Below are 55,703 nucleotides of genomic sequence, written 5' to 3' on the forward strand. Positions count from 1 at the left end.
AGCCGACTCAGATGGTTGGCGGTTATGCCCAGTTAAGCTATGGCTTTAATTATTACGGACCGACGGGCAACCAGCGGGATGAACAGGTATTGATCCGCAGATTGGACAAAGAGGAGGTGGACTGGCTTGAAGATTAAGGCCCAGTTCGGGATGGTGATGAACCTGGATAAATGTATCGGCTGCCATACATGCAGCATCACTTGCAATAACACCTGGACAAACCGCCCTGGTGCGGAGTACATGTGGTGGAACAATGTTGAGACAAAGCCGGGAATAGGCTATCCGAAGGAATGGGAAAATCAGGACATCCATAAAGGCGGCTGGGTATTAAAGAACGGGAAACTGGAATTGCGGGCTGGGGGGCGGGCCAATAAACTGCTCAATATTTTTTACAATCCTGATATGACCCTCATTGATGACTTTTATGAACCATGGACGTACGAGTATGAGCACCTGATTAACAGTCCCGAGAAGAACCACCAGCCTGTAGCCCGGCCCAAGTCCCAACTGACTGGTGACTATATGGATCTTCAGTGGGGACCTAATTGGGAGGATGATTTGGCCGGCGTGCATGAGACAGGAAAACGGGACCCTAACATGCACGGTTTGGAAGAAAAAGTAAAATTTGAATTTGAACAAACGTTCATGATGTATCTGCCTCGGATTTGCGAGCATTGCATTAACCCGCCGTGTGTTTCATCCTGTCCGTCAGGGGCCATTTATAAACGGGATGAGGACGGCATTGTCTTGGTTGATCAGGATGCCTGCCGCAGCTGGCGGTTTTGTGTGACAGGCTGTCCCTACAAAAAGGTATATTTTAACTGGAAGACGCATAAAGCGGAAAAGTGCACTTTTTGCTTTCCCAGAATCGAGGCAGGTTTGCCCACTATCTGCTCAGAGACCTGTGTGGGCCGGCTGCGCTATATAGGCATCGTCTTCTATGACTTGGACAAAGTGGAGACGGCGGCTTCGGTGCCGGATGAAAAAAATCTTTATCATGCCCAACTCGATATCTTTCTCGATCCCCATGATCCTCAAGTGATTGAAGCCGCCCGGCAAGCGGGTTATACCGAGGACTGGATCGAAGCGGCTCAGCGCTCTCCCATCTACAAGCTGGCCGTTGAACAGAAGATCGCTTTGCCTCTGCATCCTGAATACCGCACGTTGCCCATGGTGTGGTATGTTCCTCCGCTCAGTCCCATCATGAGCGCCTTTGATGGAGGGTTGGATGACATCAATCCCCATGTGATATTCCCTGCCATAGATGAGATGCGCATCCCCATTGAATATTTGGCCAATATGCTCAGTGCGGGGGATACGGAAGTAATCCGCACTGTGCTGAAAAAAATGGTGGTGATGAGAAGTTACATGCGAGCTGTTACTTTGGGCAAAGAGCCGGACAAAACCTTACTGGATAAAGTGGGCATGACAGAAGAGACAGTCCGGGAGATGTATGAGCTGTCGGCCATTGCCAAGTATTCGGACCGCTATGTCATACCTTCATCCCACCGTGAAATGGCAGATAATATGTTTCTTGGGCAGGGAACGGCCGGTTACGATTTTATGGAAGGCTGCTCTGGCTGCGCCGTTAATGCATATATGGACGACGACTATAAGTTTGGAGATGATTATTGGAGGGATATGGATGAACCAACACCAAAAAATCTTTAAATTGGCTTCTCTCTTTTTGCAATATCCGGACAAAGAATGGGTGGACAATGGTGATTTAGAGCAGGAGGTTTCCTGCTTGGAAAATCAGCTTGTGCGCGAGTGTTATCTCCAATTTCTGAAGTATGTGCAGCATACCCCACTGGAGAAGCTTTGCGAAACATATGTCCAGACGTTTGATTTTAGCGATAAAACAACCTTGTATTTAACATACAACATCTTTGGTGACAACAGGGAGCGGGGGCAGGCCTTTCTGAAATTGAAAGAGGAATTTGCCAATGCGGGCTTTCCCCTGGAGGATGATGAATTGCCGGATTATCTCCCCCTTGTGCTTGAATTCGCCTCTATAGCCAGAACGGAACACAGCCAAAGGATATTTATGATCCATAAAAAAGGAATTGACAAGCTTTTAGCCGGATTGGAAGAGGACAACAACCCTTATCAATGGGTATTGCGCGGCTGTATTCGGGGCATCGATTCCTTGCTCAAAAAAACGAAAGCCTCTTAAAGAGTTTCTTAATAAAACTTTGAAATGGAGGAAGTTTCATGAGTTTGCTGGATCAATTTCTGTGGCTGATTTTCCCATATATCATGTTAACCCTGTTTGTGGCGGGTCATATCTACCGTTATAACACTGATCAGTTTGGCTGGTCAGCCAAGTCCAGCCAGTTTTTGGAAAGCAGGCAACTGCGCTGGGGCAGCATTTTGTTTCACTGGGGCATTGTGTTCGTGTTCTTGGGACATGTGGCGGGTCTCCTGGTCCCTAAAGGTTTTTATGAGTCCATTGGTATAACTGAAGGGATGTACCATTTTGCAGCTGTATGGCTTGGGGGAGCTGCCGGCGTGGCCACCCTAATCGGCATCATTATGCTGTTGATGCGGCGGATCACGGTTCGCCGCCTGGTGGTTAACAGCGGGATAAGTGACTATGTAGTGCTCATTTTGTTGACTTTTGCCATTGGGACTGGTTTTACGAATACGGTGGGGTATACAGCAACGGGAGGCACCTTTGATTATCGTGAAACAATTGGTCCCTGGATCCGGGGCATTTTAACCTTCAGACCCGCTGTTGAGCTGGTCGCCGGAGCACCGTTAGGTTTTAAGATTCACATTTTGGCCTCTTTTTTGCTATTTGGTATTTGGCCCTTTACACGGCTCGTTCATGTCTGGAGCATACCGCTGGAGTATTTAAACAGACATTATGTGGTGTACAGAAAAATGCGTGCCAAAAAAATATAAATTTCCAGCATGGATCAAGAGTCATCACAACATATAGGCTGCTCTGTTTGAAGCCAAGCACCGCCTTATTAACCTGTGAGCGTTAATAAGGCGGTTTTTAATTGGATAAGCAACATGACAAATAACACAGTAAATGTGATGTCGATTTTGTGAACAGTAAAATTAGTGATTCCAGTCACGGTGATTATCATTCCCAGTGAGTTACCTTAAAAATGAAATTAACAAAGGAGTGATACACATCATGGGTCATAAACCTCACCGCACTAGAAATAGTTTTTTAAAGTCCATACTCGTTTTTACCCTTATTTTCAGTTTTTCTGTTTTGCTGTTAGGCGGATACTGGATTTTTGAGTCGGCAGCACCGCGCCCGGCCCAGGTGGTTGCTCCGGACGGGGAAGTGTTGATGACGAAGGAGTCGATTCAAGGTGGTCAGGCCGTATTTCAGAAGTATGCCTTGATGCTTTACGGCAGTGTTTTGGGATATGGCTCATACCTAGGACCGGATTATACAGCTGAGGCATTGAAAATATATACGGAGGGCATGCAGGAATATAAGGCAAAAGAACGCTTTGGAAAGACTATGGAAGCTTTGTCGCCCGACGAACAAGTCATTGTAAAAAATGAAGTCATTAAAGAAACCAAAGAGAACCGCTACATTCCGGAGAAAGACATTCTTCCACTGACCGAGGCCCAGGTATATGGATTAGAAAAAGTGAGAGAACATTATCGCACGGTATTCACAGCAGGAGATGGCTGGGGGATCCGGCCTGAACTGATTAAAGAAGAGCATATGCCTGAAACAAACCGGGCCTGGGTTGCGGAAGGGGACCAAACCGAACAAATTGCGGATTTCTTTTTCTGGACGGCATGGATTTCCAGTACTTTGCGCTTGGATGATGAAATTACGTATACCAACAACTGGCCTTACTATGAAGAAGCAGGCAACACGATGACCATGTCTGCTGTTTGGTGGAGTGGTGTGAGTGTCACCTTGTTGATCTTCTTCGTTGCGGTCGTCTTATTCTTCTTCTATCGTTATAACTTGGGGATGCAAGAAGCCTATACCAAAGACCGTTATCCCCAATTTGATATCAATCAGTTGCCACTGACTCCATCCCAATTGAAAACAGGAAAATACTTTGTTGTTGTCGTCCTTTTGTTCTTTGCGCAAGCGATGTTTGGAGGGTTATTAGCCCACTACTACGTTGAACCCGACAGTTTTTATGGCCTGGATTGGGTTGCTGACCTCTTTCCATTCAGTATAGCCAAAGGATTCCACATGCAGCTGGCTATTTTTTGGATCGCCACAACTTGGCTGGGGATGGGCATTTACATCGCACCCATCGTCGGTGGTCATGAGCCCAAGCGGCAGGGATTGCTGGTCAATATATTATTCTGGGCGCTGGTCGTATTAGTAGGAGGAAGTATGGTAGGCCAATGGTTAGGTGCCAAGGGTTACTTAGGCAACTGGTGGTTCTTGTTTGGTCACCAGGGATGGCAGTATCTAGAGCTGGGTCGTTTTTGGCAATATATCTTGGCCCTTGGCATGGGAATTTGGCTGTTTATCGTCTATCGCGGCATTCGCGGCGGCCTTAAAAGGGAAACCGATAAAGGCGGACTGATCCACCTGCTGTTTTATGCGGCCATTGCTGTTCCAGCTTTCTATATCTTTGCTTTCTTCTTTAATCCAGGTTCACACTTTACGTTTGCGGATTACTGGCGCTGGTGGCTGATTCATCTGTGGGTTGAAGGCATTTTTGAAGTGTTTGCGGTTGTGGTGATTGGTTTTCTCCTTGTGTATATGAAGCTGGTGACTAAAGCTTCAGTTGTGCGGGCTTTATACTTTCAGCTCACCTTGCTTTTGGGCAGTGGTGTGATCGGCATTGGTCACCACTACTACTACAATGGTTCACCTGAGATTTGGATTGCTTTGGGTGCAACCTTCTCAGCCTTAGAAGTCATACCGCTGACCCTGTTAATACTGGAGGCCTATGAGCAATACAAAATGATGAGAGACGGGGGAGTTCAGTTCCCGTACAAATTAACATTCTGGTTCTTGATTGCCACAGCAATTTGGAATTTACTTGGTGCAGGGGTATTAGGCTTCCTGATTAATCTTCCGGCTGTCAACTACTTTGAACATGGCCAATTCTTAACGGCAGCTCACGCCCATGGCGCCATGATGGGAGTCTACGGCATGTTTGCCATTGCGGTTCTGATTTTCTCCCTGCGCAACATCGTTAAACCGGAGGCTTGGGATGACAGGCTGCTCAAATGGTCCTTCTGGGGCTTAAATATTGGCTTAGCAGGCATGATAGCTGTCACCTTGTTGCCCATTGGTATCCTGCAGTTTCAAGAGGCGTTTCAATCGGGATATTGGGCTTCCCGCTCTGCCGCGTTTTATGAGCAGGACATTATTCAAACCCTGTTAACTTGGCGTGCAGTGCCTGATACCATTTTTCTGCTTGGTATACTGCCGCTCATCTACTTCTGTATCAAAACATTGTTTGCCACCCGCGATGTCACACACGGGGAAGGGGAAGAGTTACCAATAAGTGATCCGGATGAAACTGATGATCCGGGGTACCCCCATGATCCGGATCATGCTAAGCATACGCCTTCGTTTTAAAGTGCAATACAGAAGGCGCAAAAAGATAAGACGTCCGAAGCTGTTGTTCGGGCGTCTTTTTTAGCGCTGTAACATTTCCCAATCTTTAAAGATCTGCTGATGGGGGATAGAGACGCTGACCTCAGTTTCCAAGATATTTGGTTTGCAAATAACGGGCGTGCATGCCGGTGAAAAAGGCTTCTTTGTGCCAGTCATCCAATCCCAACAGTCTGCTTAAAACAGAACGGAAGTATGCTACAAAGTTGATGTTTTTTAATCGCTGGTAAACAGAATAGAAACTCATCTATGAGGACTCATATAAGGCAATACCACAAATCCCTCTTTTACCAGAGTTTCTGTTGCTTTAATCGTTTCATAGTTGTCCGGAAGCAAATACTTTTGATCGGCAATCACCTTGATTTTAACCCAATTTACCATACCAGCAGCACGGGCAATTCTGGCTATCCGTACAGCTTCATCGCTGTTTCGTGCTCCTGATGTGTTAGGCAGTAAGATAATGTCCTCAGGGATATAGTTCAAAATGTTATCTCTTGGGGACTCAAGATCAACTCTGCGTAAAGCAACGGTAACGACTTGGGTACCTGAGCGTTTAATGGCCTCTGCCGTTGGGTTTAACTGGAAAACTTGCCTGTACCCAACAATAGACGGCTCTCTAAGGCCATGTCTCCAATCTGTAAAGCATCATTCATCTCAGCTCACCTCTATTTTCTGTTTTCCACAATGCCAGTGAGGGTTAGCACGGTGTTCTCTCATATGAGACCGATTGATTGACCATGAGTGCACTTTGGTCATTATAACGTTTGCTCGGGGCAATCAGGATACGAACTTGATCACATGGTTAACATTTTTTGATAGATGAGCCACTGGCCTGGGCAAAGCCATTATTTGTTTTTCGTTGACAATTTGATGACAATTAGCACCAGAGAGGGGTTCTGAGAGGGTTTTTGCGTGTTGAAAATAAGTTCGCTTCACATACTGAGGATGAATATGGAAGGGAGGAAACGGCAATGATGACATCGATTTATCACAGGTACCGCTGGCTGGAGTGGATCACGACGGTTGATCACAAAAAAATCGGGGTCATGTATTTGGCGGCCGGTTTTATCTTTTTTCTTTTGGGTGGTCTGGAAGCGATTCTGATGCGCATTCAACTGATGTTTCCCGAAAATAGTTTTTTAGGGGGTTCTACTTATAATGAACTGTTGACCATGCACGGAACAACCATGATTTTTTTGGCTGCGCTACCTTTGTTGTTTGGGTTTATGAATCTGATTGTGCCGTTGCAGATTGGTGCCAGAGATATGGCTTTTCCTTTTTTAAATGCCCTTGGTTTTTGGCTGTATGCTTTTGGGGGGGTATTATTGTACCTTAGTTTTTTCCTGGGAGGAGCCCCGACAGCAGGTTGGACCGCTTATGTCCCTTTAGCAACCGAATACAGCGGTTCAGGGATTGATCACTATGTTTTGGGCCTGCAGTTATCTGGTGCGGGAACATTGATGGGTGGCATTAATTTTTTGGTCACTATATTGAACATGCGCGCTCCAGGGATGACGTTGATGCGTATGCCTCTGTTCACTTGGACCGCATTTGTGAGCTCTGCATTGATTGTGTTTGCTTTTCCAGCCATTACGGCTGCATTGTTTTTAATGATGATGGACCGCCTATTTGGAGGAAATTTCTTTAATGTGGCAGCAGGTGGTAATGCAATAATCTGGCAGCATCTGTTTTGGATATTTGGACATCCAGAAGTGTATATTCTCGTTTTGCCAGCTTTCGGTATCTTCTCGGAAGTGCTCAGCACCTTTTCTAAAAAGAGACTGTTTGGCTATCAGAATATGGTTTTCGCCACGATACTGATTGGATTTATAGGCTTTATGGTTTGGGCCCACCACATGTTTACTGTGGGCATGGGGCCTTTTGCCAATATTTTTTTTGGGTTAGCTTCTTTTGCTATTGCCATTCCGACGGGAATCAAGGTATTTAATTGGTTATTTACCTTGTGGGGGGACGCATTCAGTTTAAAACGGCGAACTTGTTTGCCCTTGGTTTTATACCTACCTTTGTCATCGGTGGCGTGACCGGAGTAATGGTCAGTGTCCCTCCGGCTGATTACCAGTTTCATGACACTTATTTTGTCGTGGCCCACTTCCATTACACTTTGATTGGCTCGGTTATTTTCGGTTCATTTGCTGCAGCCTATTATTGGTGGCCTAAAATATTTGGCCGTCTGCTTAATGAGCGGTTGGGCAAGTGGCACTTTTGGCTGTTCTTAATCGGTTTCCACATGACCTTTTTTGTGTTGCATTTTGCCGGTTTGATGGGTATGCCCCGTCGTTACTTCACATATTTAGAGGGATACAATCTGGCTGCCATTAATTTGGTCAGTACCATTGGTTCCTGGATCATTGCGGCCAGTGTGCTGATATTTATCACCAATGTCATCTATACCTCGGTTCGAGGCCCCAAAGCCAAAGCTGATCCCTGGGACGGACGTACTCTGGAGTGGGCAGTGCCCACACCCATACCCTTCTAAAATTTTCGGCAAATCCCCAAGGTCAGGGGCCTGGATGCTTACTGGATTGAAAAGAGGGGGGGCACAGGCGAGCTTATCCCGGCTGAACCTCCGGGTAAGATTCACATGCCTGATCCTTCCTTGCTCCCGTTTATCATGTCACTGGGTGCATTTGTCGGCTGTCTGGGCTTGATTATGTATCGTTTTGAGCTTGTCTTTGCTGGATTTGGCTTGACACTGTTGTGTATGCTCATCCGCTCGGTTAAGGAATATAAGGGCTATGAAATTGAAGTGAGGACTGACAGTTAAGCCTGTTATCCTAAGCAGAGGGTAAGCATAGAGCTTCCCTCTTTATTATTTGTGAAAGAGATATGACAGATGAAAGAGATATGGCACAGAGAATTGCTTGGCCATGACGTTTAAGCCTTACAATCCTTCCCTTATAGAACGATTTGATTTACTATCTGCAGGGTTTGCTGGCCTGATTCTGTTGCTTTCGGCCATATTATCGTGGGGGATTATCAGTGATAACGGTTTGGATATGACCGTTCGCCCCGATGCTAGTACTCAAGTTGTGAATGAGGACAGTGACCACTTCAAATCTCCCTATATATTGGAGGTGCGGACCCGGACGTCAGAGGAAGCAAGCTTGGAGTTGAAGGTGCGTTGTGAGGAGGTAAATATTCCCCTGGAGGCGGCTCCGGCGCAGGTGACAGTGCCAGGCATGGAAACTTACAAGGACGTTATTTTCATTATTCCTGCCACTGGGGATGTTCCTGAAGGACGCTGGCCCATCTGGATTGACGCTTATGCTGAGGGGGAGGTGATAGCCTCCGTTAAAACAATCTTCTACAACCAGCACACCCAACCATAACTTACATTCTTAAAAGGAGGTATGCATGGTGAGAAGCTTGGTTTTTTACGTTGGACTAGGAACGTTAATATTACTTATTACCTTAGTAGCTTCTTTCGTTACTGTTGACTGGGGGATGGCCGACGGTTACGGCGAACCCTATTGGGGAGATTCTGTATTAGCCACTGAGGGACAGCGGGTGATTACCCAAGCAGGCTGTCTGGCTTGCCACAGTTACCGCGGCCAGCTAGGTCAAGTAACAGGACCACCGCTGGATGATGTTGGGACCCGCCTGAGCAAGGAAGCCATTGAAGGTTTTATTCGCAACGGAACCCAGATTATGCCTAGTTATGAAGACATCTTGAGCGATGAGGAAATTGAACTGCTTGCTGAGTGGCTCAGCCATTTCAAAAGTCCGTATGAAGAAAGATAGGGAGGGGATTGTATGAACCAAGCACGGGCAAGTGTAATATACGACAATGCCAACAATGTGGCCAGTAAGTTTTTGTTGACCAGTGCCTTTTATCTTATTGTTGTGGCATTGGCCGGGATGTTAATGAGTTTTTACCTGATCAGACCGAGTACATTCAGTTTTGTAGACTTTGTGGCCATGCGCAGTATCCATTTGCAGGTCATCATTTTTGGCTGGTTGTCCATGGGTTTGATGGGTGCCATGTATCATATTATTCCCAGAATCGTTAAAAGGGATTTGTATTCCCGTGCCCTGGGCAATTTGCACTACTATTTGATGCATGCCGGGATAGCCTTAATCATCGTCACATTGTTGATGGGCTATAATACAGGACGTGAGTATCTGGAACCGGTGCTGATTGTCAATATAGCTGTGGCTATTGTCTGGGTGATCTTCTTTTTCAATGTGGTAATGACGATTGCCAAAGGAAATCCACCCCAATTTTCGCCTGCCTTAAACTTTATGATGCTCTCTATTGTCTACCTTGGGGTTAACTATGTCTGGAATACTTTTATTCCGTGGACTGGTGTCAGGGATAACCTCTCCATATGGACCTTTGCCCATCATGCAGTCAATGGCTGGTTTATGTTTGGGTTAATCGGGATTTTTTATTATATTATCCCCAAAATAACTGGATTGGAAGGTAAAGATGCGCCATATCCGCAATTTTTAAGTAAGATTCACTTTTGGGCTGTGTGCATCTTCATTCCGCCTTCTGTTCTGCACCACCTGTTGTACAATGAGGCGCCGGTTAATAATTTTTGGAAGTACTGGCCGCATTTATTTCTATTTCCCTACCTGTAAGAGTGTTGAAAGACCCTTACGAACCAGAAGAACAGAGCGGAAACAACAGTCGACGTACTGATCAAGGGGGAGCATATTCACTCCCCTTATAAATCCCCAAGGGTTAAAGGCAAGAGATCTCGATCATAGGACAAATGGATTGCTTTACATTAAATTGAAATTTATGATGAAAAGGGAGACTTTAATATTTAATATAAGATAAGTTGCAGAAGAGGTAAAACTGTAAGAAGTGCAAAATGTGGAAATAATGTACGGAGTAGCCAGATTGTTCTCCCCTTTGTTGTAAAAGGACTGTCCAGATGATTAAACACACGCAAAAAGGAGAGACAACCATGCATTACTTTATTTACTTTGTGATTATCGTCAGCTTTTTTGATAATTTTAGCCAGTTGCCCATTATTTCTCTCTATGCTAAAGAGCTGGGAGGCAGTCCTTTTCTGATTGGCCTAGTGGTGGGCCTGTATTCCTTTAGCAACATGGTGGGTAATGTGGTTGCCGGCCGGTGGATCGACCGTTGGGGACGCAAAAAAATCATGGTGGCTGGCATGCTCATGGCGGGCGTTAGCGTGGCCTTGTATGCCTTTGTCAGCACTGCACAGCAGTTGGCTGTGGTACGCTTCTTACATGGCATAGGGGGCGGTTTGTTAGTACCCGCTGCTTATGCCTTTTTGGGAGACCGTACCAAAGGCAAAGGACGGGGCCAGGCGATGGCCTTGTCAGGAGCCGCCATAGGTGTAGCTGCCATTGTCGGCCCGGCTTACGGGGGCATTATCGCCCAGCGGCTGGGATTGGACTGGGTGTTTGTCAGTGTGGCCATACTGTTGATCTTGACAGCAGTGTTGGTCTTCTTGTTTTTGCCGGACCATTATCAGGGTGCAGGGAGCGTGAAAGCGGATCGGTATGACCTGCTGAGGCTGTTGAAGGATCCTCAGTTGAATCAGGCTTATTTGGGTGCGTTTGCCTTGATGTTTGCAGTAGGGATCTTAACTATGATGTTACCGTTGAAAGTGCATGCTCTGGGCTTTGGAGCAGCTTTGACAGGCGTGCTGATGAGTGTCTATGGCTTGGTGGCCATTATATTGTTTGTCCTGCCTACCAACCGCTTGTCTGACCGGTTGGGGCGCATTAAACCGATGATATACGGTTTGCTGTTGCTCGGCACGGCGTTGCTGGTCTTAAGCCTGGTCAGCATGCAACCTGCCATGTTTATAGCCATGGTGGTGTTTGGGGCTGGCTTTGCCTTGCTGTTTCCCGCCATTGCGGCACTGGTGGTTGATCAGGCGCGTGCAGAAGAGAGGGGACGTGCATTTGGCTTGTTTTATGCTTTTTTCTCTCTGGGGGTTGTAATTGGTCCCCTGGTGGTGGGTAGTTTGGCTGTAGCCCCTGATCATGGCTTGCTCGTAGGTGCGGTTGGGATCTTGCTGATGGGCATAGTGTTCATCGCCCGCAACCGCATGGTTCTGTTCGTCAGTCACAAGTGAACATGGTGTAAACAAATTAACCAAGAACGGCGGGATAGGATGGTTCAAATCTGGTTGGGTATGAATGTCCTGTTTGTCATAGCAGTCCTTGTCTGGAGCTGGCAGAAGGAGAGCATTTCCATCATCATTGATTTAGCCAAATTAACGTCGCAAACCGCCTTAATCCTTTTTCTGGTCAATGTGAATATGTATTTTATCTTTCTGGTGATTCGTAAGAGCAAAGTAAGAAAAATCAAAGTATCCCTGGCCAAAATTTCCAGATACATGATGAAAGCGCATATTCCCCTTGCGGTGACCGGAACCTCGCTCATCCTTATTCACGCTGTCTTGATGTTGCTTTACCACACCTTGTCTGTTATACATATTAAGATGCTCAGTGGAATGGCTGCCCTATTTGTCCTGGCCGGTGTTTTGTCCAGTGGATACTTGAGGCACAAAAAAGCCTCTGGAAAGAGACGCAAATGGCACTTGGTTATGGCCTTTATTTTTATGGGGGTGGCTATTATACACATTTTCAATTAGTGTGATAATGATCAAACAAAACGTGATTACAGTCACTGTTTAGTTGGTCAGGCTGCGTTATGATAAAACCTGCAAGGCATTACTAGAATCAAGGAGGAATAGGTATGTCTAACATTGTGGCTCAAATCGATGTCAGGCCCATCCCACCCCGGGATAAGCATCCGGCCATTTTCCGCATGTTTGATGAGCTAGACCCTGGAAAAGAAATGGAACTGATCAACGACCATGATCCAAAACCATTATTCTATCAGTTCCAAATGGAGCGCCCCAATCAGTTCACTTGGGAGTATCTGGAAGACGGGCCGGAAGTATGGCGGGTTAAAATAGGAAAAAAATAAATCGCTGCAACACGAACAATAAGCGATTTTTGAAAAAGAGTCGCCATTCATTTTTCGACCTTGCTTGGCTTGAGGGCTGAGCGCTTATCGACGAACACCCCGTATGTCCTCCTGACATACGGGGTGTTTTACAGTGTTATTCTCGTTAGCGTATCATTGTTTCTATCCGATTCAGCAATTTGTCCGTCTCAGTTAACAGCCCCGTTGGCAGAGGGGCGATGCCCTGACGGTCACACTGACGCTCATAGTGCAACCTGTCGATTTCCCGCCAAAACACAGCCAGCCGGATATGAGACAGTTCCTCCAGTAAACCAAAATCCGCCTGGTGACGAACAAGTACGAGTTTGGGATAATCAGCTTGTTTAAACCCTTCCACAAGTGCGAGATCATAATCACCTAAATACCGAGCCAAGAGGAGTAACTCTTCCAATGTGCGTTCCTTCTGGTGGGGCATGGTCAGCCCTATTCCGTGCGGAGATTGAATCAACGTGGTCCGTGCGCCAGCCTGGCGGTGAGCCCAGGTGTCACTTCCCTCCCGGTCCAGCTCAAAATGGCCATGATCATGCTTAATCGTAAAAATTGACAACTGGTGGTGGCTGGTGAGGTGCTTAATCAATCTGGTCATTAACGTGGTTTTGCCGCTGTTCTTATAACCGACGATTTGTATAACCGGGATTTGGTCTTGGTGTTTAAACATAAAAATGCCCCTCATCCGGCCGTTCCAGCCACATCACCTCTATTTCCTCGCCAGCGTGGAGTGGTTGGCCCGTACCCGGTATAATCAGCAGCCCGTTTGCTTGAACCAGTGACGATGCCACCCCAGACTTATCCACACCCACCGTGCTGGCCAGCACACGGCTCCCTCTCACTTCCAGCAGTCCCCTCATCAGGCGAGTGATCCGTTTGTTGTTAGGGATATCGTGGACCAGCACCGCTTTTGATCTGGGCAGATGGGGATGGGCTGTGGCTCCCAAGGCGCAGCGCAATACGGGACGGGTGAATAACTCAAAACCAACAAAACAAGCTGAAGGATTACCTGATAAACCAAATATCCATTTGGATCCTATTTGGGCAACGGTGGTTACGCTTCCTGGGCGCATGGCCACTTTGTCAAACAGCACATCGGCCTGAAGAGATTGGCACACGTAAGGTATACAATCATAGTCCCCATCAGCAGCCCCGCCTGTCACAATCAGGTAGTCTACTTCCTCTAGCGCTTTTGCAACGACCCGGGTACATAGCTCCGGGTCATCTTTAATGATGCCGTAAAAGCGAGGAATGGCCCCTAACTGGCGGATTTGGCTCTCCAACATGTACGAGTTGCTATTGCGGATTTTGCCAGGTTCGAGAGGAGCTTCCACAGACAGCAGTTCCGATCCTGTCACATAAATGCCCACCACCGGCTGTGTGAACACTTTCACTGAGTGATACCCAAAAGTGGCTAACATGGCCATCTCACCGGCAGAGATACGTCTGCCCCTTGAGGCCAGCACTGCCCCTTGCGGTGTGTCTTCCCCTTTCCGGGCAATGTTTTCACCTGGCTTAACCGGCCTTTTTACTTGAATAAAAACGCCATTTTCCGTCTCCTGTTGTGTCGTGGCTTCCAGCATCACAACCGCATCTGCACCCTTTGGAACAGCCGCACCAGTCATGATGCGCACAGCCTGCCCAGGGCTTACCTTTTTCTGGGGCAGATGGCCGGCCCCTACAGAGCCCACCACTTTCAGTTGCACAGGAAGATCAAAAGTGGCCAGCCGTGTGTCGTCTGAAAGCAGGGCGAAGCCGTCCATAGCCACCCGGTCAAACCAAGGTACCGGGTGGTCGGCAATCAGATCTTCAGCCAGGTATCGGCCATAGGCTTCAGTAAGGGGCACCACTTCCGTTTTACCCGGCTTTGCCCTAGCCATGATCAGTCTGAGCGCTTCCCCCAGCTCAATGGGCACTCTCTTTTGTTTCATAAAAGATACAACTCCCGTTTATCTTCGTCGTCCTAAGTGTATTACAAACATGAAGGGTGTATTACAAATGAGGGGTTTCATGTTTTAACTTTAACTTGCGCCACCTGCGTTCCACTTCTTCTTCAAGCGATTTTAGCACAGCTTTGTTTTCCTCACGTAACAAATGTTTCGTTTTGCCCATCATTTTTAACCAATCAGTCAAGGGAATGCGGGCTTGTTTGGCTTCAGGATCATAAGTGATCGTCGTTTCACCTTGCTCAACTTCATAGAGCGGGAAGAAGCAGGAGTCCACTGCTGCTTTTAAAATTTGCTGGCCAAGCCGCTCTTCAGACTTCCAGTTTAACGGACACGTAATCAGAATCTTACCATAGACCAGACCTTCGTGCTTGGCATACCACTGAGCTTTGGCTGCTTTTTTCACCAGATCTTGTGGATAGGCTTCGCATCCGGTGAATACATAGGGGATGTTGGTCGCAGCCATGATTTGAGGTGTATCTTTATGATGGAATGGTTTGCCTTGTTGCTTTCCGCCAACACCGGTGGTGCTGGTCATGTGTCCAAGCGGGGTGGAATAAGACATTTGTGATCCTGTGTTCATATAGCCTTGATTATCGTATTCCAGCAAGATCATATTGTGGTTACGCAAAGCGGTCCCAATGGCCGACCCCATGCCGATGTCCATTCCTCCGTCGCCGGTGACCATAACAAAGGTGACGTCATCGGGAACCTCTATTTCACCACGCCGTTTCAGCTCAAAGAACGCTTCGACTGTTCCTGACAAAGTGGCAGGTCCATTTTGGAACAGATTATGAATAAAAGTTTGTTTATGTGCGCTATATGGATACGCAGCCGTTGTAATGTAAGCGCAACCAGTCTGGAATAACAATACAACATCTCCTTCAATACCTTTAAAAAACAGTTCCAGTCCGGGGAAGATGCCACATCCTGGACAGGCCCCGTGACCAGGAGCGATACGCTTGGGCTTCTTGGTCAACATTCTGAGAGGCGGAATTTTGACAGACAGCTTACCAGTTTTTTCGTTTTTGGTTACTTTGATCAGGCCTGATTTGAAATCATCCCCGCGCTGAAGTTTTTTGGGTGGGTTGAGCTTCAGCTCTTGATTCCCTGGTACCTGCCCATAATAGTCAAAGGGTTGTTCAGCATATCCTTTTTCGCTAGCGTCAATGGCCAATCTGAAGAAGGCCTGGGCATCATGGGGATAAAAGTCTTTTCCTCCCAGTCCGAAGATGCGGCTCACAACCACTGTGCGGTTGTCCCTGTCTTCTTGCAGGGCCGCTTTTACTTCATGGGTAAGGTTACCGCCATGGGAACCATAGGAGTCAGCCCGTTCACCAATGACCAACCCCTTTACGTTCTTAAGTGCCCGGCGTACATCTTCAGCTGGAAACGGACGGATCACATTAGGACTAATGACACCGGCTTTAATTCCTTGTTCACGCAAGCGGTCAGCCACGTCTTTAGCTGTCTCAGCAGCAGAATTTAACAGAAACAGGGCGACTTCCGCATCATCCATACGGTATAAGTCAAGCGTTTGGTACATTCGGCCCGATAATTGAGCATACTCAAGGGCAACCTCCTGGAACACTTCCAGTGCGTTTGAGAGCGCCACACTGAGTTGATACCTGTTATTAATTAAGTCGTCCCCGTGCATATGGGCCCCGATCGTAACAGGATGCCTGGGGTCACAGGCCCTGGGAAATCCGCTGGGCGGCTTGCCGATAAAGTTTTGCACCGTTTCTTTCTCAGAGAAGTAAGAAACTCTTCGTTTTTGATGGGAAGTGAAAAAGCCATCGTAAGCAACGATGATGGGTAAACGCACGCGCACATCTTCTGCGATTTTCAAGGCCATGATGTTCATATCATATACAGCTTGTGGCGTACGGGCTGTTAAAATGATCCACCCCGTGTTTAAGGCATAGTATAAATCAGAGTGGTCACCACGGATGTCCAGAGGACCGCTGACAGAACGGGTAACCAGATTAAGCACCATGGGAAAACGGGTCCCTGACTGAACAGGAAGCTGTTCAAGCATGTATAATAAGCCATTGGCGCTGGTTGCATTGAGGACACGCGCGCCGGTGACCGCTGCACCATAACATATCCCGGCAGAACCATGTTCACCATCTGCTGGAATAAGCATGATGTCGTGTTCTCCTTTGAGCTTCATCTGATCCAAGTATTGGGCTATTTCAGTAGACGGGGTAATAGGATAGTAGCCCATCACATGATAGTTGATTTGTGCAGCGGCGATGGCGGCTACTTCATTCCCAGACTTAAAATCACTGATCTGTTTGGCGAGAGACATCCTCTTTTTTTCTTGGGTCATTTCCATTACATCGTGCTCCCTTCCACTGCTGTAAATGAATGAGGTGTACGGTGGCGTTCTGCGTATCCTTCTTCCTCAGTCACGGTTGTCAATGCGGTTGTGGGACAAGCTTCAACGCATTTAAGACACCCTTTGCAATATTGGTAATCAATACCTTTTAAGACCATCTGTGCCCGTCCCCGTTTGTCCTGTTCTTCCTCCCACACAAAACAAAAATCTGGACAAACGGTATCGCAGGCGGCGCAATTGATACATTCCTGCTGATTGAAACGAGGTAACAAGCCTTGGCGTGAGGGACTTAAATCCCGCAACACACTGGTGGGTTGGGAAGTGATGACCCCGCCTAGCTCTTGTGTCATGTAACCACAAGGAGTGGTCAAACGCTGGTCTGTTTCTGTTTCCACACCATCCGGGGCAGGGCAGGTTTGAAAACGAACTTCATGATACCCTCTGTCAAAGGTACGGATATTAGGTTCTACTAAGTGCGGGTATTTAGTTTCAAATGTTTGGCGAATCACTTGGCGCATATCTTCAGGATCTAAAAAGCTGCAAATACGGAACAAGGCACCCAACATGACCGTATTGATCTTTGTTTTCTCCTCCATGGCGATGCGGAGTGCATCAACAATAGCCAATGTGCCGTAACTGAGCTTCAAGTCAGCTCTGACCTGGTCAAAGGTCCGGGAAGAGTTGACCAGTACAATACCCTCTGGCCTCAGTCCGCTAATCACATCAACAGTTTTATATAAAGCCTCATGAAAAATCCCGATGACATGAGGCTCTTCAATGGGACTGTGATCTCGTATTTCGGTATCTGCTTCAGCAAAACGCACGAAGCTGCGGACAGGTGTTCCCTTCTTTTCAGATCCATACGTAGAAAAGTGGGAACCATTGATTCCCAACCCCAGAACGCCGGCTTCTGCCAGCATTTTGCCAGCTAAGTTTGCCCCTAAACCTCCAATAGACTCCAGTCGAATCTCATAAAATCCTAGTTGATTTGTCGTTGGCAGTATTGACATAAAGACCCTCCAGATTTTTAAAGTTACCAGGGTGATTATAGAAGAACAAATAGGGCCCGGCTATGATCTGTGTCACAGGTTTCCACATGATTGTCTGGTTAAACATAACCGGATATGAATGGTCATGTGGTGATAAATAAAGAAGAAGTAGGAGAGGGGTTATTCAACCTACTTCTTGGTAATCGTGATATTAACAGTGTTTTCGTCGACTTGCTCATACTGATAGTCATAGCCCAGTTGTTGGAGTTCTTCAAACAGGAATACCGGTACCCGTTCGTTGGTAATAATCAGTGATTCTCCAGGTTTCATTCGCGACAGTTGGTAGAGTGTACGCATCATTGGCTTGGGAGGCTCTAAACCCCGGTTATCTAAACGGTACACCTTTCCTTCTCGTTTCAGGTCTTTTTCTACTGACTGGGCAATTTTCTCGTCATCTACCATTGTCTGAGCTGGTGGTGAAGAAACTCGCGGTTTCTCCGGTGTCTTCTTTCCACCAAACAGGTTGGATAGTGAAAATTTACGTCTCTTTTTAGTAAAAGTGACAACCCAGTGATCGGCTGCACGCTGTTCAAGCTCATGTTGAAAACCTTTTGCTTTAAGCAAAGTTAATAAGGGAGTAGGTTTGAAGGTGGCGTGTAAGATAAATTGATCCCCTTCTTGCAAAGTTTTAACCACATTCATGATTTTTTGGAAGGGCTCTCTTTTATTCTTCAGATCTTCACGGACATCCAGTTCAACGACCCGGTTTTTCTTCGGCCATCGCCTCTCTTAATCGTGTATTGTACACCTTAGTGATACGTTAAGGTTTTCTGTTTTTATTGTATCGGTATCCTGACTGCTAAACTGTGATGCAAATCACTGTTGGAACCCCTATCCGATGGCATCTCTGTGAACGAGTGATCAAAATCACATTTCACTTCTTACTACTATTCTATACTTAATGTACAGGTACATTGTATCTTGTCCACTTATGAGGAAAGGGGCTTTTGATATGCACTCTGCACATACAGAACGTTTTCCTGCGTTTAAACCAAGGGATTATGATCAAAATCCGTTTATTGTGATATGGGAAGTAACCCGTGCCTGTGAACTCAAATGTTTACATTGCCGGGCTGAAGCCCAAAAAAAGCCAGATCCCAGACAATTGACCACAGCAGAAGGAAAACAATTAATTGACCAGATTGCAGACATGGACTCCCCTTTACTGGTTTTTTCGGGCGGAGATCCCCTGATGCGGGAAGATTTGTTTGAGCTAGCCCATTACGCTATTCATGAAAAAGGATTGCGTCTATCCATGACGCCCAGTGCTACTCCCCTTGTAACAAAAGAGGCGATCAGGAAAGCCAAAGAAGTAGGTTTATCCCGCTGGGCCTTCAGTCTTGACGGTTCTACAGCTGAAGTTCATGATGCCTTCCGGGGAACGAGTGGCTCTTATGATTTAACGATGCGTGCGATTGACTATTTGCGGGAGTTAGATCTGCCGCTTCAAATTAATACAACAGTGTCACGTTACAATTTGCATGACTTGCAAAACATTGCTGAACTCCTTAAAAAACTTGATGTTGTCTTATGGAGTGTCTTTTTCCTTGTACCTACCGGACGTGGGCGGAAAGAAGACATGATTTCGCCAGTGGAACATGAAAAAGTGTTGAATTGGTTGTATGAATTAAGTTTGGAAGCGCCGTTTGACATTAAGACAACGGCTGCTCAACACTACCGGCGGGTTGTGATTCAAAGAAAACGCAGAGCCGCAAAGGAAAAAGCCAATGCTGATTCTCAGCCGGCATATGAAGAAGCCCTAAATAAAGGAAAAATTAATCCCCGGGACGGGCTGGGACGGGCACCGCAAGGGGTAAATGATGGAAACGGGTTTGTTTTTATTTCCCATATCGGAGATGTATATCCCAGCGGGTTATTGCCCGTGCGCTGCGGTAATGTACGGGAGCAGCCTCTGGCAGAGATCTACAGAGAATCACCCGTCATGAAAGCTTTGCGTAATCCAGACCAATATAAAGGGAAATGTGGTGTTTGCGAGTTTAACAAAATATGTGGGGGCTCCCGCTCCAGGGCTTATGCCGTAACTGGAGATTATTTGGAGAGTGAACCCTATTGTGTCTACATTCCACCCAAATGGAGAGCGTTACAAAAGGCGAGAAAATCAGGGGATAAATAAAAGCACACAAAGTTAAAGTGGTGTGCGAGCTAAGTGTGATTGGCATCACATCATCAACAAATAAAGGTGGCCGACGCATCAGCCACCTTTGCTTGTGCTCAAAACCATTTCTTAGAGTTTCATCCCAATCTACTCCCAACCTAACAAGGCTTTTGCTTCTGGAGACATCATCGATGGATTCCAAGCAGGCTCCCACACGAGATTGATATCGACCTCAGAAACTTCATCCAGTTTCTGCAGTGCATGGCGGACGCCTGAGGTGATGCTGTCATGAAGTGGACATCCCGGTGTGGTTAAAGTCATGGTGATCATCACTTTGCCATTTTTTTCTTGGATGTCATATATCAAGCCCAAGTCATACACATTAATGCCTAGTTCGGGGTCCAGCACTTGCTTAAGTTGCTCAATAATTTTGTCCTTTACAGCGCTCATGGTTACTCCTCCTTACCAGACTCTTATTTTTTGAAAACAGAGAAGGTGATCCAGGCATATAGCAAGGCACTTAGTACATGCAATCCTTGCCCGGTATAAAAAAGGGTGGCCGATTTGAGCCATAAACTGATGGTCACAAGCAGGGTCGCCAGGATAAAAGCAGGGAAAAATAAGGCGCCCAACCGTTCATCCATCATTTCTTTCAGCGTGGGTACATTTACTTTACCAATTTGATTGCTATATTTATAGGTCCACCATAGAAAGGGAATAATTTTAAATAAATAGCCTAGTATGCTAAGTGAAATCCAGCCCATTAAAAACAAATAACTGAGAGCTACCAATTCTGAGCTGACAGATCGGCTACTGGAGACAGATATCCCAATAACAATAACTAGCAAAACAGAGGCGCCCACTCCGCCTGCGATAGCAGACAAGGCATATTTAAATCCCAGATCAGGGTGGCGCTTCATTCTTTTTTTCCAGATGAGCCAGACATGGTAAGCAAAAAGAATAAAGCCCAAACTGAGCAGCACAGCTCCAATTAGCATGAGCGGTGATGAACTGAAAAAATAGGAGCTGATCATAATGAAAATACCTGCAACAAACGTGAAAAATACGGGTAAACTGATGTCCATGGCATAACCGTGGGCCAACGTAAACATGGGAACCATCTTATAAGAAAAGCCGAAGATCAAGAGGGAGAACCAACTGATCAACCCCAAAGTGATATGGGTATATAACAGGGCCAGATGATATTGACCGATGAAACCGCCTACAGTCAGCTGCCCAACGAGGATTAAACCGAGAATGATCGTCAAGGTCAGTGAAAGTAATGAGGCAAAAACCATGACTGTCATCATATTCCATGAGGTAACTGCACGCAAAGACAATAGCATATTACCTAAGAATATAAGAAACCCAGCAACCAAGAGGGAGCCGAACAGAACCAAGCCTGCTGGTGAAAAAATGAAGAAAGTAATGGTAAAGCCAAGCAAGGCTATGACCATGATAATGAACTGTACATAGCCAAGCCCTTCTGAACGAATCCTGACCTGGAAAGCGACAGGTACCAGCTGGTACATCGCACCCATGGATACCATGGAGGCCCAGCCAATGAGCAGTAAATGCGCCACTGCCCACATGGCAGGTGTGCGAAAGTGGCCGCTCAACAGGTCATTTCCATAGATCAATAGTAATACTTGAGCCAGCACAAAGGACAAAATCCCGGTCAGGATAAAAGAAAACGGCAATTTTACACCGGGTGCTTTTGAGGTTAATGCTGTGGGCATCATAGGATCACCTTCTTTCTGTAACCTTATAGCTATAACACACAGTAATAAGTTCCTGTCTTGTTTAGGATGTGAAAAGAACAATCGGACCAGGTGAATATTGAAAGTGATTCTTATTATCGTATTTCTAGTGTAAGCCACCTACGGTACTTTGGCAGTGACTTGGGTCACAGTGGGTGTGAAAGGGCGAAGCTATAATGAGAAACAAAGGAAGGTGATAGGTATGAAATGGTATATTCCACGGGAACATGGCGCCTGGTCCATGTGGATCACACCGTATCTGATCGGTGCCTTTATTTCGCCATGGACCTGGATGAAAGTGATTGCTTTTGCCGGTCTGTTCTTCTTATATATGTCTTCGGCACCCCTGTTGGAGTATGTCAGATGCTCACGTAGAAAAAAAGCGTCTCCGCTGCCCAGTCTGCTTATTTTTTCTTTCACAGGTTTGCTTCTTATACTCTTCCCTGTATTGTCTGATCCAAGTATTTTGTGGTATTGCGGTATGGCATTGCCTTTCTTCCTGGTCAATCTCTACTCTGCACGCAGAAAAAAAGAACGGTTAATCATTAACGATATTGCTGCCATTATCGCTTTAAGCGCTTCAAGCTTATTGGCTGTCCATTTGGGCTACGGTGGATACCACCCGATCGGACTTTACGTGTGGCTTTTGTCCATCTTTTACTTTACAGGGACAGTTTTTCATGCCAAATCCATGATCCGGGAGCGGGGAAACCGCTTAATCAAGCGAGCCGCTAATCTGTATCACGCTTTGTATGTGATCATTCCGATTTTTTTCGGGCTGTGGTGGGTCAGCCTCATTTACCTGCCCTCGGCTTTGAAGGTATGGCTGACCCCTTTTAACAGTAAAATACGGCCGATAACGCTAGGGGTAATGGAGATCGGTTTTTCGGTTTTGTTTTTTATCATGAGCGTCTGGCTGATGGGCCAATTTGTGATCATTTAATGACATATCATCCTCAAGGCGCTAAAGGGTGATATATTTCACTTTCCCTTCACTATTTTTGAGCCATAATACTAACAGTAATATGAAGTGATGAAGAGATCAGCACAGTAAGCAGGAGATGGGGGTGAAGTGAAATGAGAGTATTTTTAAGAGCGGCTGATGAACAGGTGGCGGGCAATATTTTGCGCTTTCTTCAGTTTAAGTCGGATAAATTAACAGCGAAGGACCTTTATCAAGATTCTCAATTATATTTATCCACTATTAATGACAATAACTCCCCGCTGCGCCAGGGAAAGATCGTCATGGTCAATGACAAGGGATTAACAATGGAACTCAGGGATAGTAAAATCAGTTATTTAAGTTTTGTTCCTTGGGAAGCGGTTCATGAATTTAAGATTTCTTTGGCCGAACCGATTTATCTGGAAAAAAAGAAAAAAGCGAGATAGATTTGATCCTCTTGACTAACCAATGGTTGTCCAACCAAAGTGCACATGTTGAGGCAATGGCTTCTGAACGGAATGGACAGCCATTTTTGTGTTTGGCAAACAACATAAAGCCAGGCATCACAGCCTGGCTTGTGCGCTTATGGGGTTGGGTTTCTTATGACGATTTCAGTTTGTTTAGGATGCGCTTAAACAAAATGTTGTTCTCCAGATGAACGTGTTCAAACATATCAGATTCCAACTCTTCCAAGCGTTGATAGGTCATCTGGTAGGTCATGCACGCTCCTTCTGGAGGTTGGAAATCGCTGGTCAGATCGCGCAGTTGTTTGAGGATATCACCAGCTGTATCGTGTTCATCTTCCAGCTCAGCAATTCCTTTGATCAGTTTTTGCCGCGCTTCGGGTGTAGGGTTTTCCTCATGGGCTTGAATCAATGGGAATACATGTTCCTCTTCTTTCAGTGCATGTTGTTCCAATTCTGTTTTAAGGGTATGGAAGAGTCGGTGTACATCTGCCAGCTCTGGCCGGTCGGGTCCGTGAACGCGGAATACTTTGGTGACATATTGGCTTAGTTGGGGAAGTTCACGGTACAGATAGGCGTGATGTGTATCAATGATATGTCTGATGATATCTCTATAAGAGGCTTCCATCCAGTTCGTTTGCTGTTGGTCATGAGTTTGCTTTTGGGCATAATCCTCATTTAACTTATTTAGAATTTCTTCCTCATTAAGATTTTTCTCTTCAAGCACTTCTCCTAGCGGGCGATCGCCTCCACAGCAGAAATCAATGCGATATGCTTTGAAAATATCACTGGCTTGAGGGAAAATGGTGACAATATCACCTACCTTAGATGTGCGATCAAATACTTTTTCCATACTTAACCCTCCTCAGTCATTTAGATGGGTGACTTTAATCTATTATTTATTCTTGTCTAGATTTACTTTAGGCCAAAAATTTATTCTTGTCTGTGAGTACGATCACAGATATTGAGAATCATTATCATATATAATCTACTTCAAGAAATATAATCATTATCATTATCTGGTTTGATATTTAATCACGTCGTTGTAACATTAAAAGTGAAACCGACGTGACTGGGTCCGTGAGTCTCATGTCTCTGGATAGAGGATAATAAATATTAGTTAAGGAGATGAATCGATGATGAACCATACACCATTTGGATGCGGAGGAATGAATGTGGGTGACATGTCGAATGTTTCTCTCTCCGCTCCTTTGCAGCAATTAAAGGAAGAACATGTTTCACTGAGAAAAGCAATGGACGCATTTTATGCAACAGCCCAACGAATCGTACCTGGAAGCACAGATGACACTGATTTAAGGAAACAATTTAATACACTTCACGATCAAATTGCTTCTTTTACAAAGCAATTAAAACTTCATTCTAAAAAGGAAGATGATGGTTTGTTTCCGATGATGGCCAAATATATCGGCAGAGAGTCCGGCCCAATAGCGGTTATGGAATATGAACATCAGCAGGCAGAACAATATTTGAATCGTTTTCTTGAAGGAACCGAAGAGGCAAAGCCACAGAACAACAAGGACCAAATCAAGAGCATCACCCAATTTGCCATCGAAGCCTATTTCATCTTAACCGAGCATTTTATAAAAGAAGAAAACGTGCTTTTTCCAATGGCTGAAAACATGTTGTCAACAGAAGAGAAAGAGCAGTTGCAACAGCAGTTTCAGTAACAAGTGTTTGCAGAATCAGCATATATTTGGGCGTGGTACAGTACATGCCATAAAGGAGTAGTGGAACAATGAAACTGAAACCGGGTCAAGTTTTGTTCCATCAAGGCGAAACAGGCTCCCTTTATCACCTTAAAGAGGGCTTGCTTAAAATTGTCCGTGTGAAGGAAGATGGCACCTCCACACTGGTCAACCTGATTCTTCCAGGGGAAATTTTTCCCCATCATTCATTGTTGACACAAAAGGAGTATTTTGGCACCGCGGTTGCCCTTCTCGATAGTGAAGTGGAGGTCATCACCAGTGACAGCTGGTATCACGAGCTGGACCAAAACCCGGAGCGTCTAAAGGAGATTGCTTTGGTGTTGCAGGAAAAATTAAGGATGATGCAGCAGCGGATTGATCAACTGACTGCTGTGAAACCAGCGGAACGGTTTGAGCTAGCAGAACGGTGGTTCAGGCGTCATTTTCCCCATTTAGTGCTGGCTGATGTACTCAACCAGGAAGAAATCGGCCAGTTCATCGGTGTACGGCGTGAGACGGTCAACCGCTTGCTCAGGAAGCGTTGCTGTCCATAGCTCCCTAGAAAATTGGGCCATGAAAAATCCCTCCTTGAGAGGGATTTTTTATGATTGAATGGCTTTTCAACGGAAAAGCCGTGTTCATCTTCACCGGCTCAGGCCGCTTCAATGGAGGCATTGAGACTTGATGATTCACCACCTCATGCATGTTGTTCGATTATGTGAATCACATCTTGCTGTCACAATTTGTTCAAACAAAGGCCTAAACAAGTGACAGATATCACTGTAAGCAGCGAAGCGGGGTTTTAAAGTTTTAGATAAACAACAAACATGAGATAATAGAAAAAATACCTCTCATCCAGGAGGAAATGATGGTGAAGCACACCAAAACCTTTTTTTGTGATACCGTTCAGTTTGAAGGGCGGACCATTCACATTCAAGGACCGGTTGCCTATGAAGATCTGCAAGGTTATGATTTTCATGAAGGATTAACCGCTTTCAGGCCGCCTGAACAGCAGTATGAGGCTCTGCTGTCGATTGTCCAATTGCCCGAGGCCCGCATTATTGTTTCCTTAGACAGCAACATGGTGGTCGCTTATGTCACGTTTTTGTATCCCGATCCCCTGGAAAGGTGGTCGGAAGAGAAGATGGAAGATTTACTTGAATTGGGGGCTATTGAGGTGGCACCCCCTTACCGTAACTTAGGCCTGGCCAAACGCATGCTCCAAGTGGCCTTTCGGGATGATGCCATGGAGGATTATATTGTGATCACCACTGAGTATTACTGGCATTGGGATTTAAAGGGGACCGGACTGTCTGTATGGGAGTACCGCAAAGTGATGGAAAAGGTGATGGGCAGTGTTGGTTTGACCTGGTTTGCCACCGATGATCCTGAGATTTGTGCCCATCCTGCCAATTGCCTGATGGCCCGGATCGGAAAACGGGTGCCGATGAGCTCCATTGAAAAGTTTGACCGCATGCGTTTTAAACGCCGGTTTATGTATTAGTGCGGTCATGTATTAATGCTGTAAAGCAGTTATTCCGGATGTTGATAAAGCATGTAGAGTGAGCGGGACAAGGAGGTACAGGGTGATGCAAATAGAAGAAGTGATGAAACGGAAAGTGATCACTGTTTCTCCGGATACCACCATCGGGGAAGCCAGACGTTTGTGTCAGGAACACCGTATCCGTCACCTTCCAGTGGTTGAGGGGGAGAGACTGGCGGGGATTATTTCCGACCGGGATTTGCGGGACGCGCTTCCTTCTGTTATTCAAAAAGAAATTGAAGCGGATGAGATTTATGAGCTCCCTGTCTCTTCCTTTATGAAAAAGGATGTGATCACCATTCATCCTCTGGATTGTATTGACGATGCGGCATTAACGCTGTATACCGCCAAAATTGGCTGTTTACCGGTTGTCAGCCAGGGCAAGCTGGTGGGCATTGTGACTGAATCTGATATCCTCCATTCGCTGGTGGAGCTGATGGGGGTGGATCAGCCCAGTTCTTATTTAAAAATAGAAGTGGATGATACCACTGGCCGTCTGGCGGATGTGGCCCAGATTATTAAAGGGTGTCATGTCAATGTCTCCAATGTGTATGTCTACCCCAGCAAGAAAAAAGGCAAGAAAAATTTAATTTTCCGGGTGCAGACCATCGACCCCCGGCCCATTATTGAACGAATTGAACAGCATGGTTTCCGGGTCATCTGGCCCGAAAAGCTGGATTTCAAGCACCGGACAGCACATGATAGAACAGAAGAGAAGGAGCAAAACGATGACGAGCCGTCCAGCCTTTAAGCCGCTGTTCATATACAGCGAGCAGTTGCTCAACTATTTTTTCCATGATGAACATCCTTTTAATCAGAAGCGGATCGCCTTGACCAAACAATTGCTGGAATGTTGTGGATATTTAGCACAAGATCAGGTAGTGGCTCCCCGTCTGGCCACAGATGATGAGCTCATGCTTGTTCATGATCAGGATTATATTAAGGCGGTTAAGCAGGCCAGCCTAATATCAGATCAGACCTCTCTGGGGCAGGAGCACCCTGAATTTCATCCTTTTGGCCTGGGAACGGAAGACAACCCTCTTTTTCCTGACATGCATCAGCAAGCGGCCCTGGCTGTGGGGGGAACCTTGCTGGGGGCGGAGTTGATCGTCCAGGGACAAACCACACGTGTTCTTAATCTGGCTGGGGGGTTGCATCATGCACAGCGAGGTAAGGCTTCAGGGTTTTGTATCTATAATGACTGTGCGGTGGCCATTGAGTATGTGCGCCGAAAATATGGCATGAAGGTGCTGTATATCGATACGGATGCCCATCATGGTGACGGGGTACAGTGGATTTTTTACCATGATCCTGAGGTATTCACTTTTTCTATTCACGAAACTGGGCGTTATTTATATCCCGGTACCGGCCATGTGAACGAAAAGGGCATTGGTGAAGGGTATGGCTATTGCTTAAACTTGCCGGTGGACGCCTTCACCCAGGACAAGTCTTGGCTGGCTTGTTTTGAAAGCGGTTTAGAAGCCGTACTTCAATTTTTCAAACCGGATATGATTATCAGTCAGCATGGTTGCGATGCCCATTTTTATGATCCGCTGACCCATTTGGCTGGTTCCATGGCTATCTACGCCCGTATGCCGGAAGTGATCAAACAGGCTGCAGAAACCTATACGGGAGGGAAATGGCTGGCCGTTGGCGGCGGGGGGTATGATATCTACCGTGTGGTGCCCCGGGCCTGGGGATTGTTGTGGATGGTGATGAACGATGTTCCCATCAAGCAAGGGCCATTGCCTGAATCTTGGCTGGATGACGTCCTTCCTTTGGCAGGCGGGGGGCTGCCTCACTTATGGTTGGATAAGGATGATATACTGCCTGTTATCCCTCGCCAGCGGGAGATCGAGGAGAAAAACCGGCTGATGCTGAACCAGGCCTTATCCTATTTGCGCCAGCAAGTGGGATCCGGGTAGGAAAACTCACAAGCAAGCAAAAGAAGCGAGCAGGGAGTCCGACGCTGGTACGGAGGAAGCCCTGCTCTTTTTCATGGGATGATAGGTTGCCGTGGTTCAATCCGTTGCTCGGCCGTCAGTTTTTCGTCTTTGATCAGCTGTTCAAAAGGTTCCAAGCTGCTGAATAAGTCTTCCCACATGACATAACAATCGCTGTCATTCACTTTGACCACTACGCCCTGGGCGCCATCCGGTTTAAAAATGACCACATCCCCCACTTGAAACATAGGGCCCCACCTTTCTTTCCATTTTTTTGCAGGCTTGTGATAAGTGAACTGCTGTGAGTGCTTGTGGTTTGTTCTGTTTCTACTTCCAGCTTACCGGAAATGAAGAGACAAAGATGTTACATATATCACCATCACTGTATTGTTCTCAGAATTGTCGATTTTTTATTTTTGACACAATTCGTGATTTATGTCACAGGCAGTTGCGGGCAGCTTTGTTAAGATGAACAATGAACAGACTTGCCCTCACTTGGCCACCCCTAGCTTGTTGAGGGGAGGTGGCCAAGAAACAAGAAATATGATCAGACAAGGAGAGGAGTGTGGTAAGAGATGCACATTGTTGTTTGTATCAAGCAGGTGCCGGACACCAAAGTGATTAAAATGAATCCCAAAACCAAAACCATTGACCGGGCCAGTGCACCTGCAATTCTGAACCCGTATGATGCCCATGCGGTGGAAGAAGCGGTCCGCCTGAAAAAGCGCTACGGAGGAACCGTTTCTGTGCTGACTATGGGCCCCCCTCCTGCGGTGAAAGCGATCAAAAAGTGTATTGAAATTGGGGCAGATGACGGCTATATGATTTCAGACCGCGCCTTTGCCGGAGCGGATACCCTGGCCACCAGTTATGCCTTGAGCAAGGCAGTGGAGAAAATCTCCACACTGAAACCCATTGACCTCATCTTATGCGGCAAAATGAGCATTGACGGGGATACCGGTCAGGTGGGACCGGGCATTGCCCGTCGGCTGGATATTCCGCCCTTGACAGCGGTGAAAAAGATTGAAGAGATTAACATCGAAAAGGGATATGCCATCGTGCACCGCAAGCTGGAAGATGGCTATGAGGTTGTTCAATCTGCTCTGCCGTGCCTGTGTGCAGTGGAAAAAGAGATTAATGACCTTTCCTATGCCCCGTTGCCCAATATGATCAAGGCGGCCCGTTACCAGCCTCACATCTGGTCGGTGAATGATTTGGAGGATGTGGACCGCAAACAACTGGGCTTAAAGGGATCGCCAACGGTGGTCGGTAAAATATGGACCCCTGAAAAACCCCAAGGGGGCACCATGTTGGAGGGGGACATACAGGAGCAGGTGCAGCAAGTTCTTGATATTGTACTGCAAAAAAGAGAATTATTCACTGAATGGGAGGGAGGGCGATGAATCTGGATACGTTTAAAGGCGTGTGGGTGTTTATCGAGCAGCGTGATCAAGAAGTCGTCCCTGTCTCGCTGGAGCTGTTGGGGGCCGGGCGGGCTTTGGCCGATAAAAGAGGGGTTGAGCTGGCCGGTATTTTAATCGGTCATCATGTGAAAGGATTAACAAACACATTGTTTGAGTATGGTGCTGACACGGTCTATGTCTATGACGATCCTATCTTCAGTGAGTACCGTACTGAACCGTATATGCAAGCTGTGGTAGAGGCCTGCCGTAAATATAAGCCGGAAATATTGCTGTACGGAGCCACCTCAACAGGGAAAGATCTGGCCAGTGCCGTGGCTACTGATCTGGCAACAGGATTGACGGCTGACTGCACCATGTTGGACGTGGATCCGGAGACTGGACTGCTTGAAGCCAGCCGTCCGGCCTTTGGGGGCAACATCATGGCCACCATTTTATGTAAAAAGCACCGTCCCCAAATGGCCACCGTGCGTCCCAAAGTGATGAAAGCCCTTGATCCACAACCGGGCAGAAGGGGGCACGTGATTGAGGAACAAATCGCTTTAAAGGAAGATGAGGTACGCACCAAAGTACTGGAAGTGGTCAGAGAGACAACCAAGAGAACCCGCTTGGACGAAGCGGATATTATTGTAGCTGGAGGAAAAGGGTTGAAGGATGCGGAAGGATTTCAGCTTTGTTACCAGCTGGCAGAGGTGCTTGGCGCTTCTGTAGGTGCCAGCCGGGATGCTGTTGAGGCCGGGTGGATTGGCCATCATCATCAAATCGGGCAGACAGGGGTGACGGTCAACCCCAAAATTTACTTTGCCATTGGTATTTCGGGGGCCATTCAGCATGTGGTGGGCATGCAAAACTCGGAATTGATCATCGCCATCAATAACGACCCCAACGCCCCCATATTTCAAACCTGTCATTACGGCATTGTCGGTGATGCTTTCGAGGTCGTACCGGCGTTGATTGCAGCCTTTAAAGAGGCTCTGCACAGAGAGGAGGTTCAACATGCCTGAAAAATTTGATTGTATCATTGTGGGGGCTGGCCCGGCTGGTGTGTCCTGTGCCTATGCGCTGGCCAAAGCGGGATTGGACGTGTTGATCATTGAGCGGGGGGAATATCCGGGAGCCAAGAACGTGATGGGCGGCGTGTTGTACCGCAAAATGCTGGACGACATCATTCCGGGCTTTTACAAGGAAGCTCCGCTGGAGAGGCCGGTGGTGGAGCAGCGCTTTATGCTGCTGGATCGGGAATCAGCTGTCACATTCAGCTATAAAGGTTTGGAATGGGGCAGGGAACCGTACAACTGTTTTACGGTACTCAGAGCCAAGTTTGACCAATGGTTTGCCCAGAAGGCGGTTGAAGCCGGGGCCTTGTTGATTAATGAAACCGTAGTGCAGGAATGTATTGTGCAGGACGGACGGGTGGTTGGTGTGCGTACCGACCGGCCCGACGGGGATGTTTACGCCGATGTGGTGGTGTTGGCTGATGGTGTCAACTCCCTGTTAGCCAAATCATTGGGATTTCACAAAGAATGGAAGCCTGATGAAGTGGCATTGGCCACCATGGAAGTACTTAAACTGGACAAAACCACTATTGAAGAGCGCTTTAATCTTGAACCGAACCAGGGTTGTACGATTGAGATTTTTGGGGATGCCACCCAAGGTATTTTGGGCACCGGTTTTGTCTACACCAACAAGGACAGCATTAATATTGGCGTTGGTGCCTTATTGTCTGGTCTGATCAAACATAAGCTGAAACCGTACGAACTGTTGGAACGGCTGAAACAGCATCCTTTGATCCGCCCCTTGATCGCGGGCAGTGAGCCCCAGGAATACCTGGCTCACCTTATTCCAGAAGGGGGCTACCGTTCCATGCCTAAATTGGTAGGGCATGGGGTACTTGTCGTAGGAGATGCGGCTCAGCTGGTCAACTCCATCCACCGGGAGGGATCCAATCTGGCTATGACCTCAGGCGTGTTAGCTGCCGAGGCGATTATCACGGCCAAAGAACTCAATGACTTTTCAGAGAATATTCTGGACAGTTACCGGATTAATCTGTTGAACAGTTTTGTAGGCCAGGACTTGAAAAAGTACAAGGCTGCCACCCATCACTTTGAACGTTTCCCGCAATACTTTGAGCAGTACATTCCCATGCTGAACAGGGCTGCCGGCCGCTTCCTGACGGTGGACGGCACACCGAAAAAAGAGAAACAGAAGCAGTTGGTCCGTCAAATGGGGACGGTTGGCGAGCGGTTTAAAATTGCGCGGGATATACTCCGCGCCTGGAAGGTGATGAAAGGGTGAACATTGAGGAGAAACAGTATCTGGTTCGTTTCAACGCGGATACGGAGTCCCACTTAAAGGTGGTCAATGCAGATATTTGTGCCATCCGCTGTCCGGATAAGCTGTGCACCATCTTTTGTCCTGCTGAAGTTTACAAATGGGAAGGGGATCGCATGCATGTGGGTTTTGAAGGGTGCCATGAATGTGGCAGCTGCCGTATTGGCTGCCCTTATGACAATATTGAGTGGCGGTATCCCAAAGGTGGATATGGCATTGTGTTCAGACTGGGCTGAGCCGGTTCCCTGCGTAAGTACAGCGTCTGATCTGTCAGCCCAGAATTTACGGATAGTGTGATCAATTTAACTGCTAATCCGTCACCAACCCGGTATAGTAGGAATTGAAAACAAGGGGGGTGACAAAGAAGATGACAGGTGTCATTCTGGCCGGTGGGCAAAACCGGAGAATGAATGGGGAAATGAAGGGGTTGTTATCATTCGGTGGGGAAAAAGTGGTCGAGAGACAGGTGCGTAAAATGAAGACCCTGTGTCATGAGGTCATTTTGGTAACCAATCACCCACGCCATTATCTCCCTGTGTTTGGCGGTGCGATTCGGATCATTACCGACTTTTTCAAACATGGGGGGGCCTTGAGTGGCATGCATGCCGCCTTCTCTTTAGCCAAATACCATGAACTTTGGGTGGTGGCTTGTGACATGCCGTTTATCTCACCTGAAGCAGCCCGCCTTATGCAACAACACCGGCAGGAAAAAGGGTGTGATGCCGTCATTCCTGTGTTAAACAATAGATTACACCCTTTTCATGCCGTTTATCATAAGTCCTGTTTACCTGTTATGACGATGATGCTCCAAAAGCAAATTGATCAGCTTGAGGATCTGCTCCACTATTTGAATTGGGCAGCGGTCACCGAATCTTTTTTTCATGACCATGGTTTGAATTTGTCCTTTGTCACTGATTTCAACACTTTTGATGAATATCATCATCTGCTGCAACTGGAAGGGATACAAGTTCACAAATCACAATAAAAGGTTACTGAGAAAAAATATGGCGACCTCAACAGGTCGCCAAAAAAATTTGTTTCTATTGTACAGTCCTTCAATGGTTGTGCAGTCTTTGCAATGGCTGAGTAAAGTTGGTTAGATACGGCATACGGTAATGGGACATTGCTCACAGTGGCAAATATCTCTTAAATAATCCATATCTTTAATGATAATATAGCCTTGTTCCTGAGCAATCACCCCTTTTTGGGTCAAATCTCGCAGCATGCGGTTGACACTTTCCCTTGTCGCTCCAATAAATTCACCCAATTCCGCATGGGTTACTTTGTGAGAGATATGCCACCCCTGTTCAGTCTGTTTGCCGTACGTATTGGCCAGGCGGATTAAAGTTGAACACAAAGCGCCTGGCTTGCCATAAAACATCAAATCTCTCACTTTAGTTTCTGTGATACGATTCATCAGGCCCATCCACTTGATAAATTCAACCGCCAGATCCCCGTGCTGCCAGAGCAACACTTCCAAATCACGAGTTTGGATGACACCGATGATACTGTCTTTGGTCACCAAGGCATTGTAACTGTGCTTTAATGTGGTAAATCCCGCTAATTCCCCGACCAGATCACCCTCTTGAAACATGTGCAAAGTAAACTCTTTTCCTTCAGCGTTTGTTTTGGTCAGCTTGACTTGCCCCTGTTTGATATAAAAAAGTTTGTCGGCTGGATCCCCTTCCCAGAAAAGATAAGAGCCAGCTTCAAACGTATGGTCATACATGATCTCCTTCAGTTTTAGAAAGTTCTGTTCGGAAAGAATGGATGTGTTTTGCCACGTCCTACGTTCTTGGGTCAAAAAGGGTTGTCCTCGCATCATCACGGCCTCCCTGTTTTCATTCCTAGTTTCATTTTAACGGAAAGAGGGGGAGGCAACGTGTGATTGTGTCACAATTGTGTGACAGCGTGCCATTTGTAAACGAAACGTCACCAAAGTGTAAAACAAATGTCATTTTTTAAGGTTATTTGTAATGCCCTCCTATTTTTTTGGCCCGGTCCCGGGCCTGGCCTGCTGCAGTAAGGGAGGCGGCACGCAAAATGGCGGCGGCCCCGTATTTATGTTTAATATGATCCATGGCTTGGCTTAAACGTTCTTTTTTCAGTGTGGTGTCAAACAAACTGAGCTGCCGGCAGTGATCAGATTCCAATCCGGACAGCGTCACGCCGGCACTGCGAATCGGTTCCCCGTCCCAATGGGTGCGAAACAGATTAAAAGCGGCTTTAAACACATCCAGTCCATAGTTGGTTTTTTGGGGCAATTTAATCTGGCGGTGAAAGCCGGTGGGAAAATCAAAGCGGGCCCCGCGCACACCCACGGAAACGGTATCACCCACATATCCTTTTAGGCGGGCCCGGCGGCCTACCTCTTCACTTAATTCCAATAAAATCACTTTGATCTGTTCTATGGTTTCATAATCCCGGGGCAGGGTCATATGATGACCGATGGCCTTTTGTTCGTCATGGGAGCGGGGAGACACAGGGGAGTGATCAATGCCGTTGGCCGTTAACCACAGCCGTTCTCCATTAATGCCCCATTTTTGGGAGAGACGCTCCACGGGGGTTTGAGCCAATTGGCCGATGGTGCGGATACCCATGCGTTCCAAGTGGCGGCTTATGCGGCTGCCCACGCCAAACAGGGCGCGGACCGGAAGAGGCCACAACGTGGTTGGCAGTGTGTCATGGCTGATCTGGGCGATACCTGCTTTGTTTTTCTTGGCAAAATTATCGCAGGCCATTTTGGCTAGCACTTTATTGGGGCCAATGCCGATGCGGACATAGACGCCTACTTCCTGCTGGATCTTGTGTTGCAAAAGGCTGGCTACATCCCAGGGTTCACCACCAAATAAATGTAAGGTGGGTGTCACATCCATAAACTGTTCGTCGATGCTGTACGGTTCAACCAGGTCAGTGAAACTTTGCAAGATGGTGGTGATCTGCACTGAGATATCAATGTACTTTTGCATATGAGGTTTGACCACAGTGACAGAGGGACATTTTTGCTGGGCTTCCCACAATGCTTCTGCTGTTTCAATCCCCCACTGTTTGGCCAGGGGGCAGGCGGCCAGGATCACCCCGCTGCGCCGCTCTGGATCTCCGGCCACCACAATCGGTTTATGCTGCAGCGAGGGATCCGCTGTTTTTTCAATGCTGGCAAAGAAAGATTGCACATCGACCAGAAAAATGACCTGCTCCCGGGACATCTTGCTACTTGCTTTGTTCATGCTGGCTATCCTCCGTTCAGCAGCGCAAAGAATAGGATGCATAACTAGAACATATGTTCTATTATATAGCAAAAAAAGAAAAAATAGAAGTGGGAAAAGGAGGGAGAGCAACACATCAGATTGGGAAAAAGGAAGCACGAAGCCCCGAAAAATGATAGTAAGGATCCGGGGCTTAAACCAATGAGGATCAGTGGGACAGGTTAGGGTTTACGGGGATAATAATACATGGTGCGTCCGTTAAATAGCTGCAACTTGGCTTGATAGGCTTTAGCCAGATATTTGCAAAACTCATTGGCTTTTGATTTATCGCCGTGGGTGGCCCCGTCCGGCAACACAACTTGGATGTAGTGTTCCTCTCTTTCCTGGCCGCTCTCTTCAACTGTGACGGTTTCTGAGCCAACGCCGACGATCATATATTTATACAGCTCAGGATTGTTGCCTTTCAGGTAAAACCATTTGCCTTTTCCCTCCGGCTTTTCCACAATGGTATAAGGAAAAGCGGCTTCCGCATAATTCCAACCAAGTTGTTGGCCGGTTTTTGACGTCATGCTTATGTAATGGTCCAATTTTTGTTTCACATCGTCTAAATCGGCTGAGGTCACGGTGGATTCCTTGACCAGACGAATATAAGCACTTTGACTCACTCGAACTCACTCCTTACGCTACCACAGAATCCAGCTCTGCTAACATCTTAGCATTCAAGGCTTGTTTACACAACAAAAATGTCTCTCGGAGCGGAGGATCAGCATGAGACCCTTCTTAAATAGACAAAATAATTTGACTATTTGAAGTGAGTCTGCTATAATTGGAATACTCTACGTGCATCTATTAAAGCAAGGAGGGGTAGCCAATGAGACATGAGCGTTTGTACGACGTTTCTGAAAATGCAAACGTTCGCTTTGTAGGGTTTGCTTCAGACCGGGCACGCTATGATTTTGGTCTCGTCTTTACCAACCAATTTTTTGGCAAGCCGCTGGTCATCTGTATGCAAACCGGTCGTTCCACATTGTTGTCTGCTGATGAGGCGGAAAATGTTGAATACCTTCAACGCACATTTAATATCTCCTCCTGTGAAGAAGCCGAACAACTATCTGTCTTTTTTCAACACGCCATTCCGCGTATGACCGTTGAACCTGAACATGAGTAGCTGGCTGTGATTCATAAGAGTCCATATATATCAGTTTAAGACAGCCGTAATTAGGCTGCCTTTTTGTGTTTTCATAGGTATTAATGCTATACAAAATGCCTATTGACAAAAATAATATATCATAATACTATAATAGTGTAACATATTTGAAGCGGTTTCAACCCGAAAATAGGAGGATGCCAAATGGGTGAAATAGTGTGCCAAACCTGTGATAAAACCATTGCACATTTTGAAGACGAAAAAGTATCTGTCTTGTATGGTGTCTGTCCTCACTGTCATGAGTGTGATGAACTGAACAAAGAAGAAAGCTAAAGTGGATGAAAAAAGGTTTGAACATAGATAGAAGAGAAGGGCTGTCCCCCGGATTGCGGGTTCAGCCCTTTTTGTTTCACTGGTTAGCGGATGGCTTGGTATTCCTTGATGACCCGCAGATAACGAAAGTCAAAGTCCTCCGGTCCCTGAACAGGAAGTCCTTTTTCTTTATTTTGTAAAATGTAGGCTAAATTGTCTTCAGTAATGATCTCCCCTGGAAGTAAAATAGGAATACCTGGGGGGTAAATCATGATAAATTCGGCAATGATACGCCCAGCAGATTGATCAAAAGGCACCAGCTCTGTATCGGCATAGAAGGCGTCCCTTGGTGACATGGCCAGGCGGGGAATATTGGGCAATTCCACTGGGAGCGGTGTCAGCAGGTCTTTTTTATGACTGGCCATAGAAGCCAGTTCACGCAAAGCATCTACCAAAGTCTGAACAGTGTATTCCGTATCACCCGGCGTGATTAAACATAAAATGTTGTACAAATCACTTAACTCCACTTCAATGTTTTTCTCTTTACGCAGCCATGTTTCCACTTCATGTCCTGTTAAGCCCAGCTCGCGGACATGGATGAGCAATTTGGTGGGGTCAAGATCATAAATGGATTCATCTTGACCGATCATCTCTTCGCCCAGGCAATACAGAAAGGGGATGGCATTAATAGCTTCACGGGCCTGATTGGCCAAGGCAATCGCCTTATCCAACATCGTTTTGCCATGTAAGACCAACTGCTTGCGGGCCACATCCAGAGACGAAAGCAAAAGATAAGAAGTTGAAGTGGTGGTCAGCATGCTTAACACCGCCTGCACACGTTTGGCTGAAACCAGCCCTTCCTTCACGTTGAGGACAGAGCTTTGGGTCATGGACCCTCCCAATTTATGCACACTGGTAGCAGCCATATCAGCACCGGCTTGCATGGCTGAGAGGGGAAGGGCGTCGTGGAAATGGATGTGCACGCCATGGGCTTCATCCACCAATACAGGAATATGATACTCATGAGCCACTTGGACGATTTCCCTTAAGTTTGCCGCTACCCCATAGTAGGTAGGGTTGATGACCAGCAGTGCTTTGGCATCAGGGTGCTGTTCCAGGGAGGTGCGGACGCTGGAGGTGGTGATCCCGTGAGAGATACCTAGACGTTTATCCATCACAGGATGGATAAACACTGGAATAGCACCAGCAAAGATAATGGCAGAGAGGACCGATTTGTGCACGTTACGAGGAACGATAATCTTCTCCCCCGGTCCGCAAACACTCATAATCATGGCCATGATCGCCCCGCTCGTGCCTTGGACCGAAAAAAAAGTTTTGTCTGCACCAAAGGCATCTGCGGCCAATGTTTGTGCTTCTTTGATGATACCTGTGGGATGGTGTAAATCATCCAGCGGGGCAATGTTGATCAGGTCAATAGAAAGGGCATTATCGCCTATGAAACGGCGGAATTCTGTATCAATGCCCATTCCCTTTTTATGGCCGGGAATATGGAACTGGACCGGATTTGCGCGGGCATGTTCAACGACACCTGAAAACAAGGGGGTTTTATGATGATCAAGTGGTTTTGTCATTGGGTTCACCTCGGTTTGCTGCGCGCTTCTGTTTAGCTGTTGGTTTAAAACAAATAGAGTATATCAAAAAGAGAACCGATTGCAAGAGGATTTATCCTGCTTATAGAAGGAGTTCCCTGTCTAATAGAGAATAAATTAAGTGACGAAATGATTGAATCTTTGCAGAAAGGAGCAGGGTATATGCACACACGGTTAACATCTTTATTGGGGATTGAACGTCCTATTATTCAGGGGGGCTTGGCTTATTTAGCTTATGCTCAACTGGCAGCAGCGGTGTCAAATGCCGGTGGTTTGGGTCAAATTACGGCCATGTCACTGCCAAGTCCGGAGCGTTTAAGAGAGGAAATACATAAAGTCCGCCGGCAAACAGATAAGCCGTTTGGGGTTAATTTTGCTATCGGCCAGCATGGGCGACCCTATGAACATATGTTGGAAGTGGCCATTGAGGAGGAGGTTCCCGTGATTACGATGACAGGCGGCAACCCGGCTCCCCTGCTGGAGCGTTTGCAAGGGACGCCGATTAAAAAGCTGGTTTTGGTGGCCAATGTGAGGCAAGCCCAAAAAGCGGAGAGCCTTGGTGCCGATGCCGTTATGGCTGTGGGACAAGAAGGAGGGGGTCACATCGGACGGGAAGATCTAGGTACTTTTGTGCTCATTCCACGGGTGGTGGAATCAGTTTCCATTCCAGTTGTGGCTAGTGGTGGCATCGGGGATGGACGAGGGTATCTGGCCGCATTCGCTTTGGGAGCGGACGGTATTGAGATGGGAACACGCTTTATTGCCACACAGGAATGTGTTCACGCCCATCAGGTTTATAAGCAGCTGGTGGTCGAGCATACCGAAGTGGATACGAGAGTGATTAAGCGGAGCCTGGGGGCACCGGGAAGAGTGGTCAAAACCCCATTGGCAGAAAAAATTTTGGCGCTTGAAGCAAAGGGGGCCACATATGAAGATTTGAAAGCTTTGATCAGCGGCGAAGCCAACCGCAAGCTTATTTACGAAGGGAAGCCAGAAGAAGGATTCGGTTGGGCCGGACAAGTGATCGGTCTCATCCATGACATCCCTACCGTACAGGAACTGTTTGAGCGCATGGAAGAAGAGGCCAAAACGTATCTGGCCCATTGCAACAAAGTGTTTAGTGATTCATAAAATATCTGAGGCAAAAGATAAGCTGTAAATAGGGATAAGGGTTTTAAACGTATCGGTGGCCAGGTTGAGAAATTTGTCCCCATCCTTCAAAACAGGGTCATTGGCATCAACGTGGCGGCCGATGAGAAACTCAGCTTTTTTTACATCCCGGAAGCGTTCAAGAGCCTGTTGCAAATCGATGTCAGCCATGGATTGGGCTTCCTTCTTGGTATGGTCCTGCGAAATGACAAAATCATCCGGGACCGTTGTTTTTATCCTGTCCATATTATCCAAAAATGTTTGAGCAATCTCTTTTTTGTTAGGCAGTTCATATATATAAGCTAACCAGATGAACACATGATCATCAAACAGCCCAACCTGAAAATGGGGATGTTTTTTGTAACCCCGCTTGTCATGGCACAAGGCCAGCCAGGTATCATTAGGCGGATTCTTAGTGCGGCGGGCATGTTTGGCAATATGTAAAAACATTTCATCCCCTACCAGTGCTGTCAGGTCGGCAGTTAAAATTTCACCGATTTCCTGAAATTTGGGTTGAATACGTTCCCGAATGGCTGCCATGCGCTCATCAAGCCCGGCAATATGAAAGGTTTCAAAGTCTTCACGGGTAAATCCTGAAAAGCCCATCGTATCACTCCTTGTCCTTTCTTTATCCTTACTATACCACTAAAAATTGTTATTGCCAAAATGGCGAAAGCATAATATTATATACTAACAAACCATTAAATTGTCAGAAAAATTAGAGTTTGTTTATGAGCAAAGTGGGGTATAAAGAAGGTGAGAAAGAATTGACGTCGTGGAGAGTGGGGACTGGTGAAAACCTTTTGAAAGGGGAGGCGTAGCATGGAACAAGTGATTCAGGCCCTGAAAAGGACAGATGCAGAGAGAAGAATTCCGGTCTTGCGAATGGAAATCGATTATGAGCTGTTGAATCTGCATGAAGCCATGCTGGCTGAAGATTTAGAGAGAATGGATGAATGTAAACGAAAGCTGTCTGAACTGCGCAAAGAAATGATGCTGTTAGAGGCGTTTCAGACACCTGTTCATAAAACGAACAGATAGAAAAATGGAGAAAATAAAAATAGGAGACGATATCATGGTACACAGGGATAAGGGTTAAAAAGCATCTCGCTGGAAAAGTGGCGAGGTGTTTTTTTGTTGTATTCTTAGTATACTTAATTTATTAGGTTAAATATAAACAGAGTGGAGGGTAAGATATTGGTAAAGGAATCATTGCAATCCATGTATGAACAAGCCAAGGAGTGGGTCTTGGAAGCAGGCGGGCAGCTGCGGGAAAGTATAAAAACGGATGTCCTTGTGGAATATAAAACATCCGTGGCAGATCTGGTCACGGAAAAAGACCGGGAAATTGAATCTTTTTTTGTCTCCAGGATCAGCCGCGCCTACCCTGCTCATCACATCCTGGGAGAAGAGGGTATCAATAAACAGAAGCTGAGCGATCCCAAACAAGGCTGGGTGTGGATTATTGATCCCATTGACGGAACCACCAATTTCGTCCACCAAAAACAAAACTTTTGTATATCAGTAGCCCTTTATGAACAAGGAGAACCAAGGCTGGGATTCATCTATGATCCCATAGCCGGGGAACTGTTTCATGCTCTGGCTGGGCAAGGGGCTTTTATGAATGAAGAGCCACTGCCTCGGTTAACGGAGACCAGAGTGGAGGAGGCCGTGATTGGCATCAACAGTTTGTGGCTGACACCAAATAAACATTTCGACTTTAAACCTATACAAGCGTTGGTCCGTGAAGTGAGGGGCACCCGTTCGGTGGGGGCGGCAGCCTTGGAGATGGCCTATGTCGCTTGCGGGCGGTTGGATGCCTATCTCTCTTTGCGCTTGTCTCCCTGGGACTTTGCTGCGGGGTTGGTCATTGCTCAGGAAGTGGGGGCGGTGACGAGCACGGTACATAATCAGCCCGTTGAAGTCTTTGAAAAATCATCTGTGTTGGTCGCCCGCCCTGGGTTGCATCAGGTCATCACCGACACTTACTTACACTCTTCTTCTCCCCGCAGGTAACGGGACGCTTTAGTTTGTCCAGCGCTTTTTAATGATAAAGCCACTGCCAATCACAACCATGGAAGTGAGCAAGGCCATTAAAGCGGAGATTAATTGCCGTTCAGCAAGGAAGATGCCGGTCAGGACAAACAGGGCCACTGCTGTAAAGGCAATAAGTAAAAACAGCATTTGACTCGTTTTCATTATCATTTCCGCCTTTCCCAATCTGTCTTAGGCTTGTGCAAAACCCAGCCCTATTATATCATTGTATAGATGATTGTAACTAACTTAGATCATGATGATGTTAAGAAAAGAGAGCGAGCATCTTGCGCTGATTAGAAGGGGAAGACAAGATGAATGTCAGAACAGACAGGCGGAATATTGCCATCATTGCCCATGTCGACCATGGGAAAACCACATTGGTTGATCAATTGCTGAAACAATCAGGTGCCTTTAAGGCCCATGAGCAGATAGAAGAGCGCGTCTTGGACTCCAATGATTTGGAGCGGGAAAGAGGGATCACCATCCTGGCCAAGAACACTGCCATCCAATATGGGGATTATGTGATCAATATTCTGGATACCCCCGGTCATGCCGATTTCAGCGGTGAAGTGGAGCGCATTTTGAAAATGGTGGATGGGGTGCTCCTTGTTGTCGATGCTGTGGAAGGATGTATGCCTCAAACCCGTTTTGTGCTCAAAAAAGCCCTGGAGAATAAACTGGCTCCGGTTGTGGTTGTCAACAAAATTGACCGTGAGCAGGCCCGCCCTCTGGAAGTGGTCGATGAGGTACTGGACCTGTTTATTGATTTAGGCGCTGACGAGAATCAGCTTGACTTTCCAGTGGTGTACACGTCGGCCCTGGCTGGGACATCCAGTTTGGACCCTGCCAGTCAGGGTGAAGATATGCAGGCTTTGTTTGAAGCCATCATCGAGCATATTCCGGGACCACAAGTTGAGCTGGACAAGCCCTTGCAGTGCCAGGTGACCATGCTTGATTATAACGATTATCTGGGCAGGATCGCCATCGGACGCATTTACCGGGGCGCTTTGTCAGTCAATGAACCAGTCGCCGTAGTCAAACGGGACGGACAAGTTCAGCGGGCACGGATTACCAAATTGTTTGGCTTCTTGGGACTGAAACGGGTGGAAATAGAAACGGCCCAGGCCGGAGACATTGTGGCTATTGCCGGGCTGGAAGACATTAATGTAGGTGAAACAGTGTGTGCCCCTGACCACCCTGACCCTCTCCCTCTGTTAGATATTGAGGAACCGACCTTGAAAATGACCTTCTTGGTCAATAACAGTCCCTTTGCCGGCCGGGAAGGCAAACATGTGACTGGAAGCAAGCTTAGGGAGAGACTGATGCGGGAATTGGAGACTGATGTCAGTTTAAGGGTGGAAGATACCGACAATCCCGAAGCCTTTATTGTTTCGGGGCGTGGAGAATTACATTTGTCCATCTTAATCGAAAATATGCGCCGGGAAGGGTACGAATTTCAGGTGTCTAAACCTGAGGTGATTACCAGAGAAGTGGATGGGGTGGAAATGGAGCCTTTCGAGCGTCTCATTGCTGATCTGCCCGAAGAGTATATGGGCCCTGTCATGGAAGCCTTGGGCCGGCGCAAGGGTGAAATGCTGAACATGTCGCACACCAGTCCCGGACATGTCCGTCTTGAGTTCCGGGTGCCCTCCCGGGGCTTAATCGGCTACCGGACCGAATTTCTGACCCAAACCCGGGGCTATGGTATCATGACTCATTCTTTTGAGAAATATCAGCCTCTGATTAAAGCCCAGCTGGGCGGACGCCGCTTTGGTGCCCTGATTGCCCATGAGACAGGCAAAGCCACAACCTATGGTTTATTGCATGTGGAAGACAGGGGCGTGCTGTTTATCACACCGGGAGTTGAGGTGTATGAAGGCATGATCGTCGGCGAACATTCGCGGGAAAATGATCTGGTGGTTAATGTCTGCAAGGAGAAGCATGTGACCAACATGCGTTCCGCCACCAAAGAGGAGACGGTCAAGCTGAAGGCCCACCGGCAGCTCAGTTTGGAGGAAGCTCTGCAATTTTTGAATGAAGATGAGTACTGTGAAGTGACACCTGCTTCCATCCGGCTACGCAAAAAGTACTTAAAGAAATGGGAGCGGGAAAGGGCGGAAAAAGAAAAGCGCTTCAAACACAGTTGATACTGAACAAAGGAGCGGAGAGTAATGAAAATTGGTTGTCATATCAGCATTGGCAAAGGATTGCTCAAAGCAGCGGAAAAAGCGACTGAACTGGGTGCGGCCTCGTTTCAGGTGTTTACCAAAAACCCCAGGGGGCTGCGTCCCAAAAAAATCAACGAAAAGGATGCCCAGTGCGGACGGGAATATTGTGCCGAACATGATATTGAAGTGGTGTGTCACACGCCATATATCACCAACTTGTCCACCCCCAAAGCCGATTTGCAGGAAGTGACCATCCGTTCCATACTGGAGGACCTGCACATTGCCGAGGCCTATGGTTCTAAGGGGGCAGTGGTGCACTGCGGCAAGCACGTGGGTGAAGGAGAGGAATACGGCAAACAACGAATGATTGAAACTTTAAATCTGATCTTGAAACAATACGACGGCCCGACCAAATTATTGCTGGAAAACACCGCCGGGCAGGGATCTGAACTTGGGCAGGAGATCAAAACCCTGGTGGAATTGCGCGAAGCGACTGATTATCCGCAGAAAATTGGCTTCTGCTTTGACACCTGCCATGCTTTTGCAGCGGGAATCTGGGATCAAGAGACCTTTACCGGCCTCGTTGACGAGATGGAGCAGAGTGGCTATCTTGAGCATCTCTACTGCATTCATTTTAATGACAGCAAAGCCCCTTACGCCAGCCGCAAAGACCGCCATGAGAAGATCGGTCAAGGGGAGATTGGCTCCGAAGCACTGGCGTTGTTTCTGAAGGAAGCACGATTTGAACATCTGCCGGTGATTTTGGAGACACCCGTTGAGGATGAGAGAGAGTATGGGGACGAGATTGAATACTTGCATCAGTTAAAATCGAACGCCTGAGTGAGGGAGTTATCGTCATGATTGCCAATTATATTTACGAGCTGACGGATCCGCCTTTGGCCTTTTTTCTGCTGTATGCGGTGATCGTAATCCTGATGGCCATGGCCTATAAGCTGGGATTTGCCCGCAAACTGCCTGTCTTGAAACAGGCCATCGTCTACCTGATTCTAGCCTTGGGCTGTCTCATTCTGGCTTTTATGGGCTATGTGATTCCCATTGCTGATATTTTGGTCATTACGGTGATCGTTTTGGCCATTGTCCGCTACAGAATGACACGGTACAATGACTGACCGGAAAACTTGGTCCGAGTAAACTGATTCGGGGGGCTCTGTGATGAAATTGGATGATGCCCTGTTTAACTGGCTGCAAATTAAGTATGTGGCTGAGAGCCGGCCCGGTGACCGGGCGGCCCAGGAGACGTATCAGTTTTTTACCCAGATTTTGAAAGAGGATTTTAACCTGGAAGAGGTCAAGGTGACAGAAGAGAATGGCCTGTACGTCATTCAATTTTTTCAGAATGGACAGGAATACGCCAGACAATTTCCCGTTGAATTTGTCCACCAATTGTTGTATGACATCGAGCAGGAGCCCAAGTATAACGAATAGTGTTCAAACAAAGGGGTTGTCCCAGCATACATCTAGCTTGCTGTGGGGACAGCCCCTTAATTATGACCAACCATCGCTTTCTTTATGATATAAACGCGGCCGTAACTTTCCTTCCCGCCGCCTTTGTTCCGTTTTTTGGGCAATGCGCACTTTGCACTCATCACACATAAAAGTGGCCAGGGGATGGTTGATCAGCCGTTTGCCCTGATAGGAATTGGCGTCAAGTTTTGCTTTCTTATCACATAACACGCAAGTGACAATCATCCGCGTTTCCCCCTTGTCTTGTATAGTATACCATGAGAAGATAGAATAGAGGAAACATATACTGTTTATCATAGAACTGTTAGTCAGATGAAGGAGGAATACATAATGGCTGAAAACGTGTCCCAAACTTTGACAGATGAGCTGTTTTCTCTGTTGCAGCAGGAGCGTTTTGTCACGCTGGCCACCATCGATCATGAAACAGGGGCTCCTAATGTCAGCGCCATTTCCTGGGTATATGCCCCTTCCAAATCTGAAGTGCGCATTGCTGTCGCCAGCCGTTCCCGAATCGTGGAGAACATAAAAGCTAACCCGTCGGCCGTCCTCAATGTGATTGGTGCAGGTTCCTGCTATTCCATTGCCGGTGAAGCGAAGGTGGCGGTGGACAGAATGGATGGCGTGTCCATCAAACTGGCACGTATAGAGCTGTCGGTCAAGGAAGTGCGCGACGTCATGTTTTATGGTGCGCGTATTTCCGTTGATCCTGAATATGAAAAAACATATGACAAGGAAGCAGCGGATAAACTGGACAAACAAGTTTTAGAGGCTCTGAAAGCTTAACAGACAAACACCCCCTGTATAACCTCAGGGGGTGTTTTGTCGTATAATAAGTCATATTCAAAGCTTAACGTCTGCTTTGGCGATTCATTTCACTTTCTAAGCGGTTAATGTCTTGATGTTGGTCTGGATCCTCAAAATCCTCATCTTGCTCAGGGGGGGTTTCGGGACCCTCGATATCGCGGGGCACTTGCGGCATCAAACGTCCCACTATTTCAGCCAGTTCATCCATGATGCCCTGTACCGGTTCACCACGGCGGATCGAACGGTTCATTTCCCTCAGACGCTGCATGGTGTCAGGATCAGCGGTCACAACGGCGTAAGCCCCTTGGGGATCCTCTTTCAGGGCTTCGGCGACACTATATTTGATACTGCCTACCCGCGCCCGGTCCAGGCGGGCATCCACATCAATGCCCACCACAGCCCAAGGACCAACCACCACAGCAGTGGCATCGCTCACTTCGTCTACCCGGGTGGCCAGTTTGGCCAGACGTTCAGCGGTTTCTTGGGCTTCTGTATAGTCGAAGTTTTCCAGAACCCGGTTACGGTCTTGGGTGGGGACCCGGTCCCGGCGCACCGTTTGTCCTTCAAACGCCCGGTCTTGGTTACGGTCACGCTGGGCTTCTTGATACCGCATATCTGGTGATTCTGGTGTGACCTGGTTACCGGGCGGATTGGCCGGAGTACAGGCTGTGATCAGGACCGTGATGGCCAAGGTCAGGGTTAAAACTTGGAAGCATCGTCTCATATGGTTTCACCCTTTCTGTCGGACTTTGCTGTTCATGGGATTAACTATAGTTTATCCGTCTAAGATAAAACCATGAGTCATACACTTAAAAATAACGACACGATTGAAAATGTATATTTTTCCATGACAAGCTGCCTAGGTGCTCAAAGGAGGCGGAACGTTGAAAAAAGTATATGTTCTGGATACCAATGTGCTTTTGCAAGACCCCCGGGCCATTTATATGTTCGAAGACAATGAAATTGTGATTCCTGCCGTGGCCTTAGAAGAGCTGGACAGCAAAAAACGCAACATGGATGAGATTGGGCGCAATGCCCGGTATGTATCCAGACTGATTGACCAATTTCGCACCAAAGGGAAATTGCATGACGGAGTGCCTCTGGAGAACGGAGGTGTTCTCCGCGTGGAACTCAATCATAAATCGTTTGTTCGTTTACAGGATATATTTATTGAAGCGACCAATGACAACCGCATCCTGGCGGTCGCCCTAAATTTACAGCAAGAGGAACATACCAAACCCAGCCCGAGGCCCGTAATCCTGGTCAGCAAAGATGCCTTAATGAGAGTGAAAGCAGATGCCTTGGGTGTGCAGGCTGAGGATTTCTTATCTGACCGTGTTGTTCAATACTCCAAATCTTACAGCGGCTGTCTGGAATTAAAAGTGGCTAAAACAAAGATCGATCAATATTACGCCACGGGGCGCCTGTCTATTGATGAATTAAAGCAGGCTGCAGCGCTAAAAGGTAAATCTTTTTTTCCTCATCAATTTTTGATCCTGAAGGATGAACTGGGCAGTCCGGCCTCCGCAGTGGGTAAAATAAACGCAGACGTGAGTCAGCTTGAACGGCTCAAATGTCAGGATGATCCCATTTGGGGGGTGAAAGCCCGTAATGTACAGCAGCGCATGGCCCTGGAACTGCTCATGAGGGACGATATTCCCTTGGTGACACTGACAGGAAAAGCAGGAACAGGAAAAACGTTGTTGACCATTGCCGCAGGTCTGTGTAAAACAGAGGATGAGCAGCAGTATCAAAAACTGCTGGTGGCCCGCCCCATTGTCCCCATGGGCAAGGATATCGGCTATTTGCCCGGCGAAAAAGAAGAAAAACTGAAGCCCTGGATGCAGCCTATTTATGATAACCTGGAGTATTTGTTTCATACCAAGAAACCGGGAGATCTGGACCGTATTCTGGCCGGCATGGGCAGCATAGAGGTTGAAGCCCTGACCTATATCAGGGGGCGCAGCATCCCTGAGCAATTTATTATTATCGATGAGGCTCAAAATTTAACCAAACACGAAGTGAAAACGATTGTAACCAGGGTGGGGGAAGGAAGCAAAATTGTGCTCATGGGGGATCCCGAGCAAATCGATCACCCTTATTTAGACGAGGAAAGCAATGGTTTAACTTATCTTGTGGAAAAATTTAAAGACCAGCCTTTAAGCGGCCATATCCGCCTGGAAAAAGGTGAGCGTTCTCCCCTGGCCCAGCTTGCTGCCCAAATTCTTTAAAGGTAAAATGGGAAAGAGAACGATCAATCTGGAAAAGGTGAGATAGAGATGAAATTATGGATGCAGCCATTAGGACCATTACAAACAAACGGCTATGTGCTGTCCAATGACCAAGGAGAAGGGATTGTCATTGATCCTGGCATGCAGCCGCAAGCCATGCTCGATTATATTGGCAAGCTGAACATTGTGGCCATTTTGCTGACCCACGCTCATTTTGACCATATTGGCGGGTTGGAAGAAGTACGCCAGGCCACTGGAGCACCTGTGTACATCCATGATTTGGAGGAGGAGTGGCTCACAGATCCCTACAAAAACGGCTCAGCCCGCTGGCCCATGGTGACAGAACCGATTCGTTGCCGGCCGCGGGATGAACGTTTAACAGACGGGCAAATGCTGAGTTTGGCTGGAATCACGCTTAAAGTGTTGCATACTCCCGGCCATTCACCGGGCAGTGTCTCTTTTTACATTGAGGAGGAACAAACCTTGATTGCCGGGGATACCCTGTTTGCCGGTTCGATTGGACGGACAGACTTGCCCGGCGGAGATTATGAAACCCTTATAGGTGCCATCAAAGACAAACTACTGGTACTGCCAGGAGACACACGTGTCTATCCGGGGCATGGTCCGGATACAACCATTGACGATGAAAAACGGTATAATCCCTTTGTCGGAGGCCAATAATGTCAGGGTTAAAGGAGGAGCTGATTTCCCGGATCAGTGCTGAACCAGAGAAGATGATCAGTTTCCGGGATTATATGGATCTGTGTTTGTATCACCCTCGTGACGGTTATTATATGCAGGAACGGAACAAAATTGGCAAACAGGGAGATTACTATACCTCCAGCTCTGTCCATCCCGTGTTTGCTGAGACGCTGGCCCATTTCGTCTATAAAATATGCCAAACATGGGGTACTGGCATTTCCTTTTGTGAAATGGGGGCGGGTACCGGCCTATTTGCCGGCCAATTCCTTGATGCCCTGCAGGATATTGATGAGGAAGCCTACCAATCTGCCCGCTATATCATCATCGAAAAAAGCCCCTATCACCAGAAGGAACAACTTAAGCACTTAACGGAGCACACAGCTCAAGTGATCTGGGCCGAGGAGCCAGTCGGGAATGCGGCCGGTGACAACACAGGCGGTAAACACAAAGTAGAAAATCCCCTTTCTTCCTTTGCCGGCATTTTATTTAGCAATGAGCTGGTCGATGCTTTTCCGGTGCATATGGTAGAGAAAAAGGACGGAACCTTATGGGAGATTTGCGTAGGTTATGATGAAGTGCATGACCGGTTTGTGGAGCACCGCCGCCCGGTGGAGAATGAGCTCATTGTTGCCTATTTGGAGGACCAGGGCTTTTCTCTCGCGGAAGGCTGGCGGATGGAAATTCCCCTCGATGCCCTCATATGGGTCGAGGAGGTTTCTGACTGGTTTCAAGAAGGGCTGTGGCTTACCTTTGACTATGGCTTGCGTAGGGACCAGTGGGAGGCACCGTCCTACCGGCAGGGGACACTGCGTTGTTTTTACCGGCATCAAGTGGATGATAATCCCTATGAGCATCCAGGCCAAAAGGACATCACCGCCCATGTGCACTTTGAGGGTTTAAGCCAGACGGCCCAGCGACTGGGCTGGAAGCAGGTAGGGTTATTTCCCCAAGTGGAATTTTTGCTGATGGCCGGGATCCTGGACAGGCTGGAGGAACATCAAGAGACTGATCCATTTCATTCTAAGGCGAAGAAGAACAGGGCTATTCGCCAGCTCATTTCCCCAGAGGGGATCAGCGGCGCTTTCCAGGTGCTCACCCTGGCCAAGAGTGTACCAGATAAGGTGCTTGATTTGTTTCAGCCATTTTCCTTTGGGTTACAGATGATAAAAAAAGGCTATTGACCGTAAGTGGTCAATAGCCTTTTTTTAAGAACACAAGGCAGGTATGTTCACATCATGAAAGTGGTGTAATATGTAAAGCCAACGAAGAATAAGACGAGGTAGCCCGCAAACACATAAATATATCCACGTTCAGACAGGTTCATATAACTTAATGCCAGGAAAAATGCAGTCTGGGCAAAAAATAAAAGGGCCATAACTTCCATATGTCCTGCATAGGCCAGCATAGCAATGACAGCTGTCCAGAAAGCAAATACACGATACATACGTGGCATGATGATTTCCCCTCCTTTGCTCCTTCACATCAACATTATAAAGCAGTTTGAAAAGCATGTAAATGCCAGATTTGATGATCCGAGGGGCCAAAAAAAGAAAAATGGCTGGGCTGGCTGGATTCGAACCAGCGAATCACGGAGCCAAAATCCGTTGCCTTACCACTTGGCTACAGCCCACCGTTGTAGGGTTTTGTTTATGCTGTTGATCCTGTTCCGTTTTGGCTATAGTTTGCCACCTTGCCGTAAGCTTATACGCACTTTACCAAAACATTGTATTGAACATGGCTGGAAAACTATTCCACTTGAATGGTGTATCGCGCCCGTTCAGTTTGAATACGCATGTTCCTCTCCTGGTGGCTAAGATTAATATGTCCCTGAAGGGGAATTTCATACACTTGCTGGGGCAAGGGAGCTTCACCTGCTTCACTGTGAACGATGCCTCGCCCGTAGAGCAGCACTTCTTGAGAAGCTAGATAATGCTCCGCATCTTCCTTTTCCAGCTGGCGCAGGGTCACTTTTTCCAACCACAGCCTCACTTGATCATGATCACTCACCTGTCCGGTTCCCACCTCTAATTCTTCTTTGTTAATCAACAGCTGCTGTCCCCGGTTGGCGTTAAACCACTCCGTCAGTTGTTGGACGTTGTCATTCATAAACGATACTCCTTTTGACTAAGGTGACATATTTAACATTCCCTCTTTCAGCGTAAATATACATGAGCCGAGACCTGCAACATACAATGTTTAGAAAGGGGGAGGGGGGAAAGGGATGATCGGTTTTTGGGGGGAAGTGCGCCAGATTGAACTTGAGACCGATACCATTCAACAGGTGCTTATCTGGCTCGAATCCAGGCAAGAGTTAATTCGGGCCATCCATTACCGGTATGCCGGACATCGCCTGCAGAATGGTGAGCGGGTGCTGGTTAACATGTCCGGGGTCGATTTGCAGCTTGGAACGGGAGGATTTGGTTTTGTGATGGCCACTGACATCGATTGGCAGGCCGAGAGTCCTCCTCCACAGCATTCAGCGCTTGCGGGGAAGGATGAACACCCCCGTAACTTCAAGCTGTGGCCCTATGCTGGGCGGATCATCAAGCTCCGCTATTCACCAAGTCAAACACCGGTGCAAACAGCGGAATGTGAAGAGAGCGAGGCGCATTCCCTGTTTTGCCAGCCCTTTTCCTTACAGGGGCGTTATGTGATTGCCGGGGAGCTGCACAGCATGCTGCCAGTATTGGCCGCCCTGCTGTACTGTTGGCAGCCTGAGCGCAGAATTGCCTACATCATGGACGATCAAGCTGCCCTGCATATTGGGTTTAGTGACCACATCCGCCGACTGCAAAAACAGGTCAGGCTGACCACGATTACATACGGCCAGGCGGTGGGTGGAGATGTAGAGACCGTCAATGTGTATACGGCCCTGGAAGCGGCAGTCAAGGTGGTTGGTGCCGATGATATTATCATCACTCAGGGACCGGGTGTTGTCGGCACACGCACTATCCGAGGGTTTAGTGGCATGCAGCTGGCCCACTGGATCCATGTCATTGCCACTAGCGGAGGAGTGCCAGTGGTGATTCCTCGTATTCAGTGGGGTGATCAGCGCAGCCGGCACAAGGGACTAAGCGAGCATACCCGCTATCCCCTGTTAGCACACACGTTGGCTAAAGCCTGTATTCCCTATCCTACCCAGATAAGTACCTACTACGAAGACGGGCGGATTTCCGATGAGATCCTTGAAGAGCAGATGAACCAACTGCGGGAGAAGCATGAGGTCATTCCCATACCTGTGTACCATTTTCACCGCGAATTGGAAGAGGCCTTGCAATGGTACGGCACGGTGAAGACAATGGGGAGATCGTACGCAGATGATCCCTCCTTTTTTGCCGCAGTAGGCGCCGTATTTCATTTTTACCGTTCATCTGGTAAGATGACTAATGATACTTGAACATGATGGAGGAATTATAAGTGAAACCTTTTTATGAAAAAACCATACACACCAAGCCGATTTTCCAGGGGCGAATGATTTCCCTGCAGGTTGATGAAGTAGAATTGCCCAATGGACAAACCAGTACACGGGAAGTAGTGAAACATCCCGGTGCAGTGGCTGTCATGCCTTTTACCACTGACGGGAGAATGGTGGTGGTCAGGCAGTTCCGCAAGCCTCTGGAGAAGGAGATCTATGAGATCCCAGCCGGCAAACTGGAAAAAGGGGAGGATCCCGCCTCCTGTGCGTTGAGGGAATTGGAGGAAGAGACAGGTTTTGCGGCGGAGAGCTTGCAACTGGTCACCTCCTTTTATACTTCCCCCGGCTTTGCGGACGAGCTTTTGTATATTTTTGAGGCCACTGGTTTAACACAGGGGAAGGTGCATCCTGATGAAGATGAATTTGTGGAGGCGCAGCTGATCAGTTTGGAGGAAGGGCTGGAGCTGATGGCCGCCGAGCAAATTCATGATGCCAAAACTGTATTTGCCTTAATGTATTGGCAGAATAAACGTTTAAAGGCACAGCTGGGCAAGTAGGGACTGGGTGAATGAGATGGGTGAACAGACGATTTTTGCTGATCTTCATATTCATATTGGCCGGACCAAAACAGCTAAACAGGTGAAAATAGCGGCTTCCGGCCACATGACCATTAGTGCGGTGCTAAAAGAGGCCTCAACTCGTAAAGGGCTTGATATGATTGGCGTGATTGACTGCCATGTACCTGAGGTGTTGGCCGAATTGAAGCAGCTGATCAGGGAGGGGAGGGCGGAGTCACTCTCAGGGGGCGGCATTCGTTACGGACGGACGACGCTGATCTTGGGCACGGAAATGGAAATCTGGGATGAATCTTGCAGGGGGCCTATTCATGTGTTGTGCTATCTGCCTACACTGGAGGTGATGACACGATTCAGCACCTGGATGAGCAAGTACCAAAAAAACATGACCCTCAGCTCACAGCGCAGTTATGTCAGCATGCGAGAGCTGCAACAGGAAGTGAGGGCACTGGAAGGGCTGTTTGTGCCCGCTCATGTCTTTACCCCTTACAAAAGCGTCTATGGCAGAGGGGTAGAGACTTTTATGGGGGAAGTCATGGATCTGGAGTTGGTGGATGGGATTGAATTGGGACTTAGTTCAGACAGCAACATGGCAGATCAATTGCCTGAACTCCATTCATTTACATTTCTAACCAATTCCGATGCCCATTCCCTGCCTAAGATTGGCCGGGAATATCAACAGTTGCAGGTGAACGAAGCGGATTTTGCCCATCTGAAGAAAGCTTTGCGCAGGGAGGATAACCAGCGGGTGATAGCCAATTATGGTCTTGATCCAAAATTGGGCAAATATCACCGGGAAGTGAGCCAGCGTTTACACCAATTGGCTGCTGGTCAGCAATCAGCCATTCTAAATTCACCCGCTCCAGGCACAACGGGGGACCATCCTCCACATCGGCCGCCATACATCTATCAGGTGCCCCTTGAGTTTATCCCTGGTCTGGGACCCAAGCGCTTGCAAAAATTAATCAATGTGTTTGGTTCAGAGATGAACGTCATCCATTACGCATCGATAGACCAGTTACAGCAGTGGATTCCCACTGAAGTGGCAAATATGATTGTACAAGCCAGAGCGGGACAAGCTGCCATTGTTAGCGGGGGAGGAGGTAGATACGGAAAGGTGTCATATACCGGGGAGGAGGCACATAGGATAGAGTAAACCGATGTGAGGAGGCCCCGGGATGAAGCAAAGAATAGGACAAGTTATTTGGAACCATGTTCAAGAGCACTCCGCTTTATATCTGTTCATCGTTGTGCTGTTTGTCATGGGTATTATATTTGGGACACTGACTGTGCAAAGTTTGGGCTATGCCCAGCAGCATGATTTATATACTTACTTTCAGCAGTTTCTTGACGAGTTTGCCAGGAATAACATTGTGGACCCAGGCTATGCTTTTTACCAGAACTTCATTCACTACTTGAAGTACGTGGGGATTATCTGGGTGCTGGGCTTATCTATTATCGGTTTGCCTGTCATTTTAATCATGGTTTTTTTAAAGGGTGTGTTTGTTGGCTTCACTGTCGGTTTTCTGGTTCATCAAATGGGCATGAAAGGGTTTATGTTTTCCTTTGTGTCCGTGATTCCGCAGAATATGATTGTGGTCCCTTTAATTTTGATGATGAGCGTGATCAGCATTTCCTTTTCTCTGAAATTGATCGCCCACCTTTTCAGGCAAAACAGAACCTATCAAAAGCTCAGTCTGGCCAAATATATCGGTGCAATGGCTATAGCCGCCGCCGTCCTGCTTATAGTTGCTTTGTTCCAAACCTATCTCTCTCCTCTCCTGATGAGAGGATTACTGTAGCTTAAAGTTTTCAGCTGTTTATTTGACGTGCAGGGCTGCCTCTTCTATAATAAGGAACAGGATAAGCCTTCTGGGGAGGGGTATCTACGTGGAAGACCGTATCGAGCGCATCAAGCAGCACTTGCACTCCCATAACTATAAATTGACGCCTCAACGGGAGGCGACTGTTCGTGTTCTACTTGAACATGAGGACGATCATCTGAGCGCGGAAGATGTTTACCTGTTGGTCAAGGAGAAGGCACCGGAAATTGGTTTGGCCACTGTTTATCGAACATTAGAGCTGTTGAGTGACCTGAAAATTATCCATAAATTGAATTTCGGCGATGGTGTGGCCCGCTACGAATTCCGGGAAGAAGGAGCGGAGCGTCATCACCATCATTTAATTTGCGTTCAGTGCGGGGCTGTGGATGAAATAATGGAAGATCTCTTGCAAAATGTAGAGCATAAAGTGGAAGAAGATTTTCAGTTTAAAATCCTGGATCACCGTTTAATCTTCCATGGTATTTGCCATCGCTGTCAACAGGAAAACAATCAACCGCTCCCAGAGGCAGAACAAACTAAACCTGCGAAAGCAAAGGGTTAGGGTTAGACTAGACAAGCAGCACTCTAAGGCTATTGAGTTCAATAGCCTTTTTTGCTTTGGAGGTTTAGACGGTCAAGAAGATAGATATATGAAAATGGGTTTCTGCTGTATGAATTGGGCCTCTTGTTCGCATCCTACCTCATAAAGGGAGGTCTGTGTGATGATTATTGGTGTGCCCAAAGAGATCAAAAACAATGAGAACCGCGTGGCCTTGTCCCCCGCAGGTGTCCAAGCGCTGGTCAAAGCGGGCCATCGCGTCATGATGGAAAATAATGCAGGTCTGGGGAGCGGTTTTACCAATGAGCACTATGAAGAAGCTGGTGCTGAAATTGTACATACAGCTCAAGATGTATGGGGCATGGCAGACAT

Annotated in this window: 64 protein-coding genes, 1 tRNA gene and 1 pseudogene (2 of these 66 cut by a window edge); 44 read left to right on the plus strand and 22 right to left on the minus strand. The window is 47.3% G+C overall.

Annotated elements, in window-relative coordinates; translation table 11 throughout:
• The 5 genes from J2S00_RS09185 to J2S00_RS09205 all read left to right on the plus strand — a co-directional run.
• Nucleotides 1–137, plus strand: partial view of a nitrate reductase subunit alpha gene (locus tag J2S00_RS09185; RefSeq protein ID WP_307338535.1) — the end only. The gene continues 3,544 nt to the left of window position 1, outside the view; only the last 137 of its 3,681 coding nucleotides appear in the window; its start codon lies beyond the left edge, outside the window; the stop codon is at nt 135–137.
• The gene (narH, locus tag J2S00_RS09190) at nt 127–1,671 is read left to right on the plus strand and encodes a nitrate reductase subunit beta (RefSeq protein WP_307338538.1); all 1,545 of its coding nucleotides are present in this window, start codon (nt 127–129) and stop codon (nt 1,669–1,671) included. Before J2S00_RS09185 ends, narH begins: the two co-directional genes overlap by 11 nt.
• Nucleotides 1,646–2,176 carry a nitrate reductase molybdenum cofactor assembly chaperone gene (gene narJ, locus J2S00_RS09195; RefSeq protein WP_307338541.1) on the plus strand — a complete coding sequence of 177 codons (531 nt, stop codon included), beginning with the start codon at nt 1,646–1,648 and terminating at the stop codon, nt 2,174–2,176. Before narH ends, narJ begins: the two co-directional genes overlap by 26 nt.
• Nucleotides 2,177–2,214: 38 nt before the next feature.
• On the plus strand, nt 2,215–2,907 hold the full coding sequence (gene narI / locus J2S00_RS09200; protein ID WP_307338544.1) for a respiratory nitrate reductase subunit gamma: 693 nt from the start codon (nt 2,215–2,217) through the stop codon (nt 2,905–2,907).
• Nucleotides 2,908–3,148: 241 nt separating this feature from the next.
• Entirely contained in the window at nt 3,149–5,536 is a 2,388-nt protein-coding gene (locus tag J2S00_RS09205) for a nitric-oxide reductase large subunit (RefSeq protein WP_307338547.1), read from the plus strand.
• 121 nt (nt 5,537–5,657) lie between these two features.
• Here J2S00_RS09205 and J2S00_RS09210 read toward each other — a convergent pair whose 3' ends face one another.
• Nucleotides 5,658–5,819, minus strand: a complete 162-nt coding sequence (locus J2S00_RS09210) for a hypothetical protein (protein WP_307338550.1) — start codon at nt 5,817–5,819, stop codon at nt 5,658–5,660.
• The gene (locus J2S00_RS09215) at nt 5,816–6,178 is read right to left on the minus strand and encodes a beta/alpha barrel domain-containing protein (RefSeq protein ID WP_307338956.1); all 363 of its coding nucleotides are present in this window, start codon (nt 6,176–6,178) and stop codon (nt 5,816–5,818) included. Before J2S00_RS09215 ends, J2S00_RS09210 begins: the two co-directional genes overlap by 4 nt.
• 365 nt (nt 6,179–6,543) lie before the next feature.
• Between J2S00_RS09215 and ctaD the strand changes: the two are divergent.
• From ctaD to J2S00_RS09250, 7 genes and pseudogenes are all read left to right on the plus strand, one after another.
• Nucleotides 6,544–8,357: pseudogene (gene ctaD, locus J2S00_RS09220) on the plus strand (cytochrome c oxidase subunit I).
• Between the two features lie 103 nt (nt 8,358–8,460).
• Nucleotides 8,461–8,922 (plus strand): hypothetical protein, encoded by a 462-nt coding sequence (locus tag J2S00_RS09225; RefSeq protein WP_307338553.1) that lies wholly within the window; start codon nt 8,461–8,463, stop codon nt 8,920–8,922.
• Between the two features lie 28 nt (nt 8,923–8,950).
• Nucleotides 8,951–9,334: a c-type cytochrome gene (locus J2S00_RS09230; RefSeq protein WP_307338555.1), complete on the plus strand. Its 384-nt coding sequence runs from the start codon at nt 8,951–8,953 to the stop codon at nt 9,332–9,334.
• 12 nt (nt 9,335–9,346) lie between these two features.
• A complete protein-coding gene (locus J2S00_RS09235; protein ID WP_307338557.1) occupies nt 9,347–10,177 on the plus strand; it encodes a cbb3-type cytochrome c oxidase subunit I in 831 nt (276 codons plus the stop codon).
• 299 nt (nt 10,178–10,476) lie between these two features.
• Entirely contained in the window at nt 10,477–11,658 is a 1,182-nt protein-coding gene (locus J2S00_RS09240; protein WP_307338559.1) for an MFS transporter, read from the plus strand.
• A 39-nt stretch (nt 11,659–11,697) separates the two neighbouring features.
• Nucleotides 11,698–12,180, plus strand: a complete 483-nt coding sequence (locus tag J2S00_RS09245; protein ID WP_307338561.1) for a hypothetical protein — start codon at nt 11,698–11,700, stop codon at nt 12,178–12,180.
• A 104-nt stretch (nt 12,181–12,284) separates the two neighbouring features.
• Nucleotides 12,285–12,518: a DUF2249 domain-containing protein gene (locus tag J2S00_RS09250; protein WP_307338563.1), complete on the plus strand. Its 234-nt coding sequence runs from the start codon at nt 12,285–12,287 to the stop codon at nt 12,516–12,518.
• A gap of 145 nt (nt 12,519–12,663) precedes the next feature.
• Here J2S00_RS09250 and mobB read toward each other — a convergent pair whose 3' ends face one another.
• The 5 genes from mobB to J2S00_RS09275 all read right to left on the minus strand — a co-directional run bounded on the left by mobB (nt 12,664) and on the right by J2S00_RS09275 (nt 18,574).
• Nucleotides 12,664–13,215 carry a molybdopterin-guanine dinucleotide biosynthesis protein B gene (mobB, locus tag J2S00_RS09255; protein WP_307338565.1) on the minus strand — a complete coding sequence of 184 codons (552 nt, stop codon included), beginning with the start codon at nt 13,213–13,215 and terminating at the stop codon, nt 12,664–12,666.
• On the minus strand, nt 13,208–14,476 hold the full coding sequence (locus tag J2S00_RS09260; RefSeq protein ID WP_307338568.1) for a molybdopterin molybdotransferase MoeA: 1,269 nt from the start codon (nt 14,474–14,476) through the stop codon (nt 13,208–13,210). Before J2S00_RS09260 ends, mobB begins: the two co-directional genes overlap by 8 nt.
• A gap of 61 nt (nt 14,477–14,537) precedes the next feature.
• Nucleotides 14,538–16,829 carry a thiamine pyrophosphate-dependent enzyme gene (locus J2S00_RS09265; protein ID WP_307338571.1) on the minus strand — a complete coding sequence of 764 codons (2,292 nt, stop codon included), beginning with the start codon at nt 16,827–16,829 and terminating at the stop codon, nt 14,538–14,540.
• Nucleotides 16,829–17,842, minus strand: a complete 1,014-nt coding sequence (locus J2S00_RS09270) for a 2-oxoacid:ferredoxin oxidoreductase subunit gamma family protein (RefSeq protein ID WP_307338574.1) — start codon at nt 17,840–17,842, stop codon at nt 16,829–16,831. Before J2S00_RS09270 ends, J2S00_RS09265 begins: the two co-directional genes overlap by 1 nt.
• Before the next feature lie 168 nt (nt 17,843–18,010).
• On the minus strand, nt 18,011–18,574 hold the full coding sequence (locus J2S00_RS09275) for a DUF2249 domain-containing protein (protein WP_307338959.1): 564 nt from the start codon (nt 18,572–18,574) through the stop codon (nt 18,011–18,013).
• A 259-nt stretch (nt 18,575–18,833) separates the two neighbouring features.
• On the opposite strand from J2S00_RS09275, the gene J2S00_RS09280 reads away from it, so the two are divergent.
• Nucleotides 18,834–20,015 (plus strand): TIGR04053 family radical SAM/SPASM domain-containing protein, encoded by a 1,182-nt coding sequence (locus J2S00_RS09280; protein WP_307338576.1) that lies wholly within the window; start codon nt 18,834–18,836, stop codon nt 20,013–20,015.
• A gap of 129 nt (nt 20,016–20,144) precedes the next feature.
• Here the strand turns inward: J2S00_RS09280 and J2S00_RS09285 are convergent, their stop codons facing one another.
• Nucleotides 20,145–20,447, minus strand: a complete 303-nt coding sequence (locus J2S00_RS09285; RefSeq protein ID WP_307338579.1) for a metal-sulfur cluster assembly factor — start codon at nt 20,445–20,447, stop codon at nt 20,145–20,147.
• A 23-nt stretch (nt 20,448–20,470) separates the two neighbouring features.
• Nucleotides 20,471–21,736: a hypothetical protein gene (locus tag J2S00_RS09290; protein WP_307338582.1), complete on the minus strand. Its 1,266-nt coding sequence runs from the start codon at nt 21,734–21,736 to the stop codon at nt 20,471–20,473.
• A gap of 223 nt (nt 21,737–21,959) precedes the next feature.
• Here J2S00_RS09290 and J2S00_RS09295 point away from each other — a divergent pair, with 223 nt between their 5' ends.
• Both J2S00_RS09295 and J2S00_RS09300 read left to right on the plus strand, forming a co-directional pair.
• Nucleotides 21,960–22,700, plus strand: coding sequence for a YwiC-like family protein (locus J2S00_RS09295; protein WP_307338584.1), 741 nt, complete (start codon nt 21,960–21,962; stop codon nt 22,698–22,700).
• Nucleotides 22,701–22,834: 134 nt separating this feature from the next.
• Nucleotides 22,835–23,146, plus strand: coding sequence for a hypothetical protein (locus tag J2S00_RS09300; RefSeq protein ID WP_307338587.1), 312 nt, complete (start codon nt 22,835–22,837; stop codon nt 23,144–23,146).
• A 154-nt stretch (nt 23,147–23,300) separates the two neighbouring features.
• Here J2S00_RS09300 and ric read toward each other — a convergent pair whose 3' ends face one another.
• Nucleotides 23,301–24,017, minus strand: a complete 717-nt coding sequence (gene ric, locus J2S00_RS09305; RefSeq protein WP_307338590.1) for an iron-sulfur cluster repair di-iron protein — start codon at nt 24,015–24,017, stop codon at nt 23,301–23,303.
• A gap of 283 nt (nt 24,018–24,300) precedes the next feature.
• On the opposite strand from ric, the gene J2S00_RS09310 reads away from it, so the two are divergent.
• The 5 genes from J2S00_RS09310 (at nt 24,301) to J2S00_RS09330 (ending at nt 28,338) form a co-directional block, all read left to right on the plus strand.
• A complete protein-coding gene (locus tag J2S00_RS09310) occupies nt 24,301–24,852 on the plus strand; it encodes a hemerythrin domain-containing protein (RefSeq protein WP_307338594.1) in 552 nt (183 codons plus the stop codon).
• 68 nt (nt 24,853–24,920) lie between these two features.
• Nucleotides 24,921–25,424, plus strand: a complete 504-nt coding sequence (locus J2S00_RS09315) for a Crp/Fnr family transcriptional regulator (RefSeq protein ID WP_307338599.1) — start codon at nt 24,921–24,923, stop codon at nt 25,422–25,424.
• A 317-nt stretch (nt 25,425–25,741) separates the two neighbouring features.
• Nucleotides 25,742–26,374 (plus strand): GNAT family N-acetyltransferase, encoded by a 633-nt coding sequence (locus J2S00_RS09320; RefSeq protein WP_370875855.1) that lies wholly within the window; start codon nt 25,742–25,744, stop codon nt 26,372–26,374.
• A gap of 85 nt (nt 26,375–26,459) precedes the next feature.
• Nucleotides 26,460–27,164, plus strand: a complete 705-nt coding sequence (locus J2S00_RS09325; RefSeq protein ID WP_307338605.1) for an acetoin utilization AcuB family protein — start codon at nt 26,460–26,462, stop codon at nt 27,162–27,164.
• Nucleotides 27,142–28,338: an acetoin utilization protein AcuC gene (locus J2S00_RS09330; RefSeq protein WP_307338608.1), complete on the plus strand. Its 1,197-nt coding sequence runs from the start codon at nt 27,142–27,144 to the stop codon at nt 28,336–28,338. Before J2S00_RS09325 ends, J2S00_RS09330 begins: the two co-directional genes overlap by 23 nt.
• 71 nt (nt 28,339–28,409) lie before the next feature.
• On the opposite strand, the gene J2S00_RS09335 is transcribed toward J2S00_RS09330, so the two are convergent.
• The gene (locus tag J2S00_RS09335) at nt 28,410–28,604 is read right to left on the minus strand and encodes a cupredoxin domain-containing protein (protein WP_307338611.1); all 195 of its coding nucleotides are present in this window, start codon (nt 28,602–28,604) and stop codon (nt 28,410–28,412) included.
• A gap of 327 nt (nt 28,605–28,931) precedes the next feature.
• On the opposite strand from J2S00_RS09335, the gene J2S00_RS09340 reads away from it, so the two are divergent.
• The 5 genes from J2S00_RS09340 (at nt 28,932) to mobA (ending at nt 33,093) form a co-directional block, all read left to right on the plus strand.
• Entirely contained in the window at nt 28,932–29,759 is an 828-nt protein-coding gene (locus tag J2S00_RS09340) for an electron transfer flavoprotein subunit beta/FixA family protein (RefSeq protein ID WP_307338614.1), read from the plus strand.
• A complete protein-coding gene (locus tag J2S00_RS09345) occupies nt 29,756–30,781 on the plus strand; it encodes an electron transfer flavoprotein subunit alpha/FixB family protein (protein ID WP_307338616.1) in 1,026 nt (341 codons plus the stop codon). Before J2S00_RS09340 ends, J2S00_RS09345 begins: the two co-directional genes overlap by 4 nt.
• Entirely contained in the window at nt 30,774–32,072 is a 1,299-nt protein-coding gene (locus J2S00_RS09350; RefSeq protein WP_307338618.1) for an FAD-dependent oxidoreductase, read from the plus strand. Before J2S00_RS09345 ends, J2S00_RS09350 begins: the two co-directional genes overlap by 8 nt.
• Nucleotides 32,051–32,344, plus strand: a complete 294-nt coding sequence (locus tag J2S00_RS09355) for a ferredoxin family protein (RefSeq protein ID WP_307338961.1) — start codon at nt 32,051–32,053, stop codon at nt 32,342–32,344. Before J2S00_RS09350 ends, J2S00_RS09355 begins: the two co-directional genes overlap by 22 nt.
• Before the next feature lie 131 nt (nt 32,345–32,475).
• Nucleotides 32,476–33,093, plus strand: coding sequence for a molybdenum cofactor guanylyltransferase (gene mobA / locus J2S00_RS09360; RefSeq protein ID WP_307338621.1), 618 nt, complete (start codon nt 32,476–32,478; stop codon nt 33,091–33,093).
• 111 nt (nt 33,094–33,204) lie between these two features.
• Here mobA and J2S00_RS09365 read toward each other — a convergent pair whose 3' ends face one another.
• The 3 genes from J2S00_RS09365 to J2S00_RS09375 form a co-directional block, all read right to left on the minus strand.
• Nucleotides 33,205–33,933 (minus strand): Crp/Fnr family transcriptional regulator, encoded by a 729-nt coding sequence (locus J2S00_RS09365; protein ID WP_307338624.1) that lies wholly within the window; start codon nt 33,931–33,933, stop codon nt 33,205–33,207.
• A gap of 142 nt (nt 33,934–34,075) precedes the next feature.
• On the minus strand, nt 34,076–35,335 hold the full coding sequence (locus J2S00_RS09370; RefSeq protein ID WP_307338627.1) for a DNA polymerase IV: 1,260 nt from the start codon (nt 35,333–35,335) through the stop codon (nt 34,076–34,078).
• Nucleotides 35,336–35,535: 200 nt separating this feature from the next.
• On the minus strand, nt 35,536–35,979 hold the full coding sequence (locus tag J2S00_RS09375; RefSeq protein ID WP_307338629.1) for a DUF1885 family protein: 444 nt from the start codon (nt 35,977–35,979) through the stop codon (nt 35,536–35,538).
• 206 nt (nt 35,980–36,185) lie between these two features.
• Here J2S00_RS09375 and J2S00_RS09380 point away from each other — a divergent pair, with 206 nt between their 5' ends.
• Nucleotides 36,186–36,482, plus strand: coding sequence for a DUF3055 domain-containing protein (locus tag J2S00_RS09380; RefSeq protein WP_307338632.1), 297 nt, complete (start codon nt 36,186–36,188; stop codon nt 36,480–36,482).
• Nucleotides 36,483–36,665: 183 nt separating this feature from the next.
• Nucleotides 36,666–36,794, plus strand: coding sequence for a GapA-binding peptide SR1P (locus J2S00_RS09385; RefSeq protein ID WP_307338635.1), 129 nt, complete (start codon nt 36,666–36,668; stop codon nt 36,792–36,794).
• A gap of 83 nt (nt 36,795–36,877) precedes the next feature.
• Here J2S00_RS09385 and J2S00_RS09390 read toward each other — a convergent pair whose 3' ends face one another.
• Nucleotides 36,878–38,365: an aminotransferase class I/II-fold pyridoxal phosphate-dependent enzyme gene (locus J2S00_RS09390; protein WP_307338638.1), complete on the minus strand. Its 1,488-nt coding sequence runs from the start codon at nt 38,363–38,365 to the stop codon at nt 36,878–36,880.
• A 180-nt stretch (nt 38,366–38,545) separates the two neighbouring features.
• On the opposite strand from J2S00_RS09390, the gene J2S00_RS09395 reads away from it, so the two are divergent.
• Nucleotides 38,546–39,514 carry an NAD(P)H-dependent flavin oxidoreductase gene (locus J2S00_RS09395; protein WP_307338640.1) on the plus strand — a complete coding sequence of 323 codons (969 nt, stop codon included), beginning with the start codon at nt 38,546–38,548 and terminating at the stop codon, nt 39,512–39,514.
• On the opposite strand, the gene J2S00_RS09400 is transcribed toward J2S00_RS09395, so the two are convergent.
• Complete coding sequence (locus J2S00_RS09400) at nt 39,509–40,138, minus strand: YktB family protein (protein WP_307338643.1); 630 nt, start codon at nt 40,136–40,138, stop codon at nt 39,509–39,511. The two genes, J2S00_RS09395 and J2S00_RS09400, sit on opposite strands and share 6 nt — an antisense overlap.
• A gap of 216 nt (nt 40,139–40,354) precedes the next feature.
• On the opposite strand from J2S00_RS09400, the gene J2S00_RS09405 reads away from it, so the two are divergent.
• Both J2S00_RS09405 and J2S00_RS09410 read left to right on the plus strand, forming a co-directional pair.
• Nucleotides 40,355–40,573, plus strand: a complete 219-nt coding sequence (locus J2S00_RS09405) for a YkzI domain-containing protein (RefSeq protein ID WP_307338646.1) — start codon at nt 40,355–40,357, stop codon at nt 40,571–40,573.
• A gap of 156 nt (nt 40,574–40,729) precedes the next feature.
• Nucleotides 40,730–41,548, plus strand: a complete 819-nt coding sequence (locus tag J2S00_RS09410; RefSeq protein ID WP_370875856.1) for an inositol monophosphatase family protein — start codon at nt 40,730–40,732, stop codon at nt 41,546–41,548.
• Nucleotides 41,549–41,557: 9 nt separating this feature from the next.
• Here J2S00_RS09410 and J2S00_RS09415 read toward each other — a convergent pair whose 3' ends face one another.
• Nucleotides 41,558–41,731: a DUF5325 family protein gene (locus J2S00_RS09415; RefSeq protein WP_307338649.1), complete on the minus strand. Its 174-nt coding sequence runs from the start codon at nt 41,729–41,731 to the stop codon at nt 41,558–41,560.
• A 149-nt stretch (nt 41,732–41,880) separates the two neighbouring features.
• Between J2S00_RS09415 and typA the strand changes: the two genes are divergently transcribed.
• The 4 genes from typA to J2S00_RS09435 are packed head-to-tail and all read left to right on the plus strand — an operon-like array spanning nt 41,881 to nt 45,183.
• Entirely contained in the window at nt 41,881–43,716 is a 1,836-nt protein-coding gene (gene typA, locus J2S00_RS09420; RefSeq protein WP_307338652.1) for a translational GTPase TypA, read from the plus strand.
• A gap of 24 nt (nt 43,717–43,740) precedes the next feature.
• Nucleotides 43,741–44,577: a deoxyribonuclease IV gene (locus J2S00_RS09425; RefSeq protein WP_307338654.1), complete on the plus strand. Its 837-nt coding sequence runs from the start codon at nt 43,741–43,743 to the stop codon at nt 44,575–44,577.
• 17 nt (nt 44,578–44,594) lie between these two features.
• The gene (locus J2S00_RS09430; RefSeq protein ID WP_307338657.1) at nt 44,595–44,867 is read left to right on the plus strand and encodes a YlaH-like family protein; all 273 of its coding nucleotides are present in this window, start codon (nt 44,595–44,597) and stop codon (nt 44,865–44,867) included.
• A gap of 43 nt (nt 44,868–44,910) precedes the next feature.
• Complete coding sequence (locus J2S00_RS09435) at nt 44,911–45,183, plus strand: hypothetical protein (protein WP_307338660.1); 273 nt, start codon at nt 44,911–44,913, stop codon at nt 45,181–45,183.
• Between the two features lie 60 nt (nt 45,184–45,243).
• Here J2S00_RS09435 and J2S00_RS09440 read toward each other — a convergent pair whose 3' ends face one another.
• Nucleotides 45,244–45,447 (minus strand): YlaI family protein, encoded by a 204-nt coding sequence (locus tag J2S00_RS09440; protein WP_307338663.1) that lies wholly within the window; start codon nt 45,445–45,447, stop codon nt 45,244–45,246.
• A gap of 105 nt (nt 45,448–45,552) precedes the next feature.
• Between J2S00_RS09440 and J2S00_RS09445 the strand changes: the two genes are divergently transcribed.
• Nucleotides 45,553–46,005 carry a pyridoxamine 5'-phosphate oxidase family protein gene (locus J2S00_RS09445; RefSeq protein ID WP_307338665.1) on the plus strand — a complete coding sequence of 151 codons (453 nt, stop codon included), beginning with the start codon at nt 45,553–45,555 and terminating at the stop codon, nt 46,003–46,005.
• 64 nt (nt 46,006–46,069) lie between these two features.
• On the opposite strand, the gene J2S00_RS09450 is transcribed toward J2S00_RS09445, so the two are convergent.
• The gene (locus J2S00_RS09450) at nt 46,070–46,750 is read right to left on the minus strand and encodes a YhcN/YlaJ family sporulation lipoprotein (protein WP_307338668.1); all 681 of its coding nucleotides are present in this window, start codon (nt 46,748–46,750) and stop codon (nt 46,070–46,072) included.
• 160 nt (nt 46,751–46,910) lie between these two features.
• Between J2S00_RS09450 and J2S00_RS09455 the strand changes: the two genes are divergently transcribed.
• From J2S00_RS09455 to J2S00_RS09465, 3 genes are read left to right on the plus strand one after another with little or no spacing between them, the layout of a single operon-like run.
• Entirely contained in the window at nt 46,911–48,257 is a 1,347-nt protein-coding gene (locus J2S00_RS09455; protein ID WP_307338672.1) for a PhoH family protein, read from the plus strand.
• 48 nt (nt 48,258–48,305) lie between these two features.
• On the plus strand, nt 48,306–48,938 hold the full coding sequence (locus tag J2S00_RS09460; RefSeq protein ID WP_307338675.1) for an MBL fold metallo-hydrolase: 633 nt from the start codon (nt 48,306–48,308) through the stop codon (nt 48,936–48,938).
• The gene (locus tag J2S00_RS09465) at nt 48,938–50,140 is read left to right on the plus strand and encodes a class I SAM-dependent methyltransferase (RefSeq protein ID WP_307338678.1); all 1,203 of its coding nucleotides are present in this window, start codon (nt 48,938–48,940) and stop codon (nt 50,138–50,140) included. Before J2S00_RS09460 ends, J2S00_RS09465 begins: the two co-directional genes overlap by 1 nt.
• 47 nt (nt 50,141–50,187) lie before the next feature.
• Here the strand turns inward: J2S00_RS09465 and J2S00_RS09470 are convergent, their stop codons facing one another.
• From J2S00_RS09470 to ymzB, 3 genes are all read right to left on the minus strand, one after another.
• A complete protein-coding gene (locus J2S00_RS09470) occupies nt 50,188–50,412 on the minus strand; it encodes a DUF2626 family protein (RefSeq protein WP_307338681.1) in 225 nt (74 codons plus the stop codon).
• Between the two features lie 102 nt (nt 50,413–50,514).
• Nucleotides 50,515–50,589, minus strand: a tRNA-Gln gene (locus J2S00_RS09475).
• Between the two features lie 116 nt (nt 50,590–50,705).
• Nucleotides 50,706–51,065, minus strand: coding sequence for a protein YmzB (gene ymzB, locus J2S00_RS09480; protein ID WP_307338684.1), 360 nt, complete (start codon nt 51,063–51,065; stop codon nt 50,706–50,708).
• A gap of 115 nt (nt 51,066–51,180) precedes the next feature.
• Here ymzB and J2S00_RS09485 point away from each other — a divergent pair, with 115 nt between their 5' ends.
• The 6 genes from J2S00_RS09485 to ald form a co-directional block, all read left to right on the plus strand.
• On the plus strand, nt 51,181–52,356 hold the full coding sequence (locus J2S00_RS09485; protein WP_307338687.1) for a DUF3866 family protein: 1,176 nt from the start codon (nt 51,181–51,183) through the stop codon (nt 52,354–52,356).
• A gap of 20 nt (nt 52,357–52,376) precedes the next feature.
• Nucleotides 52,377–52,931, plus strand: coding sequence for an NUDIX hydrolase (locus J2S00_RS09490; protein WP_307338690.1), 555 nt, complete (start codon nt 52,377–52,379; stop codon nt 52,929–52,931).
• 16 nt (nt 52,932–52,947) lie between these two features.
• Nucleotides 52,948–54,105 carry an endonuclease Q family protein gene (locus J2S00_RS09495; protein ID WP_307338692.1) on the plus strand — a complete coding sequence of 386 codons (1,158 nt, stop codon included), beginning with the start codon at nt 52,948–52,950 and terminating at the stop codon, nt 54,103–54,105.
• 22 nt (nt 54,106–54,127) lie between these two features.
• A complete protein-coding gene (gene spoIIM / locus J2S00_RS09500) occupies nt 54,128–54,751 on the plus strand; it encodes a stage II sporulation protein M (RefSeq protein WP_307338695.1) in 624 nt (207 codons plus the stop codon).
• A gap of 88 nt (nt 54,752–54,839) precedes the next feature.
• Entirely contained in the window at nt 54,840–55,334 is a 495-nt protein-coding gene (fur, locus tag J2S00_RS09505; protein WP_307338697.1) for a ferric iron uptake transcriptional regulator, read from the plus strand.
• Nucleotides 55,335–55,494: 160 nt separating this feature from the next.
• Nucleotides 55,495–55,703 carry the start of an alanine dehydrogenase gene (ald, locus tag J2S00_RS09510; RefSeq protein WP_307338699.1) on the plus strand. 910 nt of this gene lie beyond the right edge of the window, so the window shows 209 of its 1,119 coding nt (coding positions 1–209); its start codon is at nt 55,495–55,497; its stop codon lies beyond the right edge, outside the window.

Source organism: Caldalkalibacillus uzonensis (assembly GCF_030814135.1).
Taxonomy (GTDB): Bacteria; Bacillota; Bacilli; order Caldalkalibacillales; family Caldalkalibacillaceae; genus Caldalkalibacillus; species Caldalkalibacillus uzonensis.

Coding starts and splice junctions, on each gene's coding strand:
- narJ (WP_307338541.1), top strand. CDS start 1,646: ATGAACCAACACCAAAAAATCTTTAAATTGGCTTCTCTCTTTTTGCAA.
- narI (WP_307338544.1), top strand. CDS start 2,215: ATGAGTTTGCTGGATCAATTTCTGTGGCTGATTTTCCCATATATCATG.
- J2S00_RS09205 (WP_307338547.1), top strand. CDS start 3,149: ATGGGTCATAAACCTCACCGCACTAGAAATAGTTTTTTAAAGTCCATA.
- J2S00_RS09210 (WP_307338550.1), bottom strand. CDS start 5,819: ATGAGTTTCTATTCTGTTTACCAGCGATTAAAAAACATCAACTTTGTA.
- J2S00_RS09225 (WP_307338553.1), top strand. CDS start 8,461: ATGACGTTTAAGCCTTACAATCCTTCCCTTATAGAACGATTTGATTTA.
- J2S00_RS09235 (WP_307338557.1), top strand. CDS start 9,347: ATGAACCAAGCACGGGCAAGTGTAATATACGACAATGCCAACAATGTG.
- J2S00_RS09240 (WP_307338559.1), top strand. CDS start 10,477: ATGATTAAACACACGCAAAAAGGAGAGACAACCATGCATTACTTTATT.
- J2S00_RS09245 (WP_307338561.1), top strand. CDS start 11,698: ATGGTTCAAATCTGGTTGGGTATGAATGTCCTGTTTGTCATAGCAGTC.
- J2S00_RS09250 (WP_307338563.1), top strand. CDS start 12,285: ATGTCTAACATTGTGGCTCAAATCGATGTCAGGCCCATCCCACCCCGG.
- mobB (WP_307338565.1), bottom strand. CDS start 13,215: ATGTTTAAACACCAAGACCAAATCCCGGTTATACAAATCGTCGGTTAT.
- J2S00_RS09260 (WP_307338568.1), bottom strand. CDS start 14,476: ATGAAACAAAAGAGAGTGCCCATTGAGCTGGGGGAAGCGCTCAGACTG.
- J2S00_RS09265 (WP_307338571.1), bottom strand. CDS start 16,829: ATGGAAATGACCCAAGAAAAAAAGAGGATGTCTCTCGCCAAACAGATC.
- J2S00_RS09270 (WP_307338574.1), bottom strand. CDS start 17,842: ATGTCAATACTGCCAACGACAAATCAACTAGGATTTTATGAGATTCGA.
- J2S00_RS09280 (WP_307338576.1), top strand. CDS start 18,834: ATGCACTCTGCACATACAGAACGTTTTCCTGCGTTTAAACCAAGGGAT.
- J2S00_RS09285 (WP_307338579.1), bottom strand. CDS start 20,447: ATGAGCGCTGTAAAGGACAAAATTATTGAGCAACTTAAGCAAGTGCTG.
- J2S00_RS09290 (WP_307338582.1), bottom strand. CDS start 21,736: ATGCCCACAGCATTAACCTCAAAAGCACCCGGTGTAAAATTGCCGTTT.
- J2S00_RS09295 (WP_307338584.1), top strand. CDS start 21,960: ATGAAATGGTATATTCCACGGGAACATGGCGCCTGGTCCATGTGGATC.
- J2S00_RS09300 (WP_307338587.1), top strand. CDS start 22,835: ATGAGAGTATTTTTAAGAGCGGCTGATGAACAGGTGGCGGGCAATATT.
- ric (WP_307338590.1), bottom strand. CDS start 24,017: ATGGAAAAAGTATTTGATCGCACATCTAAGGTAGGTGATATTGTCACC.
- J2S00_RS09310 (WP_307338594.1), top strand. CDS start 24,301: ATGATGAACCATACACCATTTGGATGCGGAGGAATGAATGTGGGTGAC.
- J2S00_RS09315 (WP_307338599.1), top strand. CDS start 24,921: ATGAAACTGAAACCGGGTCAAGTTTTGTTCCATCAAGGCGAAACAGGC.
- J2S00_RS09325 (WP_307338605.1), top strand. CDS start 26,460: ATGCAAATAGAAGAAGTGATGAAACGGAAAGTGATCACTGTTTCTCCG.
- J2S00_RS09330 (WP_307338608.1), top strand. CDS start 27,142: ATGACGAGCCGTCCAGCCTTTAAGCCGCTGTTCATATACAGCGAGCAG.
- J2S00_RS09335 (WP_307338611.1), bottom strand. CDS start 28,604: ATGTTTCAAGTGGGGGATGTGGTCATTTTTAAACCGGATGGCGCCCAG.
- J2S00_RS09340 (WP_307338614.1), top strand. CDS start 28,932: ATGCACATTGTTGTTTGTATCAAGCAGGTGCCGGACACCAAAGTGATT.
- J2S00_RS09345 (WP_307338616.1), top strand. CDS start 29,756: ATGAATCTGGATACGTTTAAAGGCGTGTGGGTGTTTATCGAGCAGCGT.
- J2S00_RS09350 (WP_307338618.1), top strand. CDS start 30,774: ATGCCTGAAAAATTTGATTGTATCATTGTGGGGGCTGGCCCGGCTGGT.
- mobA (WP_307338621.1), top strand. CDS start 32,476: ATGACAGGTGTCATTCTGGCCGGTGGGCAAAACCGGAGAATGAATGGG.
- J2S00_RS09365 (WP_307338624.1), bottom strand. CDS start 33,933: ATGATGCGAGGACAACCCTTTTTGACCCAAGAACGTAGGACGTGGCAA.
- J2S00_RS09370 (WP_307338627.1), bottom strand. CDS start 35,335: ATGAACAAAGCAAGTAGCAAGATGTCCCGGGAGCAGGTCATTTTTCTG.
- J2S00_RS09380 (WP_307338632.1), top strand. CDS start 36,186: ATGAGACATGAGCGTTTGTACGACGTTTCTGAAAATGCAAACGTTCGC.
- J2S00_RS09385 (WP_307338635.1), top strand. CDS start 36,666: ATGGGTGAAATAGTGTGCCAAACCTGTGATAAAACCATTGCACATTTT.
- J2S00_RS09390 (WP_307338638.1), bottom strand. CDS start 38,365: ATGACAAAACCACTTGATCATCATAAAACCCCCTTGTTTTCAGGTGTC.
- J2S00_RS09395 (WP_307338640.1), top strand. CDS start 38,546: ATGCACACACGGTTAACATCTTTATTGGGGATTGAACGTCCTATTATT.
- J2S00_RS09400 (WP_307338643.1), bottom strand. CDS start 40,138: ATGGGCTTTTCAGGATTTACCCGTGAAGACTTTGAAACCTTTCATATT.
- J2S00_RS09405 (WP_307338646.1), top strand. CDS start 40,355: ATGGAACAAGTGATTCAGGCCCTGAAAAGGACAGATGCAGAGAGAAGA.
- J2S00_RS09415 (WP_307338649.1), bottom strand. CDS start 41,731: ATGAAAACGAGTCAAATGCTGTTTTTACTTATTGCCTTTACAGCAGTG.
- typA (WP_307338652.1), top strand. CDS start 41,881: ATGAATGTCAGAACAGACAGGCGGAATATTGCCATCATTGCCCATGTC.
- J2S00_RS09425 (WP_307338654.1), top strand. CDS start 43,741: ATGAAAATTGGTTGTCATATCAGCATTGGCAAAGGATTGCTCAAAGCA.
- J2S00_RS09430 (WP_307338657.1), top strand. CDS start 44,595: ATGATTGCCAATTATATTTACGAGCTGACGGATCCGCCTTTGGCCTTT.
- J2S00_RS09435 (WP_307338660.1), top strand. CDS start 44,911: ATGAAATTGGATGATGCCCTGTTTAACTGGCTGCAAATTAAGTATGTG.
- J2S00_RS09440 (WP_307338663.1), bottom strand. CDS start 45,447: ATGATTGTCACTTGCGTGTTATGTGATAAGAAAGCAAAACTTGACGCC.
- J2S00_RS09445 (WP_307338665.1), top strand. CDS start 45,553: ATGGCTGAAAACGTGTCCCAAACTTTGACAGATGAGCTGTTTTCTCTG.
- J2S00_RS09450 (WP_307338668.1), bottom strand. CDS start 46,750: ATGAGACGATGCTTCCAAGTTTTAACCCTGACCTTGGCCATCACGGTC.
- J2S00_RS09460 (WP_307338675.1), top strand. CDS start 48,306: ATGAAATTATGGATGCAGCCATTAGGACCATTACAAACAAACGGCTAT.
- J2S00_RS09465 (WP_307338678.1), top strand. CDS start 48,938: ATGTCAGGGTTAAAGGAGGAGCTGATTTCCCGGATCAGTGCTGAACCA.
- J2S00_RS09470 (WP_307338681.1), bottom strand. CDS start 50,412: ATGCCACGTATGTATCGTGTATTTGCTTTCTGGACAGCTGTCATTGCT.
- ymzB (WP_307338684.1), bottom strand. CDS start 51,065: ATGAATGACAACGTCCAACAACTGACGGAGTGGTTTAACGCCAACCGG.
- J2S00_RS09485 (WP_307338687.1), top strand. CDS start 51,181: ATGATCGGTTTTTGGGGGGAAGTGCGCCAGATTGAACTTGAGACCGAT.
- J2S00_RS09495 (WP_307338692.1), top strand. CDS start 52,948: ATGGGTGAACAGACGATTTTTGCTGATCTTCATATTCATATTGGCCGG.
- spoIIM (WP_307338695.1), top strand. CDS start 54,128: ATGAAGCAAAGAATAGGACAAGTTATTTGGAACCATGTTCAAGAGCAC.